Source organism: Hafnia alvei (genome assembly GCF_034424155.1).
Lineage (GTDB): Bacteria > Pseudomonadota > Gammaproteobacteria > Enterobacterales > Enterobacteriaceae > Hafnia > Hafnia alvei.
In genome coordinates, this window is the sequence record NZ_CP139992.1 from 2,188,622 (window position 1) to 2,245,419 (window position 56,798).

At 49.1% G+C, this 56,798-nt stretch carries 57 protein-coding genes, 2 pseudogenes and 1 other annotated feature (2 of these 60 running past the window's edge); of the genes and pseudogenes, 31 read left to right on the forward strand and 28 right to left on the reverse strand.

From position 1 onward, the window contains the following. Nucleotides 1-116 carry the beginning of an STM2901 family protein gene (locus U0008_RS10260; protein WP_043493103.1) on the reverse strand. It extends 352 nt beyond the left edge of the window, so 116 of the gene's 468 nt are visible here — the first part of the coding sequence; the start codon lies at nt 114-116; its stop codon lies off the left edge, out of view. A gap of 51 nt (nt 117-167) precedes the next feature. Beyond that, a pseudogene (locus U0008_RS10265) lies at nt 168-528 on the reverse strand (type VI secretion system tube protein Hcp); the annotation flags it as partial. Nucleotides 529-688: 160 nt separating this feature from the next. Here U0008_RS10265 and U0008_RS10270 point away from each other — a divergent pair. Next, on the forward strand, nt 689-967 hold the full coding sequence (locus U0008_RS10270) for a hypothetical protein (RefSeq protein WP_043493105.1): 279 nt from the start codon (nt 689-691) through the stop codon (nt 965-967). A gap of 281 nt (nt 968-1,248) precedes the next feature. Here U0008_RS10270 and U0008_RS10275 read toward each other — a convergent pair. Then, nucleotides 1,249-1,413 (reverse strand): annotated as a pseudogene (locus U0008_RS10275) (MFS transporter); the annotation flags it as partial. A gap of 222 nt (nt 1,414-1,635) precedes the next feature. Between U0008_RS10275 and kdgR the strand changes: the two are divergent. Then, entirely contained in the window at nt 1,636-2,424 is a 789-nt protein-coding gene (gene kdgR, locus U0008_RS10280) for a DNA-binding transcriptional regulator KdgR (protein ID WP_040045028.1), read from the forward strand. A 67-nt stretch (nt 2,425-2,491) separates the two neighbouring features. Here kdgR and U0008_RS10285 read toward each other — a convergent pair whose 3' ends face one another. From U0008_RS10285 to hxpB, 3 genes are all read right to left on the reverse strand, one after another. After that, a complete protein-coding gene (locus tag U0008_RS10285; RefSeq protein WP_043493107.1) occupies nt 2,492-3,883 on the reverse strand; it encodes an L-cystine transporter in 1,392 nt (463 codons plus the stop codon). A gap of 245 nt (nt 3,884-4,128) precedes the next feature. Then, nucleotides 4,129-4,671 carry a metal-dependent hydrolase gene (locus U0008_RS10290; protein ID WP_043493108.1) on the reverse strand — a complete coding sequence of 181 codons (543 nt, stop codon included), beginning with the start codon at nt 4,669-4,671 and terminating at the stop codon, nt 4,129-4,131. A gap of 149 nt (nt 4,672-4,820) precedes the next feature. Then, nucleotides 4,821-5,483 (reverse strand): hexitol phosphatase HxpB, encoded by a 663-nt coding sequence (hxpB, locus tag U0008_RS10295; protein WP_043493110.1) that lies wholly within the window; start codon nt 5,481-5,483, stop codon nt 4,821-4,823. 280 nt (nt 5,484-5,763) lie between these two features. On the opposite strand from hxpB, the gene U0008_RS10300 reads away from it, so the two are divergent. Then, on the forward strand, nt 5,764-6,309 hold the full coding sequence (locus U0008_RS10300) for a YniB family protein (RefSeq protein WP_043493111.1): 546 nt from the start codon (nt 5,764-5,766) through the stop codon (nt 6,307-6,309). A gap of 68 nt (nt 6,310-6,377) precedes the next feature. On the opposite strand, the gene U0008_RS10305 is transcribed toward U0008_RS10300, so the two are convergent. From U0008_RS10305 to ghoS, 3 genes are all read right to left on the reverse strand, one after another. After that, nucleotides 6,378-7,316: a DUF1266 domain-containing protein gene (locus U0008_RS10305; protein WP_131000443.1), complete on the reverse strand. Its 939-nt coding sequence runs from the start codon at nt 7,314-7,316 to the stop codon at nt 6,378-6,380. A 406-nt stretch (nt 7,317-7,722) separates the two neighbouring features. Continuing rightward, complete coding sequence (locus tag U0008_RS10310; protein WP_043493116.1) at nt 7,723-8,595, reverse strand: fructosamine kinase family protein; 873 nt, start codon at nt 8,593-8,595, stop codon at nt 7,723-7,725. A gap of 287 nt (nt 8,596-8,882) precedes the next feature. Next, nucleotides 8,883-9,203 carry a type V toxin-antitoxin system endoribonuclease antitoxin GhoS gene (gene ghoS, locus U0008_RS10315; protein WP_025801248.1) on the reverse strand — a complete coding sequence of 107 codons (321 nt, stop codon included), beginning with the start codon at nt 9,201-9,203 and terminating at the stop codon, nt 8,883-8,885. Nucleotides 9,204-9,372: 169 nt separating this feature from the next. Between ghoS and U0008_RS10320 the strand changes: the two genes are divergently transcribed. The 3 genes from U0008_RS10320 to U0008_RS10330 all read left to right on the forward strand — a co-directional run bounded on the left by U0008_RS10320 (nt 9,373) and on the right by U0008_RS10330 (nt 13,188). Continuing rightward, entirely contained in the window at nt 9,373-10,023 is a 651-nt protein-coding gene (locus tag U0008_RS10320; RefSeq protein WP_038502187.1) for a transglycosylase SLT domain-containing protein, read from the forward strand. 558 nt (nt 10,024-10,581) lie between these two features. After that, nucleotides 10,582-11,865: an SLC5/6 family protein gene (locus tag U0008_RS10325; protein WP_043493121.1), complete on the forward strand. Its 1,284-nt coding sequence runs from the start codon at nt 10,582-10,584 to the stop codon at nt 11,863-11,865. Nucleotides 11,866-12,048: 183 nt separating this feature from the next. Beyond that, nucleotides 12,049-13,188, forward strand: coding sequence for an ABC transporter substrate-binding protein (locus tag U0008_RS10330; protein ID WP_096387501.1), 1,140 nt, complete (start codon nt 12,049-12,051; stop codon nt 13,186-13,188). Between the two features lie 56 nt (nt 13,189-13,244). Here U0008_RS10330 and U0008_RS10335 read toward each other — a convergent pair whose 3' ends face one another. The 5 genes from U0008_RS10335 to U0008_RS10355 are packed head-to-tail and all read right to left on the reverse strand — an operon-like array spanning nt 13,245 to nt 18,064. Further along, a complete protein-coding gene (locus U0008_RS10335) occupies nt 13,245-13,835 on the reverse strand; it encodes an ATP-binding cassette domain-containing protein (RefSeq protein WP_043493122.1) in 591 nt (196 codons plus the stop codon). Continuing rightward, nucleotides 13,835-14,653 carry an ATP-binding cassette domain-containing protein gene (locus tag U0008_RS10340; protein ID WP_043493123.1) on the reverse strand — a complete coding sequence of 273 codons (819 nt, stop codon included), beginning with the start codon at nt 14,651-14,653 and terminating at the stop codon, nt 13,835-13,837. The genes U0008_RS10335 and U0008_RS10340 overlap by 1 nt, the downstream gene beginning before the upstream one ends. Continuing rightward, a complete protein-coding gene (locus tag U0008_RS10345) occupies nt 14,653-15,459 on the reverse strand; it encodes an ABC transporter permease (RefSeq protein WP_025801254.1) in 807 nt (268 codons plus the stop codon). The genes U0008_RS10340 and U0008_RS10345 overlap by 1 nt, the downstream gene beginning before the upstream one ends. Further along, nucleotides 15,459-16,448, reverse strand: a complete 990-nt coding sequence (locus tag U0008_RS10350) for an ABC transporter permease (RefSeq protein WP_051874140.1) — start codon at nt 16,446-16,448, stop codon at nt 15,459-15,461. The genes U0008_RS10345 and U0008_RS10350 overlap by 1 nt, the downstream gene beginning before the upstream one ends. Nucleotides 16,449-16,468: 20 nt before the next feature. After that, nucleotides 16,469-18,064 (reverse strand): ABC transporter substrate-binding protein, encoded by a 1,596-nt coding sequence (locus tag U0008_RS10355; protein ID WP_051874136.1) that lies wholly within the window; start codon nt 18,062-18,064, stop codon nt 16,469-16,471. A gap of 294 nt (nt 18,065-18,358) precedes the next feature. Between U0008_RS10355 and U0008_RS10360 the strand changes: the two genes are divergently transcribed. Next, on the forward strand, nt 18,359-18,748 hold the full coding sequence (locus U0008_RS10360) for a DUF805 domain-containing protein (RefSeq protein WP_025801257.1): 390 nt from the start codon (nt 18,359-18,361) through the stop codon (nt 18,746-18,748). Nucleotides 18,749-18,967: 219 nt separating this feature from the next. Then, nucleotides 18,968-20,881, forward strand: a complete 1,914-nt coding sequence (mrdA, locus tag U0008_RS10365; RefSeq protein WP_043493124.1) for a peptidoglycan DD-transpeptidase MrdA2 — start codon at nt 18,968-18,970, stop codon at nt 20,879-20,881. Nucleotides 20,882-20,987: 106 nt separating this feature from the next. On the opposite strand, the gene U0008_RS10370 is transcribed toward mrdA, so the two are convergent. Further along, the gene (locus U0008_RS10370) at nt 20,988-21,236 is read right to left on the reverse strand and encodes a DUF1480 family protein (protein ID WP_025801259.1); all 249 of its coding nucleotides are present in this window, start codon (nt 21,234-21,236) and stop codon (nt 20,988-20,990) included. A 314-nt stretch (nt 21,237-21,550) separates the two neighbouring features. Between U0008_RS10370 and U0008_RS10375 the strand changes: the two genes are divergently transcribed. Further along, a complete protein-coding gene (locus U0008_RS10375; protein ID WP_043493125.1) occupies nt 21,551-22,609 on the forward strand; it encodes a methyl-accepting chemotaxis protein in 1,059 nt (352 codons plus the stop codon). Here U0008_RS10375 and U0008_RS10380 read toward each other — a convergent pair. Then, nucleotides 22,606-22,809, reverse strand: a complete 204-nt coding sequence (locus tag U0008_RS10380; RefSeq protein ID WP_025801261.1) for a DUF1482 family protein — start codon at nt 22,807-22,809, stop codon at nt 22,606-22,608. The two genes, U0008_RS10375 and U0008_RS10380, sit on opposite strands and share 4 nt — an antisense overlap. A 130-nt stretch (nt 22,810-22,939) precedes the next feature. Here U0008_RS10380 and U0008_RS22590 point away from each other — a divergent pair, with 130 nt between their 5' ends. Next, nucleotides 22,940-23,185 (forward strand): hypothetical protein, encoded by a 246-nt coding sequence (locus U0008_RS22590; protein WP_043493126.1) that lies wholly within the window; start codon nt 22,940-22,942, stop codon nt 23,183-23,185. A gap of 519 nt (nt 23,186-23,704) precedes the next feature. Here the strand turns inward: U0008_RS22590 and ompC are convergent. Then, nucleotides 23,705-24,853: a porin OmpC gene (gene ompC, locus U0008_RS10390; RefSeq protein ID WP_025801263.1), complete on the reverse strand. Its 1,149-nt coding sequence runs from the start codon at nt 24,851-24,853 to the stop codon at nt 23,705-23,707. Between the two features lie 941 nt (nt 24,854-25,794). On the opposite strand from ompC, the gene thrS reads away from it, so the two are divergent. The 18 genes from thrS (at nt 25,795) to arnF (ending at nt 43,036) form a co-directional block, all read left to right on the forward strand. Next, on the forward strand, nt 25,795-27,732 hold the full coding sequence (gene thrS, locus U0008_RS10395) for a threonine--tRNA ligase (RefSeq protein ID WP_025801264.1): 1,938 nt from the start codon (nt 25,795-25,797) through the stop codon (nt 27,730-27,732). Then, on the forward strand, nt 27,728-28,270 hold the full coding sequence (infC, locus tag U0008_RS10400) for a translation initiation factor IF-3 (protein ID WP_025801265.1): 543 nt from the start codon (nt 27,728-27,730) through the stop codon (nt 28,268-28,270). Before thrS ends, infC begins: the two co-directional genes overlap by 5 nt. A 98-nt stretch (nt 28,271-28,368) precedes the next feature. After that, a complete protein-coding gene (rpmI, locus tag U0008_RS10405) occupies nt 28,369-28,566 on the forward strand; it encodes a 50S ribosomal protein L35 (protein WP_025801266.1) in 198 nt (65 codons plus the stop codon). Nucleotides 28,567-28,608: 42 nt separating this feature from the next. Further along, a complete protein-coding gene (rplT, locus tag U0008_RS10410; RefSeq protein WP_004089950.1) occupies nt 28,609-28,965 on the forward strand; it encodes a 50S ribosomal protein L20 in 357 nt (118 codons plus the stop codon). Nucleotides 28,966-29,090: 125 nt separating this feature from the next. Next, nucleotides 29,091-29,215 (forward strand) — a sequence feature (Phe leader region). Continuing rightward, nucleotides 29,096-29,140, forward strand: coding sequence for a pheST operon leader peptide PheM (gene pheM / locus U0008_RS10415; RefSeq protein ID WP_121626058.1), 45 nt, complete (start codon nt 29,096-29,098; stop codon nt 29,138-29,140). It overlaps the preceding feature by 45 nt. A gap of 217 nt (nt 29,216-29,432) precedes the next feature. After that, nucleotides 29,433-30,416: a phenylalanine--tRNA ligase subunit alpha gene (gene pheS, locus U0008_RS10420; RefSeq protein ID WP_025801267.1), complete on the forward strand. Its 984-nt coding sequence runs from the start codon at nt 29,433-29,435 to the stop codon at nt 30,414-30,416. Nucleotides 30,417-30,430: 14 nt separating this feature from the next. Then, nucleotides 30,431-32,818: a phenylalanine--tRNA ligase subunit beta gene (gene pheT / locus U0008_RS10425; protein WP_043493128.1), complete on the forward strand. Its 2,388-nt coding sequence runs from the start codon at nt 30,431-30,433 to the stop codon at nt 32,816-32,818. A 4-nt stretch (nt 32,819-32,822) separates the two neighbouring features. After that, nucleotides 32,823-33,119 carry an integration host factor subunit alpha gene (ihfA, locus tag U0008_RS10430; RefSeq protein ID WP_004089944.1) on the forward strand — a complete coding sequence of 99 codons (297 nt, stop codon included), beginning with the start codon at nt 32,823-32,825 and terminating at the stop codon, nt 33,117-33,119. A gap of 83 nt (nt 33,120-33,202) precedes the next feature. After that, the gene (gene dsrB, locus U0008_RS10435; protein WP_025801269.1) at nt 33,203-33,400 is read left to right on the forward strand and encodes a protein DsrB; all 198 of its coding nucleotides are present in this window, start codon (nt 33,203-33,205) and stop codon (nt 33,398-33,400) included. Nucleotides 33,401-33,458: 58 nt separating this feature from the next. Further along, entirely contained in the window at nt 33,459-34,484 is a 1,026-nt protein-coding gene (gene btuC / locus U0008_RS10440) for a vitamin B12 ABC transporter permease BtuC (protein WP_043493136.1), read from the forward strand. Then, the gene (gene btuD / locus U0008_RS10445; protein ID WP_226929856.1) at nt 34,484-35,272 is read left to right on the forward strand and encodes a vitamin B12 ABC transporter ATP-binding protein BtuD; all 789 of its coding nucleotides are present in this window, start codon (nt 34,484-34,486) and stop codon (nt 35,270-35,272) included. The genes btuC and btuD overlap by 1 nt, the downstream gene beginning before the upstream one ends. A gap of 283 nt (nt 35,273-35,555) precedes the next feature. Next, nucleotides 35,556-36,704, forward strand: coding sequence for a UDP-4-amino-4-deoxy-L-arabinose aminotransferase (gene arnB, locus U0008_RS10450; protein ID WP_043493138.1), 1,149 nt, complete (start codon nt 35,556-35,558; stop codon nt 36,702-36,704). Beyond that, the gene (gene arnC / locus U0008_RS10455) at nt 36,697-37,713 is read left to right on the forward strand and encodes an undecaprenyl-phosphate 4-deoxy-4-formamido-L-arabinose transferase (protein ID WP_046449407.1); all 1,017 of its coding nucleotides are present in this window, start codon (nt 36,697-36,699) and stop codon (nt 37,711-37,713) included. Before arnB ends, arnC begins: the two co-directional genes overlap by 8 nt. Continuing rightward, a complete protein-coding gene (arnA, locus tag U0008_RS10460) occupies nt 37,713-39,695 on the forward strand; it encodes a bifunctional UDP-4-amino-4-deoxy-L-arabinose formyltransferase/UDP-glucuronic acid oxidase ArnA (protein WP_043493140.1) in 1,983 nt (660 codons plus the stop codon). Before arnC ends, arnA begins: the two co-directional genes overlap by 1 nt. Continuing rightward, entirely contained in the window at nt 39,692-40,612 is a 921-nt protein-coding gene (gene arnD, locus U0008_RS10465) for a 4-deoxy-4-formamido-L-arabinose-phosphoundecaprenol deformylase (protein ID WP_043493141.1), read from the forward strand. The genes arnA and arnD overlap by 4 nt, the downstream gene beginning before the upstream one ends. Further along, on the forward strand, nt 40,609-42,264 hold the full coding sequence (gene arnT / locus U0008_RS10470; RefSeq protein ID WP_043493142.1) for a lipid IV(A) 4-amino-4-deoxy-L-arabinosyltransferase: 1,656 nt from the start codon (nt 40,609-40,611) through the stop codon (nt 42,262-42,264). The genes arnD and arnT overlap by 4 nt, the downstream gene beginning before the upstream one ends. Next, on the forward strand, nt 42,261-42,608 hold the full coding sequence (arnE, locus tag U0008_RS10475) for a 4-amino-4-deoxy-L-arabinose-phosphoundecaprenol flippase subunit ArnE (protein ID WP_025801277.1): 348 nt from the start codon (nt 42,261-42,263) through the stop codon (nt 42,606-42,608). The genes arnT and arnE overlap by 4 nt, the downstream gene beginning before the upstream one ends. Further along, nucleotides 42,608-43,036, forward strand: a complete 429-nt coding sequence (gene arnF / locus U0008_RS10480) for a 4-amino-4-deoxy-L-arabinose-phosphoundecaprenol flippase subunit ArnF (protein ID WP_025801278.1) — start codon at nt 42,608-42,610, stop codon at nt 43,034-43,036. Before arnE ends, arnF begins: the two co-directional genes overlap by 1 nt. On the opposite strand, the gene U0008_RS10485 is transcribed toward arnF, so the two are convergent. Continuing rightward, nucleotides 43,033-43,296, reverse strand: a complete 264-nt coding sequence (locus U0008_RS10485; protein WP_025801279.1) for a YjbD family protein — start codon at nt 43,294-43,296, stop codon at nt 43,033-43,035. The genes arnF and U0008_RS10485 overlap by 4 nt on opposite strands. A gap of 227 nt (nt 43,297-43,523) precedes the next feature. On the opposite strand from U0008_RS10485, the gene U0008_RS10490 reads away from it, so the two are divergent. The 3 genes from U0008_RS10490 (at nt 43,524) to U0008_RS10500 (ending at nt 46,699) form a co-directional block, all read left to right on the forward strand. Next, nucleotides 43,524-43,988 (forward strand): C40 family peptidase, encoded by a 465-nt coding sequence (locus tag U0008_RS10490; RefSeq protein ID WP_025801280.1) that lies wholly within the window; start codon nt 43,524-43,526, stop codon nt 43,986-43,988. 164 nt (nt 43,989-44,152) lie between these two features. Then, the gene (locus U0008_RS10495; protein WP_043493145.1) at nt 44,153-45,169 is read left to right on the forward strand and encodes a lipoate--protein ligase; all 1,017 of its coding nucleotides are present in this window, start codon (nt 44,153-44,155) and stop codon (nt 45,167-45,169) included. Nucleotides 45,170-45,256: 87 nt separating this feature from the next. Then, nucleotides 45,257-46,699 (forward strand): protein adenylyltransferase SelO, encoded by a 1,443-nt coding sequence (locus tag U0008_RS10500; protein ID WP_121626052.1) that lies wholly within the window; start codon nt 45,257-45,259, stop codon nt 46,697-46,699. Between the two features lie 164 nt (nt 46,700-46,863). Here U0008_RS10500 and U0008_RS10505 read toward each other — a convergent pair whose 3' ends face one another. The 10 genes from U0008_RS10505 to U0008_RS10550 form a co-directional block, all read right to left on the reverse strand. Further along, complete coding sequence (locus U0008_RS10505; RefSeq protein WP_038502199.1) at nt 46,864-47,685, reverse strand: heme ABC transporter ATP-binding protein; 822 nt, start codon at nt 47,683-47,685, stop codon at nt 46,864-46,866. After that, nucleotides 47,678-48,679 (reverse strand): FecCD family ABC transporter permease, encoded by a 1,002-nt coding sequence (locus tag U0008_RS10510; protein ID WP_043493147.1) that lies wholly within the window; start codon nt 48,677-48,679, stop codon nt 47,678-47,680. The genes U0008_RS10505 and U0008_RS10510 overlap by 8 nt, the downstream gene beginning before the upstream one ends. Beyond that, complete coding sequence (locus U0008_RS10515; protein WP_043493150.1) at nt 48,676-49,515, reverse strand: heme/hemin ABC transporter substrate-binding protein; 840 nt, start codon at nt 49,513-49,515, stop codon at nt 48,676-48,678. Before U0008_RS10515 ends, U0008_RS10510 begins: the two co-directional genes overlap by 4 nt. Further along, a complete protein-coding gene (locus U0008_RS10520; RefSeq protein ID WP_043493151.1) occupies nt 49,512-50,549 on the reverse strand; it encodes a hemin-degrading factor in 1,038 nt (345 codons plus the stop codon). The genes U0008_RS10515 and U0008_RS10520 overlap by 4 nt, the downstream gene beginning before the upstream one ends. Before the next feature lie 120 nt (nt 50,550-50,669). Further along, complete coding sequence (locus tag U0008_RS10525; RefSeq protein ID WP_046449400.1) at nt 50,670-52,787, reverse strand: TonB-dependent hemoglobin/transferrin/lactoferrin family receptor; 2,118 nt, start codon at nt 52,785-52,787, stop codon at nt 50,670-50,672. Nucleotides 52,788-52,902: 115 nt separating this feature from the next. After that, the gene (hemP, locus tag U0008_RS10530) at nt 52,903-53,106 is read right to left on the reverse strand and encodes a hemin uptake protein HemP (protein WP_043493152.1); all 204 of its coding nucleotides are present in this window, start codon (nt 53,104-53,106) and stop codon (nt 52,903-52,905) included. Nucleotides 53,107-53,219: 113 nt separating this feature from the next. Continuing rightward, nucleotides 53,220-53,837 (reverse strand): SDR family oxidoreductase, encoded by a 618-nt coding sequence (locus tag U0008_RS10535; protein WP_043493154.1) that lies wholly within the window; start codon nt 53,835-53,837, stop codon nt 53,220-53,222. Further along, nucleotides 53,834-54,358 carry a heme utilization cystosolic carrier protein HutX gene (gene hutX, locus U0008_RS10540; RefSeq protein WP_025801290.1) on the reverse strand — a complete coding sequence of 175 codons (525 nt, stop codon included), beginning with the start codon at nt 54,356-54,358 and terminating at the stop codon, nt 53,834-53,836. Before hutX ends, U0008_RS10535 begins: the two co-directional genes overlap by 4 nt. Continuing rightward, on the reverse strand, nt 54,355-55,692 hold the full coding sequence (gene hutW, locus U0008_RS10545; RefSeq protein ID WP_043493155.1) for a heme anaerobic degradation radical SAM methyltransferase ChuW/HutW: 1,338 nt from the start codon (nt 55,690-55,692) through the stop codon (nt 54,355-54,357). The genes hutX and hutW overlap by 4 nt, the downstream gene beginning before the upstream one ends. A gap of 177 nt (nt 55,693-55,869) precedes the next feature. Continuing rightward, a protein-coding gene (locus tag U0008_RS10550) for a 3-deoxy-7-phosphoheptulonate synthase (RefSeq protein WP_043493365.1) crosses the window boundary here: on the reverse strand, nt 55,870-56,798 show its 3' portion. Its footprint extends 118 nt past the window's final position; 929 of the gene's 1,047 nt are visible here — the last part of the coding sequence; the start codon falls outside the window, past its right edge; it ends in the stop codon at nt 55,870-55,872.

A 56,798-nucleotide genomic window follows, 5' to 3' on the forward strand; every position in this document is an offset into this window, starting at 1 on the left:
ATGCCTAATGTGTCTGCAAGCAGTTCAATGAAGATCAGATCAAACAGTTCACCAGGTGTCACATTGGGGTGTCCGTGATAAAAGTATGTTCCATTCGTTTCTTCAGTGGTGTCCATTTCCTAATACTCCGTTGTTAAGCTCTTAGGCGCTCGTTCCATGCGTCAGAGAAGGTGATTGTTGTTATTGTCACCTAGTGTAGCGATTGAAGGTAAGACCGAAACAATGCGAACACCTTCAAGCAATATATTGAAATACTCAACTTCCTGATAAGCATCGTTGGTCTTGTAGAATTTAAACTCTACTTTCTCCAGAGATTGACCTGTGGCAACGGCTTATAAAGATATGTCTGGAGTAGTCGAACTCTTTCACGATCGGCAGTGGTGAGTGTATACGCTTGCCTGTGAGTATAGAAAGGTTGTGCTGGAAGCCTTTGAACTTAATTGAGAACTCACGGTTCTGAACGCCACAGCCATCTTTAATGAATGCGCTACCGTCATCATACGGCCACATATTGCCTGATATTGCTATTTCCTGATCTCTCATGATTGTTATGGAAATAAAACCATCAGGAAGTCTAAAGATTCCGGGGTGATTAGTAAACGTATAATTGTAACCAAGTTATTGAATTTAATGATACTTAAATCAAATTTAAACTGTGGTGAAACTGCAGTTATGGAGGGGTTTTATTGTGACGAAAGAGTTCACTGATCTGGATTTTGAGAACTACATCAAGGTTGAGCATGGTTATCTGATACTTCCTGAGCCAGATGAAAGTTCCTTTGTTTCAAACCTGAGTGTTGAGGGTTTTGCGAGGATAGATGCAGCAGCACGATATAAGCCTTGCTTGCAGCAGATGATCGATGTGTTTAAAGAACAACATGTCTATGGTATTAGAATACTCATCATTAAGTGTTTGCTTGATAATATGCAGAAGTTGGAAGTGCTGCTTGAAACAACGAATGATTGACTTTTCAGTGTTAAAGAATGAACCACTTAACAGGTTTTTTAAGACTTCTATTAAGTTGTATTCAGTTTTGGCTATTTATCTAAGGCAAGCATGGCTTCACAGCCACCATTTACCCATGCCATCGAATAGTAAAACTGACCTGACATATTGTCAGGGGCATAATTTGCTTCTGCCCTCATGTTTTGGAGTTTCTGGGTGTAATTAGCGAGAAGGGCATACACGAAACGATCAGCATTAGAGGACATCTTTGCTACAGCGTCGAGATTACCGCCAATCTTACCCCACACCGACGTTGCGGCAGAGGCGTTAAGATCGCGGGCAATAGTAGGAAGGGCGACGTTAGCAATAGCGCCATCAAGTACCGCGACGGTGATACCGAGTGCAATGGCTAAAATTGCGCCGTATCGTTGAGGCAGTGGAACGCCATCAGTTGTGGTTGATTTCATTCGGCAACAATCGTTAAGAGTTTATTAGTCAGTGGCGGAACTATAACTTTTATTACCACTTGAGACTACCGTCACATTTAGCTTTGTTTGTAACAAAGGATCTAGCGTGCGGAAACGGTTAACCACCTGATTACCCTGTTTAACAGGCTGTATTTCGGTAGCTGTTCCTTTTATAATGAAACATAGGTTCGATTTAATCATCTGATAGGGTAAAGAAATACAATGTCAACAGATATAGATAAACAACCCGATTCGGTCTCTTCTGTACTTAAAGTGTTTGGGATTTTACAAGCGCTCACCGAAGAGCGCGAAATAGGCATCACTGAGCTGTCCCAGCGCGTCATGATGTCGAAAAGCACCGTCTATCGTTTTCTGCAAACCATGAAGTCTCTCGGCTATGTTTCGCAGGAGAGTGAATCAGAGAAATACTCACTCACGCTCAAACTGTTTGAACTGGGCGCGCACGCTTTACAAAACGTCGATTTAATCCGCAGCGCTGATATTGAAATGCGTGAGCTTTCACGTTTAACCCGTGAAACTATTCACCTTGGCGCTTTGGATGAAGATGGGATTGTCTACATTCATAAAATTGACTCAATGTACAACCTGCGTATGTATTCGCGCATTGGTCGTCGTAATCCGCTGCACACCACTGCGATTGGCAAAGTGCTGCTGGCTTGGCGCGATCGTAGTGAAGCAGAAGAAATCATCAGTCAGATTGAGTTTAAGCGTAGCACCGATAAAACGATCCTCACTCCAGAAGCGTTGCTGGCGGCGCTTGATGTGGTGAAAGAGCAAGGCTTTGGTGAAGATATCGAAGAACAGGAAGAAGGGCTGCGCTGTATCGCTGTACCTGTTTTCGACCGCTTTGGCGTGGTGATTGCTGGGCTGAGTATTTCATTCCCTACGATCCGCTTCTCAGAAGATGCTAAACACGAATACGTGAAGATGCTGCATACCGCAGCGCGTAATATTTCTGAGCAGCTGGGCTATCACGATTATCCGTTCTAATTAATCGCGGATAGGAAATATAAAAGGGAGCCAATGGCTCCCTTTTTTGTCTATTAAGCGAGCTTACTTACTGATGTGCCAGCTCGGCTTCTTCTTCAGAATCAAACACGCTCTTATCCGTTTGACGTAGGATTTGGCTGGTGATAGTGCCTGCCGCCATTGAACCATTCACGTTCAACGCGGTGCGTCCCATATCAATCAGCGGTTCTACAGAGATAAGCAGCGCCACTAACGTAACCGGTAATCCCATCGCCGGTAAGACGATCAGTGCGGCAAATGTTGCACCGCCGCCAACGCCCGCAACACCTGCGGAGCTCACGGTGACAATACCCACCAGCGTCGCAATCCACAGCGGATCGAGCGGGTTAATCCCGACGGTTGGCGCAACCATCACCGCCAACATTGCGGGATAAAGCCCCGCACAACCGTTCTGACCAATCGTAGCACCGAAGGATGCTGAGAAACTGGCGATAGATTCAGGTACGCCGATACGGAGGGTTTGTGCTTCCACGTTCAATGGAATGCTGGCCGCGCTAGAACGGCTGGTGAAGGCGAATGTCAGAACCGGCCAGACTTTGCGGAAGAATTTTATTGGGTTAATACCGGTGAACGACAGCAGTAAACCGTGCACCACAAACATGATCGCCAAGCCAAGATAGGACGCAACCACGAAGCTACCTAGCTTGATGATGTCGTGCATGTTTGAACCAGCAACCACCTTAGTCATCAGCGCCAGTACGCCGTAGGGCGTCAGCTTCATGATTTGGCGAACTAATTTCATTACCAGCGATTGTAAAGTGTCGATAGCGGTTAGAACGCGCTTACCTTTAACTTCATCATCTTTCAGCAGCTGCAGCGCCGCGGTTCCCAAAATTGCCGCAAAAATAACTACGCTGATAATAGACGTAGGGCTTGCGCCGGTTAGGTCGGCAAACGGGTTTTTAGGGATGAACGACAGCACCAGTTGAGGAACGCTCAGATCCGAGACTTTGCTGGCATAGTTGGTATTGATTGCTGCCAGGCGTGCGGTTTCTTGTACGCCTTGAACTAAACCTTCCGCCGTTAAGCCAAACAGGTTAGTCACAAACACCCCAACCAACGCCGCGATCATTGTGGTGAACAGCAGAGTGCCGATAGAAAGGAAGCTGATTTTTCCCAGCGATGACGCATTGTGCAGTTTAGCCACGGCGCTCAAGATAGACACGAGTACCAGCGGCATGACGATCATTTGTAGCAGCTGTACGTAGCCGTTTCCAACGATATTAAACCAGCTAATTGAATCTTTGAGTACCGGATTGTCTGAACCGTAAACCAGCTGCAGCCCTAAACCAAACAGGACACCCATAAATAAGCCCACTAAAACTTTTTTAGCGAGGCTCCATTTTGTACGACGTGTCTGCGCCAGCAGCAATAATAATGCTACAAACACCAGCACGTTAATCACGAGCGGTAGGTTCATCCCAATCTCCATCCCATTTCTAATATATGTTTTTATACGTTTCTGCGTGCCCTAAGGACGCCGAGGCCTCGTTGGGCTCGTGCGGCCTATGCTAAAACGTGATTATCTTAATCAATGCTATATATGCTAACAGCACCATACGCGTGATGCTTATATCCAAAATGAATTTATTATAATTTTTGCAGCGAGTTTGTGTGCTAAACAGTCAAAACGAAGGGTTTGTAACCAAAGCAGTGTGATTTGCATCATAATTTATGACTTACGTATCTGAGCAAATCGTAAAAAGGCATTAAATCGCCGCCCCAATAGAGGGCATAGCCGACAAGAGACATGCACAAGATCCGCTCTAGCTGATTGCCTTTCTGAGAATTGAGTATCGGTAACCGGAAACGCCATCGAATGGGCCACAGTAAAGGAACACCGGCGGGGGTGAGCATATCGGCAAGCAGATGGCTTAGGTATCCGATCACCATGGCGTGCATGGCATCGACGGGTATTCCCAGATAGCTCGGCATTTCACAGTTCAACAGAAAAATGCCGCCGATGACCGCCAGCAGGCTATGTGTAAAACCGCGATGGCCAAACATGCGGGCGATAGGTGACGACAGCCATTTAAGACGCTGGCCAAGCACCGATTTTGGGTGGTCGATATCTGGCCATAGGCAGGTGAGTAACGCGCCGGGGATGATATGCCACCAGTCGCCATGGGCGAGCGCAGGCGTCAATTCCGCTTTTTTAGCGAAAATGGCACAAGCGACAGAAAAAATAAGATGGCCTTCCGCCGTCATGATAAAACTCGCCGAGGGTACTGGTAATTTATCCAGCATATCGGAGTTTTCGCAGGAAGCAAGAGGTGACAGCGTAACAGATGACTGTTTGCTGTATAAATATACATAAAACGGAGCCTAAGGCAGGCTCCGTATGGTTTTAACGTTGATTAAGGCTGAATATTCGCCGCAGTGAGCTCGTTAAGATTGTTTAATTTCACATCGGCTAATGCCCAACGAGGATCGTTAATATTTTCCGGCGCGGGCACAACAATAGAACGCATACGGGCCGCTTTAGTGGCGATCATGCCGTTAAACGAATCTTCGAGTGTCACGCAGTTGAGAGGATCAACGCCAAGCTGCTGAGCGGCGTTCAGATAAACTTCAGGATGCGGCTTGCTATACGGTAACGCTTCCGCTGAAACCACGGCGTCGAAATAGTGGCTGATGCTAAACATCTCTAGCACTTCATTGAGCATATAAAGTGGCGACGCAGAGGCTAAACCGATTTTCATTCCCTGCTGACGACACAGTTTTAGCGCGTGTTCCACACCGGGCAGCAATGGTTTAGTTTCACGAACCAGCTCAATGACGCGGCGAATGATGCGCTCTGTGACTTCTTCTTGGCTGGCACCTTGCCATGGTGTGCGTTGGTACCAAAGCTTCACCACTAAATCGATACGCAGACCTAAGGTTTCAGGAACATCTGCCGCAGCAACGTCGATGCCTAATGAGGTAAATACATCGTGTTCTCCCTGAGTCCACAATGGTTCAGAATCTATCAGTAACCCATCCATATCGAAAATTACGGCTTCAATGCGACTCACAGGCATTCCCTCATCTATGTGGTTTCAGACCGCCTGAACTGATGTTCAGCGTCATAACTTTATTTGCTGTGGTTACTCTAACATTCGCGCTGCTTTTGGTTAAGCCAGTTATACTAATCTAGCCTAAAGTATCAGCAAACCTGACCAATCAATTCAATCAGTTGAGATTGCGGTGAGGGAAACAGCCACGTAAACTGCCGTTATTCAAGGCGATGATTACGCATATGTACCCGTCATATTTCAAGCGACTTAAAGTATGACGGGTATTTCACATTAAGGGGATGGCATGACCTACCAACAAGCCGGTTGGGTTGCGGTGGCAAAACGGATATTCGGTTGGATAGTTTTTATTCCAGCGCTGCTTTCAACCACGGTGTCGATACTTAACTTTCTCTATCAGCATAGCCAAAAGCAAGAAGGGCTTAATGCCGTCATGCTCGATTTTGTGCATGTGATGATTGATATGGTGAAGTTTAATACTCACTTTCTGGATGTGTTCTGGTTCAATTCACCGCAGCCGGTATTAGGGCAGGGATTCACCGGCGGCAATATTATGTTTTGGATCATCTACTGGCTGATTTTCGTGGGGATGGCACTGCAAGCCTCGGGGGCTCGCATGTCACGACAGGTGCGCCATATTCGCGAAGGTATCGAAGACCAGCTGATTCTAGAACAGATGAAAGGAGCAGAAGGGCATTCACGTGAAGCGTTAGAAAAACGCATTGTGCTACCGCGTCATACCATTTTCCTGCAGTTTTTCCCACTGTACATACTGCCAATTATCGTGGCGGTGATCGGGTACTTTATTCTCAAATTGCTGGGTATGCTGTAAGTGTAAAAAGGGGCATGCGTTGAACGCGGCCCCTTTTCGTATTATGGCTATTAGTCAAATTCTATTCTTTATTGCCACATTTCGTTCGCGCTTCTGTCAATTCGCTGATGCATTCTCTTATTAGCCAACAGCCCAAATCCTGTAAGCATGTCGGGTGATAACTCAATGCCAGAAGGAGAAGGCCAGCTCAGTTTTGCGATCGGCCAGCGACAGTATTTTTTGTAGCCATTAAATTGATCTAAGCGAAACTTTGCTATTTTGGGGTTGTTACTCCAGAAGGCATTCCCTAACCGATAGTTGGTATAGAAGTCATCAAAGCTTGCAAATATTTCATAGACGAAATCTGCGGTCTTCAACAGATCTTTCCACGCTTGTGACTCGTCAATCAATCCAGCGCTAAACGCATTGCGGCTCATGACGATTCCACGCCACAGATCAAACCCCCACAGTAAAGCTGGGGGGCGGTTACCAGAGCCTGAATGCAAGCAATCAAGAACATCTTTGGGGGTTACGCCAATTAATTCCGCTAAATGCTGCGATAATTGCTCTGACTTTTTGACTGCTTGAGCAGCAAATAAACGCGAATGCATGCCATTATGCAGCCTTTGTAACATCTTATGATAATCCTGCGCGGTCGCGATCCCCCAGTCATTATCAAGGAGTTGGAGATAACTGCTGGCAGAGGCAAGGGGAAAAAGATTGTAGTGATAGTCATCGTCTTTAACACGCGCCGCCAGCGGGTAATATTCCAACGTTTCACTCCAAAAGCCACAATCATAGAGCTGCACGATATCCAGCCGCAGAGCTTGTCGCTGGGACTGCGCCAACGGAACAAGACCCGCGTGCTGATAGTAACGACGTTGCTGTTGTGCTTGTCCGCTAAGTGTTCGATAAATAATTGCGTTGGCTAACAATAAGCAAATGAGCGTCATGCCCCAGAGGAATAGTGGCGTACTATGTTGCTCTGAGGGTGAAGTGATATAAGCATCAAAATAAAAATGGAGCAAAAGTGCGGTTCCAACGCACGCCCCCCCCAAAAAGAACCCTCAGTTTCCATTTAAGTTGTGGTCTGAAACGCTTCAACTTTTCTTGGCCGGGATGATTTTGCCCAAAAAGGCTATTCCCAGCGCCTGGAAATCCTCGCCAGTTTGGGTGATTTTGCAACAGTTCCTTCATAATGTGTTTTCTTCCTTGGTTATTTCATTTAGGTCACTACCGGTAATCTCTGCATATTTTACGCTTAATTACAGGCTGTGATAATGAGCTAACTAATACTGAAGGGTAAATTTGTTTTGCAGAAGGGAGTTAAAAATGCTGTTGCCAGTGAGTATAAAGCCACCGTTGTATGCGGTGGCTTTTGATATTTTGCGAATTAATCACACTAATAATGAAGCGGGTTTACGTCCAGTCGTATTAAGCCACATCCTTTTCCATCAAACGATCAATGGCCTGAATGGCTGTTTCCAAATGTGGCCCGGCAAACAGATTGCACATGTTCAGTTGATGATAGAGTTGGTAAACAGGCTGACGCTCTATAAATGTCGTCGGCAGGGGCCATACGCTTTGGTAGCCGTCATAAATCTGGGCGGGCAGCAACGAGAATAGCGGCAGCATGGCCAAATCACATTCTCGGTCGCCCCAATAGCAAGCAGGATCGAAAATCACCGGTCCTTGCGCACTGAGCCCCATATTTGCAGGCCAGAGATCGCCGTGTAGCAGTGAAGGCTGCGGCTGGTGGTTGTGTAAGCGTTGCTCAACGGCGGTCACGATGCTGTCGATATCGCCGAAATGAATGCCTTTTTCCGCCGCAAGCTGTAGCTGCCAGCCGATACGTTGTTCAGAAAAGAATTTTGCCCAGCGGCGCTGCCAAGTATTTGGCTGTGGGGAAGTGGAAAGATGGTTATCGTAATCAAAACCAAACTGAGGCTGCTCGCTCCACTGGTGTAAGCGCGCCAGCTGCTGACCGAATAGATAGGCATTGTGCGCATCAAGCGGACGAACTGGCAAATATTCCAGTAGCAAAAAGCTGGCCTCACGCGTAGCGCCAACGCCATAAACCCGCGGCGTTTTTACCGTATGACTGCGTGCTAAGCACGCCAACTGATCGGCCTCAGCTTTAAAATCTTGTAGGAAGTCGGGGGTATCACATTTGATAAAGACCTGACGTTCACCGTCGCTAACACACCACGCCTGATGTACTTCGCCGCCAGGAAGTTCACGTTTTTCGCGGATGGTAAACGTTTGGTCAAAGTGTCCGCTTAATAACTGACTTACAGCTTGCCACATGGTGTACCCCCTATATACCCACCGTATTTCAAGTTGCTGAGTCAGCTTATCGAGGGTCACTCAAGTTTGCTGCCTCACCGTAACTCAAACTATTTTGGGTAGCGTTCGTGAGTAGTCTATTTCCCTATGAATCATTCATGGTCTCAAATGTTCTAGGGCATATATATAGGTGAACATGGTTATGTGATGCTATTTTGACCGTAACCGTTGCGCTGATGAACGTAAAGAACAAAAAAGAGCAATCAGCCAATTTCTGTTAATTACTTGATCTAAAATAAAATGGACAGCTAATGCTGCCCTTTAGATGGATTCCTTGTTGCCCAAAGCTGGGTGAAATATTCGTCGCGTAAAACGGCTTCCACTTCGGGCTCTTGGCCTAGTGCCACTTTTCCTAACGCCTGAGCAAGACGCTCAACGTCACTTTTATCTTGCAGGCTGGTAATCGCGTAGCTATTTGGCCCCAGTTCATGGGGAATTCCGTCAGAATCAGCGACGGTAGTCGCAAATCCCTCCAACATGAGTTGGTTGTTAAGCTTGGCGGTTTCCGCAAGATCGGCCTGCGGATAACTAAAGGTCACTACATAGCAAGCAATAGCCGATTGACTCATGGAGTACCTCGATTGGTGCATTTAACTGAATAATCATAGCCTATAAATAGACGAAAAATGTGTGTAAAAGGGTGAATTGAGCAACAAATCGTAAAAATCAACTAGCCAAAGACCTTTTTTTTCTGGCAACATCCACCACGGACCAACATTCGCAGAGGATCTCGCAACGGTGAAGAAACGAATCAGTTGCATGTTGGCGGTATTGCTTTTGGCTGGGTGTGCGAAAGAGCAAACACCGCCTCAAACAGTAAAGTTAAACGTCAACAACAATGCTCGCGGTAGTTTTTTAGATGCACGAACGCCACCTGATGGAGAGTTCGGAACTTATATCCGAACGGCCTCAAACAGTTATGGCATTGATGAAACCTTAATAAAGGCCATTATTAAGGTTGAGTCAGGAGGGAATCCTCACGCAGTCAGTACATCTAATGCCATCGGGCTGATGCAGTTAAAAGCTTCAACGGCAGGTAAGGATGCTTACCGCAAGAAGGGACGAGGCGGGCAACCAACGTCACGTGAGTTAAAAGATCCTGCGGTTAATATTGATTTAGGCACCGCCTATCTGAATATCTTGCAGAATCAGCAGTTAGCCGGAATCTCAAACCCTAAGACCATGCGCTATGCGATGATTGTGTCGTACGCCAACGGAGCAGGGGCCATGTTGAGGACGTTCTCGCCAAATCGTAAAGTGGCGATCGACAAAATCAACAGTATGACACCGGAAGCGTTTTATCAGCATATCCAGAAACGACATCCGGCAGCGCAGGCTCCGCGTTATCTGTGGAAGGTGAACACCGCGTATCTCGCGATGGTGCAATAAAAGCGTTCAAGCAGTACATCAGGCCATGTCCTGACTGTGGTTAGCCCTTATAAGGCTGTAGGTTAACCACAGTCATCTCCCTCGTCGCCATTGAAACCACAGCAGCGTTGGCTGCATTCACTCGCCCAAATCACTGACTAATGTCAGCTCATTGGGACTCACTCATTTGCCGCCTTGCTGTGATTCCAATGGCTTTGAGGGCTTTCGTATTGAAACCACAGCTGTGTTGGCTGCATTCGCTCGCCTGCATCGGGTTGTGAATAGCCGCGATTTCTGCGGTTTTTTGTGCTGTAAAATTCAACTTTTGTGACTTTTTTATCAAAATTCTTTATCCTTCTCTCCGCACTTATTCCGCAATCGTTTTGCTTTTTTGATAACTCATTGTTTTTAAACGTTCTTAGAACTAATGAGTGTCGCATGCGGAATTGAACTCTGTGCTTCCTGCGCGATATGGCCTTTGGCCAGCTCATAACAGCGATCTACAAAAGTGCAGGACACATTTGGGCAGAACAGGATGTCTGCGTTGGCCCACGTTTCACAAAGAAGGTAAGTGAATTAATGAGTATTATTTCCCCTGATGCTGGTCGGGTAGCGACAGATCGCCCGTCCAAGTGGAATAAAACAGACACAGTCTGGATGTTTGGGCTTTATGCCACGGCGGTTGGCGCGGGTACGCTATTTTTACCTATCAACGCCGGTTTGAACGGCCCGTTAGTCTTGATCTTGATGGCGATTTTGGCTTATCCGTTAACCTATTTGCCGCATCGCGCATTAAGCCGTTTTGTATTATCAGGCTCAAGCCGCGACGGTGATATTACCGACGTGGTTGAAGAACATTTCGGCATTTTGGCGGGTAAAGCCATCATGGTGCTGTATCTACTGGCCTTTTTCCCGATTGTTTTGGTGTACAGCATCTCCATTACCAATGCGCTGGATAGCTTCTTGATAAACCAGTTCCACGTTACGCCGCCGCCCAGAATCTGGTTGAGCCTTGGCGTCGTCGCGGCGCTGAGTTTGATCCTGCGCACCGGTAAAGAGACGATTGTCGCGGCAATGGGAATTTTGGTCTTCCCATTGATTGTGTTCCTGCTGGGTATTTCTCTCTATCTGATCCCGTATTGGCATGTGTCCGCATTTTTCTCCGGCCTGCAGCAGACGTCGGTGAGCGATCCTCAGCTATGGCGTTCACTGTGGCTAGCGGTTCCGGTGATGGTGTTCTCATTTAGCCATGCGCCGATCATCTCCTCGTTCTCTTCCACACAGAAGGGATTGTACGGCGAGGGTGCCGAGCGTCGCTGTGCGCGCATCATGCGCTATAGCTACATGATGATTTGCGTCAGCATTTTGTTCTTTGTCTTTAGCTGTGTGATGAGCCTTTCACATGCTGAAATGCTGGCGGCACGCGATGAAAATATTACCGTGTTGTCGAGTTTGGCGAATAAATTCTCAAATCCATTGATCGCCTATTTAGGGCCGGTGATGGCGATTTTGGCGATGTCGAAATCCTATTTGGGAACTTCGCTGGGTGTGACCGAGGGAGCTACCAGCTTGATTGACGGTGCATTCCGTACCGTGGGTAAGAAAGTGTCTTCCAGTGTCACTCACAAGATCTCTGCGGTGCTGCTGTTTGCGGTGACGTGGTTGGTGACATTCCTGAACCCAAGCGCGTTGCATATCATTGAAACCATCAGTGGGCCATTAATCGCGGTCATCCTGTTTATTCTGCCAATTTATGCCATTCATAAAGTGCCAGCGATGAAAAAATACCGCTCAATCACCAATCCCTTTGTGCTGATTATGGGCCTGATCGCATTGTCGGCGCTGGTCTACAGCCTGTTCTAATCGTACAAAAATGCTAAAAGAAAAAGCCGTGCTGTGAAGCGCGGCTTTTTTGTTTTTATCGGGTCTATTCATACTTAGAAAAGCATTTCGTTTGTAATTGCGGGCAAGATTCTTTATTTTTATGTGCAAATAAAACTTATTATCATTACCGGTTGGCCCTTTTGGTCACACAAGGAGAGCTTTATGGCACGTTCTTTCAATCGATTAGCGCTGGTATGCGCGCTGGCGATATCAGCCCCCGTTATGGCAACGACTTATCCTCTGACCATTACCGATACATCCGGCCAGCGTATTACCTTACAGCATGAGCCGAAGCGTATTGTGGTACAGGATGGGCGTGACATCATGACGCTGGCGTTGCTCGATCGTGCCGATCCCTTTAGCCGCATTGTGGCGTGGAATAACTTGCTGAAAAAAAGCGATCCCGAAACCCTCGCGGTGCTGAACCAAAAGTGGCCAGGGGAGGCAGATAAGATTCCTGATATGGGCTTTAGCGATAAGGGCGAGGTGAATTTAGAAAGCGTGATTGCACGTAAACCTGACCTAATGATAGCTCAACTGCGTGCCAAGCCCGCGTTAGCCGACACCGGTGTGTTGAAACAGCTAGCGGCGCTGAACGTTCCGGTTGTTTTCGTGGATACCTTTTTACAGCCTATCGCCAATACGCCTAAAAGCATTCAGTTGTTAGGCGAAGTGCTTAACCGTGAACAGGAAGCGAAAGAGTACACCGATTTTTATCAGCAGCATTTGCAGGCGATCACCTCGATAACCGCCAAGGTCACGCCAAAACCGCGCGTTTTTGTTGAAGCGAAAGCGGGCGTGGGCGGGGCGGAAGCGTGCTGCTTTACCCATGCGCACGTTGGTTTTGGCGGTATGGTAGAGGCGATAGGCGCGGAGAATCTCGGATCTGGATTATTACCGGGCGCAACCGGTGAAATATCCATGGAGAAAGTCATCAGCCTGAAGCCGGATGTTTACGTGGTTTCCGGTGCTCGCTGGAAAAATAAAGACAGCATAGCCATTCCGTTCGGTTACGGTGTCACGCAGCAGCAGGTCGATGATCGTTTTGATAAGCTGAAAGGCCGCAACGGATTCAATCAAATAAAAGCCGTGCAGGAAAACCACCTGTATGGCTTGTACCATAACTTCTATAATCATCCTTACAACATCGTGGGATTGGATTATTTAGCCAAGTTTATTTATCCGCAGCAGTTTACCGACCTTGAGCCTGCGCAAACCTACCGTACCATCATTGCGAAATTCACGCAGATCCCACAGGCTGACGCTGTTTTTGGCGCACAGGCTCCGGTGAGTAAAAAATAGGCCATTGAGTCTAGAGCAGAGCCGCTGGAATTGGCGGCTTTGTTAACACTTCAAGACTACGCTATCACCTCAACCCGCGTACAAATCTGATCCAACAATGCCCGCTGATGGCTAAAAATAATCATGCTCAGCGGCCGTTGCTGGGATTCAACGATCAGTTGCTGCCAGATATCCCGCTGGATATGGGGATCGAGCTGCGCGGTGATTTCATCGGCGATTAACACCCGCGTGCGGGGATCTAACGCTCTTAACAGCGCGATACGCGCCAGTTCGCCGCCAGAAAGTTGGTTGGGCTTACGGGTTAACCATTCTGCCTTGACGTGGAAACGAGAAAGTTGCTCTGCGTCTGGGTTCCAAGCATCACGCAATGCCTGCCCGGTGGTGCGGTAAGGGTTGAAGGTCAGTTCAGGATGTTGAGGAACGAGCTGGACAGGGCAATAGCCTCTGAGCGGTAACGCCTCTTCGTCAAGCGTAACACTCCCTTGCTGATGAGGCTGCCAGCCAGCTAAAACACGGCCTAATGTGGTTTTCCCATAGCCGCTTGGGGCTGAAATTCCCACCCGCTCTCCGGTAGATACGTTAAGCGAAAAGTCATGCCATAGCTGGCGCTTATCTTGTTCTATGCAGAGCACTGAAATACGAAACATCAAACGCGCCTCATTTTACCCGCGGTGAAGTTATCAGCAGCGGTGTGTGGGAATAACGGATGGTGTTCAGGCTGAGCAAGCCAGTGTTTCTGTAGCGTCGGGCTGCCGAGCCCGTTTTTTAGATCGGCAACCGTGATGTCGTCGCTGACCCGTCCCTCGTTGAGGGCAACGATACGATCGGCGAAGCGAACGGCTAATGATAAATCGTGAGTCACCCATAAAACACCGGCGCCTTGCGCACTCAGATCGCGTAGTTGTTGCAGAAGCTGGCAGGCCAGCGGTTCGTCGAGCCACGCGGTGATTTCATCGGCCAAAATATAGTGAGCGCCACCCAAGGCGGCATTACAGGCCAGGACACGCTTGGCCATTCCGCCAGATAGCTGACGAGGATATTTCAGCAAAACGTCGGCTTGCAGCTGGTAATGTTTAATTTGTTGCTCGAGGGCCAGGGCACAGGTATGGCTGCCGCTTAGATGCAAACTGCGAGAGAGTTGGGTGCCGACGTTAAGCAGTGGGTTGAGTGAGCTCACCCCCTGTGGCACATAACACAGGGTGTTACCGCGTAACTTTTGACATTGCTGCGTATTCAACACGTCACCGTTTAAGCAAATATCGCCGCGTTTGCGCAGGTTCTGCGGCAATAACGCCAAGGCACTTTGCAGCAATAAACTTTTTCCTTCTCCGCTGCCGCCGACCAGCGCGACCACTTCACCACGGCGTAGCGTAAGATTAATATCGCTCAGAATAGGCGACCACTTTTTACGTCCAAGCCAGCTATAGCGAGCGCTTTCGATAGTCACGTTGTCGAAATTCAGCATCATTGATTCCTTAGCCATAGCTGTTGAATCGCACGGGCGCATTGATCAAACAGCAACACGATCAGTAGCAGAATTAGCCCCGGAAATACCGCCAGCCACCAGCAACCGTTGCTGAGAAAACGCAGGGCGTCGGAGAGCAAAATGCCCAATGAAGGCTCATGCGGCGCTAGGCCGAAGCCGAGAAAACTCAGCGCCGCGCTGTGTAACACCGCGTGAGGAAACATCAATAGCGTGCCGACAAACCATTGAGGTGCCAGAGCAGGTAAATAGTGGGCTCGCCAACAATACCACCGGCTATTTCCCAAGCGCTGGGCGAGAGTCATATAGTCGCTGGTGCGGATTCGCTGTGCTTCGGCGCGTAGAATCAATGACAGCTTCGGCCAATGGGTTAGTGCCACGGCCAAAATAACCCCATGTTTGCCGCCGCCTACGGTAAAGCAGATGAGTATTAATAACAGCAGGTGCGGTAGCGACAGCAGGGTATCGACGATCAGCCGCAACATATGATCGAGCGCGGGATGCAGCAGTGTCAGGCTGGCAACCAGCATGGCGATGATCCCGCTGCATAGCGCAGCGCCGATGCCTATTTGTAGGCTAGTTAAAGCCCCCTGAAAACAGCGCAGCCACAGATCGCGCCCCAGATTATCCGTGCCAAACCAGTGCGCGGCGCTAGGTGCTTGATAGCGAGCGAGCAGATCCAACGGAATATCCGATGAGAGCAACGAGATTCCGTACAGCGTAAGCGTGACCAGTACGAGGGCTGAAAGCACAAAGCGTAACAGCGACGGAGCGGGGTTATGCAGCATCATTGACGCTCCAAAATGCGGTTCATTCTTGCTAATAGCATTGCGGCTAACGTATTTCCGCCAAAGACCAACAGGGTGCTGAACAATACGATACCCATCAGTAAAGGAATATCTCCGCGCAGCCCTGCATCAATCGTGGCTTGTCCCAGTCCGGGGTAGGCAAAGATTTTTTCTGCCAGCAGAGAACCGCCGAGTAATTCACCTACCGAGGCAAATTGAAGACACAGCGCGGGCGTCAGCGCGTGACGAAATACCTGAATACGTAACAGCGACCAGCCGGAATCACCTTGCGCCTGAGCGTAGCGCACGAAGTCACTGTGCATAACTTCGGCGACTTTCTCGCGGGTATGTAAGGCGATCTGTCCCAAGCCCATCAGACTGAGCGCAATCATAGGTAAAATGAGGTGACGAATGCGTTCAACGATCGTTGCATCCTGTGCGCTGCTGCCCGGCTCCCAAGCACAGCACACTGGAAACCACGGCCAGTGGACGGCGAAAACAACCAGCAGTAAAAGCCCAACCCAAAAGGTGGGTAGCGACGACAATAGATAGCTGATGCGGCAAATCAGGCGGTCGGGCCAACGGTTGAGATAGCGGCCAGCGCTAAAGCCCAGCAGCATGCCTAAAAAACCCGATAACAGCCATGAACTTGCCAATAAAGCAAAAGAGGTGGTGAATCGTTCACCGATCACGTCAGCGACCGGCGCATTATACAGCATAGAGTAGCCAAGATCGCCGTGTAGCACCTGTGAGAACCAGTGCCAAAAGCGCAGCCACAGCGGTTGGTCTAATCCCCAACGGGCGGCAATCAACGGATATTGCTGAGGTGGAACGTGCAGTAAGTCATTGCCGATATAGGCACGAATGGGATCGATAGGAGAAAAACTGAGCAGCGTGAACGTGCCCGCTGACACTAGCGTCAGCAGGCAAGCTAAACGAAATAGGGTATAAGCAGCCTGACGTACACCGCGTGAACGAGTGAGTGTCAGGCAGCGAGTAGCCAAGCGTCTTAGTGGCACGTCCACTTCCAATCTTGCAGGTTATTGAGAACAGACCAGCTACCGTGAATTTCAGGTGCCGCTTTACCTAAATCGACGCAAGGGTTTGCCAAGTAAGTATGCTGCACGTTCAGCAACCAAGCCCAAGCCGCATCGCCTTGTACGCCTGCGCCCGTTTTGCCATCCCATTCAACCTGTTGCCAGAACGGTACTGCTTTTTGCCACGTGGGTGCGTCGAGTGCCTGCTGAAGATGTTGATCAACGATCTTGTTACTGTAATAGCCCGGATTGTAGTACTCCACACCGGCCGCTTTGCTGCTGTAATGGTGATACAGCTCCATCGGATCAAGGCTTCCCCAGCCAAACAGCGTTGGGTTTGCGTGCATATTACGTTCGACGGTTTCCCAACTGCCGGACTGCAAATCCATCTTAATACCGAGCGGTTGAAGCATAGAGCGGACGGCCTGCGCCAGATCGCGGCGGGTGCTGTCACCGCTGGTATACCAAAGCGTTAATTCAGCTTTCAGACCATTTTTCACCCGCACGCCGTCACTACCCACCTTCCAGCCTGCGTCATCTAAAATTTGCTTGGCTTTGGCAATATCGCCGTCTTTAAACGCCGCGCTTTTGCTGTCCCACGGTAATCCTTGAACCGCACTGTAGGCAGGAATGGCATGGCCCTCCATCAGCTGGTCAGCGAGCAGTTGGCGGTTAATGGCGTAGTTGATGGCACGACGGATGGCGACATCGGCGGTGATGTTGTTGCCAATCGGATAGCCATTGGCATCTTTTTTCCCTGCAGGCGTAGTTGGGAATACGATACCACGGTTTTCTACGCTTGGTCGCACCCACAGCTTCAGGCCGTTTTGCCCGCTCACTGACATAGATGGCGCAATACGCACCAAGCCGAGCTGACCGCTTTGCGCTGCCGCATAGGCGCTATCTTCATCTAAAAAGACAAAAACTAATTTATTAAAATCATTTTTGTGACCGGCGTAATACGGGTTCGCTTCAACGATGAGTTGTTGACCTGGTTCAAAACTAACCAGTAGATAAGGGCCCGCGCCGATAGGCTTCTGTGCGTAGGTTTTAGCATCATATTTTTCTGCAGAAACAATGCCCAGCGAACCTAATACGTTAACGAAAGTGCTTTGCGGCGCAGAGAGCGTAATTTCTACGCGGTGTGAATCTAAGGCTTTTGCCGAAGCAAAATTACCCATATCGATTTTGCCACCACCGCGTGCGGCTTGATTGTAGGTGAAGGCGACGTCTTTGGCCGTGAGCGGCGAGCCGTCGGAGAATTTTAAGTCCGGCTTTAGCGTTAACGTCCACGTTTTGCCATCCTCGCTGTTGGTGACTTTTTCGGTCAGCAAATTATCCCAGCTAAGATCGGATTTTTGTTTCAGCAGCGGGCTGTGTAACAGCAAGTAGCTGCCGTGGCTCCAGCCAAGCAGTGGATCAAAACCTTCCGTAGGTTCTTCGCCAACCGCCAGCTTAAGCGTGTGTTGCGCGGCTGGGGCTGGCTGTGTGTCGGCGTGAGAGAGAAGTGGCAGTGCGCCAAAAATGAAGGCGAGAGCGTAGGGTAGCGCTTTGAGTTTTAGTGACATGTGGATTCCTGATCATCCCATTATTTTTTGTATGACATAAAACGCAGGGATTTATAGCAGACGCCTATCAGCACAAACATGATTTGTGTCAACTCGATCCGGCAAAGTATGCACTTTTTACTTTTTTTGCATACTTTACGCATAGTCAGATTTTTTTTGCGCTCATTTAGCTTACATTTCTGGCTGAAATGTTTGTGACGAGACATAATTGATTGTTATCAATATACGGAATTATCACTTGGTGGCATGAATACAATCAGGTGAGGTTTATGGCTCTGAATAAAAGGAAGAACGATGGATTGGTATCTTAAGGTTCTGAAGAACTATTTCAATTTTCGTGACCGCGCTAGACGTAGAGAATATTGGTGGTTCGTACTGATAAACGCCATCATTACTATTCTATTGGGGTTTGTACAGGACGCATTAGGCTGGAGCAATGAGAGTGGCGAAGGCGTGCTGACCGTGGTGTATGGCCTGCTGTTAATTATTCCGTCTATTGCGGTTATGGTTCGTCGTTTGCACGACACCGACCGTAGCGGCTGGTGGGTGTTGATCGGTCTTATTCCGATTGTCGGCTGGTTTGTGTTGTTTATCTTCGCCGTCTTCGATAGCCAACCAGGTAGCAACCGTTTCGGGGCTAACCCAAAAGAGGTTGCAGCGCCGACATCGTCGATTATTAGCTAGTAGCATCATCAACGGCCTCGTTCGCAGGCCGTTTCCTCCTCTATCGCGTTCAAAGACCGCTGTCTTGTCACATCTCACGAATATATTCACATTCTGAAACAATGATGATGACTCATTAGCATCACCGTGGTTTCACTCGCTTCCGATTGCGTTTAGCCTTAGCGTCCCTTTAATTATTGAGTCAATATCACAGGCCGTTTTGCGCCTGTGTACCCAGTCATGAGTCGTTTGCTAGAGCCACTTCGCGATCACAGTGCTGAAGAGACGCTGTTTATCCGCCGTTCCATTATTGCCGCGGTGATGGTTGTACTGCTATTCGGCGTATTAGTGTTTAATCTGTATCACCTTCAGGTAGAAGAGCACGAGCAGTACCAAACACGCTCGAACGCCAACGACATTAAAACCCTGCCCATTGCGCCGGTACGCGGATTGATTTATGACCGCAACGGAACGCCTCTAGTCGAAAACCAAACGCTCTATCAAATTGAACTGATCCCGGGAAAAGTCGCTAACTTAGACGAAACGATCAAAGCGCTGACGCCGATAGTGGATTTAACCCCGGATGATATTAATAACTTCCACGAGGCGATGAAGTCCTCTCGACGCTTTGCTGAAGTGCCTCTTAAAGAAGCGCTGACCGACGTTGAAGTGGCGCGTTTTTCTGTCAATGAATTTGAGTTTCCCGGCGTGTCAATTAGCAGCTATCAGCAGCGCTACTATCCTTACGGCGCTGAGCTAGCCCACGTTGTTGGCTATGTTTCAAAGATTAACGATCGCGATGCCAAACGGCTGAATGAGGCCGGTGAAGGTGAAAACTATGCGGCCGATCACGACATCGGTAAGCAGGGGATCGAACGTTATTATGAGACACAACTGCACGGCACCACGGGATCGCAGGAGGTTGAGGTTGATAGCCATGGCCGCGTGGTGCGCGAGCTAACGGAGATCCCACCCCAGGCTGGAAAGAATATCTATCTGACGATAGATCTTCCTCTCCAGCAGTATATTGAGAAACTGCTGAAAGGGCAGCGCGCCGCCGTGGTGGTGATGGATCCGCGCGATGGCGGTATTTTAGCGATGGTTTCTAGCCCAAGCTATGACCCGAACCCTTTTGTGAACGGTATATCGTATAAGTCTTATCAGGCTCTGCTCGACAATCCTGATTTGCCGTTGATTAACCGCGTCACTCAAGGGATTTATCCGCCCGCATCGACGGTGAAACCGTTCATGGCTACATCGGCACTCTTTGCTGGTGTTATCACGCCGCAGACCACGTTTTTTGGTCAACCTACGTGGGTGCTTCCCGGTACCAATCGGCATTATCGCGACTGGCTGAAAACCGGTCATGGCATGCTAAACGTGACCAAGGCGATTGAAGAATCAGCGGACACGTTTTTCTATCAGGTGGCCTATGAGATGGGGATCGATCGCATTCATGAATGGCTGAGCAAATTTGGCTACGGGCAATATTCCGGCATCGATTTAATGGAACAGGCAAAAGGCGTTTTGCCCGATAGAGCCTGGAAGCAGAAAGTTCATAAAAAAGTGTGGTATCAAGGTGATACGATTTCTGTGGGCATTGGGCAAGGGTATTGGACTGCAACGCCAATTCAGATGGTTAAAGCGCTAAGCACGCTCATCAACAATGGCACAACGAAAACGCCGCATTTGATGTATTCGATGAAACAAGGAAACCACGTTGAGCGCTATCAGCAAGAAGAGCACACGCAGGTAGCCGATCCGAAATCGCCGATCTGGGATATTGTGAAAAAAGGCATGTTTGGCATGGCTAACTATCCTAATGGCACCGGCTACAAGTATTTCCACACTGCGCCTTACGAAATTGCGGCGAAGTCAGGCACGTCTCAGGTATTTGGACTGAAACAAGATCAGGTTTATAACGCTAAGATGATCCCCGTGAAGCTGCGCGATCATATTTTCTACACGGCGTTTGCGCCGTATTCAAACCCTAAGGTCGCGATTGCCGTTATTTTGGAAAATGGTGGGGGAGATGGCGTCTCGGCAGCGCCGACAACGCGTGCTATTCTCGATTATATCTTTGCTAAAACCAAACCCGTTGAGCCGCCGGTGTTGCCTACGCTGGATGCTTCACAGCTACGTGATGCGCATTGACTATTTAAGCATTAACTATTCAAAATGGACTGCATTTCCAATTTTCTTCACGTTCGTTGTTATGCCTAGACAAGGTTATCGAATGATCCTTGTCTAGGGCTTCCCATTATGCAAAACGCATGACCCAAGCGTCGCTCTGGCGATCGTAATGGTTGCGGTAAAGCAACGCGTTTTTGCCATCTAACAGCGCGGGAACGGTGGTTTGCTCATCCCAGCCGTCCAACTGCATGCAAAGGTCTGTATTCGACTTGCAGGGAATACTCAGTGTGTGGCTCTTCAATTGGCTATCTGGCGTTTTTGACAGTTCAGCATCTTCCACTTCAAAAATCCCGATTCGAACGAATGATTTTCCCATAACTTCTCTCCTGATTGATTCATATACGTGTGCGGGTACCAGATGGCCCGTTATTTAGCATAGAAGGGGATACACTTTTTTCCACACCAAAACGGAATTCATTTCCATTTTAATTTTTTACATTACATTAACTCTTTATTTTTACTCGCTTTATATGTCACATAAAAAATACAAAATTTTTACCAAAGCATAATAACCATAAATTTTGAGTGGCTTATGCCGATAACGCTATATGCCATGCAGAACGGCTAAGTGTTATTGAATTGCCATGCTAGGTGGCTTGGTATATCAAGGGTAAGGAGAGGGTTTAGGCAATGTATACGCAATTAAAGCGATGGTTTGGGTATAAACAGGAACGGCTCTTAAAGCAGAAACCAGCAGCGTTGGCGACAGCGGCGAAATTTGTGGCAATAGACTCTCAGGAGCCCGTGCAGAAGTCATATGGCGAATTGCTATGTCATAGTTTTCTGTCGGGTATTGGCGCAATAGAAATTATTCGAGATTCGCTGCTGCACTCCAGCCAAAGCTTAATGCAAGAATTAGTGACGGTTGATGAGCTTAATCATAAGAATGAACAGGCACGCGAGGGAATGGGGCGGCTTTCTGAATTGGTGAACCTTATTGAGCAGCATTCTGGTGAGAGTATCGGCTACATTGACGAACTGATTGCTGTGCTTAAGGGGATTAATAACAATATTGATGCCATTAATAAGCTCTCGAAACAGACCAATCTGTTGGCGATCAACTCAGCCATCGAGGCCGCCCATGTTGGCGGGCGAGGGGCCGGATTCTCTGTTATTGCAAAAGAAATTAAACAACTCTCTTCGGAAATTCAGCTTCAGGCGGGAAATATAACCGCTCTGACGCAGGACATTAATCAGCATGCGAAAAGCGTGAGCGCAAGCGTTGGGGAAAATAATCAGTCCACTCATGATATTCGCCACGCGACGGAGCAGGCTTGCCAGATGTTGCAGCAGGTTATTGAGCTTTCAGCCCACATGCAGGAAATCATTCGCTTTATTGCGACCCAACAGTTTCTGAATACGGTTAAGCTCGATCACGTCATTTGGAAAGTCAAAGTGTATGAGCTGATCTTGCACCGCGATGAGGTTGCAGAAGTTAACAGCCATACAGATTGCCGCTTAGGGAAATGGTTCTATGGAGATGCGGGGCGGGAGTTTTCTCACCTTAGCAGCTTTGCGCAGCTCGAAGCACCGCACGCTGAGGTGCATCGTTCAGGGCGAGAAGCATTGGTGGCATTTAGAGCGGGCGATGATGAACGTTTAAAGATAAGTTTAGCTACTATGGAACACGCCAGCACGTTAGTCATTAAGCGTATAGATGAACTTTTGCTGCAAATCGGCCCACATTAGAACAGGCGAGGGAAGTCAGCAGCGCGGGTTGCTGGCTGCCAAAAATCGTCTAAGACATTTTCAAGCGGGATACATCCCCCACGTTGAATTCGCTGCACATTCATTTCGCGCACACATTGCTCTTCAGTATCAAAACCACCAAGGTATAAATTTTCACAGGGACCGTTGAGATAGCAGACCATCATCACGAGTGCGTACATAACAAACCTTAATTCATTCCGTGGTATTCATTTAGGCATTTTTTAATTCTACCCAACGAGTTTTTTATTTTCTCGCCTGATGGCTAATCTGAGATAAATCTTATAAAAACAGAGGTAATTTCGCTCTGAAATGATTTATCTTGCCGCTGCTATAATAAATAGCAGCATTCCAAGCCTCATCATGCGTCACATAAACGCCCAAAACAGCAACACGATGGGAAAGCTCATGGGCCACGTTAGCCCAATCAGTATCGCGGTAAAGATCCTGATTTTAAGCGAGGGGTCAGCACAGGCCTTGAAAGTGAGTAATGCGGAAATGACTGAGCCGATCAAATACACCGTTTTTATAAAGGCCCATGCTGCTGGATACATCTAATTACCTTGGTTTGTGAAGTTGGCTATTGAACTCAAAAAACAATGTGCTACGAGTGAAGACAAATGCTTCAATCGAATCATAAAAAAGGAGTGCTGAGATATCGAAAACTAACGTGAGGTAGTGTAACAAATTATGACTAGAAAAACATCGAGTTCTAAACTGAGACATAAAATCGAAACTTAACAGTGCTGTTCATTTATTTATACATGTAATAAATAAAAATGATCTTACTATAATTGTCATGCAGTAAAAATGAATACCCATGCGTAATGCATCCTTAAACCTTTTAATACCTATGGGTTATTATGTTGAGGCCATGCCCATATGCTGATACTGCTTATCTCTACAACGTTTGTTTTTGCTTTAATTATATGGATGCTAGTTTTTCTTTAGCGATGAAGGTTGTGTGTTTTTAAATATTATTTCTCTCTGGTTTAGAATAAAAAAAGCCCAGCAGAACGCTGGGCTAAAGGCTGTTAATAACTAATATATTATTTTTTATTGATTATGATGCTGCGTTTAGAACTGGTAAACAATCCCTAATGCAACGGTATCATCAGTATCAATACCCGCTGAACGAGTAAAGTCGTTATCATCGATCATGTTAATTTTATAATCGACATAGGTAGACATGTTTTTATTAAAGAAGTAGGTTGCACCAATATCGATAAAGTTAACCAATTTCTGATCGCCATAATCGCGAGATGCGCCATTGCTGCCTAGGTCTTTACCTTCAACATAGTTCCAGCCAACGAAAGGTTGCAAACCGAAATCAAAGGTATAACCGGTATACATTTCTACGCCTTGCGCTTTGTTTGCGTAGCCGTAGGCTTCGTTATGGTCGTTAGAATTACCGAAACGAATGGCGTTATAGGATTGCGTATAGTTTGCTGCCGCATAATAGCCGCTGTTTTCGTATTTCACGCCCACAGTATAAGCTTCGGCTTTATCGCCATTACCCATAATATCATTATAGCGGCCACCTTTACCGCCGCTATTCTGATCGTTTGTGCGGTCAGATTGGAAGTAGGCGCCACCGAGGCTAAAGCCATAGCCGAGATCGTAAGAGAGTGATAAACCGTAACCATCACCATTTTGGCTTAACACATCACGGCCATCTTTGTTTTCCGTTGGGTCGTCATTTTTACCTTGATACTGAATGCCGAAGTTCAGGCCATCGACCAAGCCGAAGAAATCGCGGTTATGGTAGGTTAACACGCCGCCAGCACGTTGAAACATGAAGTTATCAGCGCCAACGGTGCTCCCGTCGAACTCAGGCTGCATATCGGTCCAAGCCATAATGTCGTAAATAATCCCCGAATTACGACCATAGTCTAAAGAGCCATAATCCCCGAATTTTAGGCCCGCGAAACCGAAACGGCTAAAGTTTCTATTATCTTCGCCTTCGGTGTGGTTTAGGTTCGCTTGATATTCCCACATGCCATAGCCGGTCAGCATATCCGTAATTTGTGTTTCACCGCTGAAGCCGCCACGCACATAGGAATGATCGCCATCGGCATTATCATTATCTGAAATATAGTGAAGACCATCGACCTTGAAATGTAAGTCGAGTTTATTGCCATCTTTATTATAAATTTCTGCGGCATGGGCGGTTCCTGCTAATGCCATTAATGTTGGTATTACCACTGCGAGAACTTTGCGTTTCATTTTATTTTCCTTAATCTTTTTTTATTGCATTGATGCCAATTGCTTTTTTTATACTCAACAATATTCGAACATTTTAATGAACTAAATAAGCCAAGCGCTGTCGATATTGTCGGCTTTACTGAAAGAGTAAAAGCGCAAAAAATGCGAAATTAGATAAAAGTTTAAATATGATAACTCTCACTTAATTGATTTACATACGTAAAGATCTAGCTTTTGAACTATATCGTTAATGACCGTTAATATTTTTTATTGGCTTAGGCACATTTTGTTAATTTGATTCCTAGTTATAGGAATACTATTTTTAGGCCACTGCATGCCAATGCAGATTACGTAATATGTCTTAATATAGATATTCATTCTTTACATTGTTTTTATTGCCGGGGTGCCTCCCGGCGTTTTATTTCATATCCCAAGACTAATAAATACACAATTTCTCCGGTGTTATCTCATCGTATATATTACTTACCCGTGCGTTATTTTTATTTGGCAGCATAAATATGCATCCAAGTTGCTACTGGTGCGTTAGTTTTCGGCCTATATGCAACTGTGCAACAGGCTTATCGGAATTTGATGGGGCTGTACGTACATAGTTGAACGGAGCGCTATCTACGTAAATTATCATGCGGTGTGATCTGTTTGAAAAATTTGGAAATGTCTTTTATTTAACCGTCGGTTATTTGATCTAACGTAACATTTACCGAGGGGAGAGCAGGTAAGAATCGTTGGGTAGCCGTGTTTTTGTTTAACCCATTCTCTGTGGGTGTTAATATCGGCGGTAGTGGGTGTGAGTATTCAGGGGTGCATAGCGTTTTATGTATCACGCTGCGTACAGATCTTGCAAAGTACAGCAGGATGGCGCCCATAAAACGATGATTTTAAATACAAATTGTTTTCTATATGTGGCCTGTCGTGTGGGTCACCACTGTAGATAAGGAATATAAATGCCTGTTATTACACTTCCTGACGGTAGTCAGCGCCAGTTCGACAAACCTGTATCCGTAATGGATATTGCTATGGACATCGGACCTGGCTTGGCGAAAGCCTGCATTGCGGGTCGCGTTAACGGTGAGCTGGTTGATGCTTGCGATCCGATTACACAAGACGCCAATGTTTCCATCATTACCGCAAAAGATCAGGAAGGCTTGGAAATTATCCGCCATTCTTGCGCACATCTTTTGGGTCATGCGATCAAACAACTGTGGCCGAACACTAAGATGGCCATTGGCCCTGTGATCGACAACGGTTTCTACTACGATGTAGACCTTGACCATACCCTGACGCAGGAAGATCTTGAACTGCTCGACAAGCGCATGCATGAGCTGGCAGATAAAGATTACGACGTGATTAAGAAAAAAGTGAGCTGGCAAGAAGCCCGTGACGCTTTTGAAGCACGTCAGGAACCGTATAAAGTGGCGATTCTGGATGAGAACATCAGTCGCGATGACCAGCCAGGTCTGTATCACCACGAAGAATATATCGACATGTGCCGTGGACCGCACGTGCCGAATATGCGTTTCTGCCATCATTTCAAACTGCAGAAGTCGTCTGGTGCCTACTGGCGCGGCGATAGCAATAATACCGTTTTACAGCGTATCTACGGCACCGCATGGGCAGATAAAAAGCAGTTAAATGCTTACCTGCAACGTCTGGAAGAAGCCGCAAAACGCGACCATCGTAAGATCGGCAAGCAGCTCGACCTGTACCATATGCAGGAAGAAGCGCCGGGTATGGTGTTCTGGCATAACGACGGCTGGACAATCTTCCGTGAGTTGGAAGCGTTCGTACGCGTTAAACTGAAAGAATATGATTATCAGGAAGTAAAAGGTCCGTTCATGATGGACCGCGTACTGTGGGAAAAAACAGGACACTGGGAGAACTACAAAGATGCAATGTTCACCACGTCTTCTGAAAACCGCGAGTACTGCATCAAACCGATGAACTGCCCAGGTCACGTTCAGATCTTCAACCAAGGTCTGAAATCTTATCGTGATTTACCACTGCGTATGGGTGAGTTCGGTAGCTGTCATCGTAATGAGCCTTCGGGTTCACTGCATGGCCTGATGCGCGTGCGTGGATTCACTCAGGATGATGCGCATATTTTCTGTACTGAAGAGCAGATTCGCGATGAAGTTAACAGCTGTATCAAGATGGTATACGACATGTATAGCATCTTCGGCTTTGAAAAAATCGTGGTGAAACTGTCTACTCGTCCAGAAAAACGTATTGGCAGTGATGAAATTTGGGATCGTGCGGAAGAAGACTTGGCCGAAGCGCTGAAAGAAAACGGTATTCCGTTTGAATATCAGCCGGGTGAGGGCGCTTTCTACGGACCTAAGATTGAGTTTACTCTGCATGACTGTTTGGATCGTGCATGGCAATGTGGTACTGTGCAGCTCGACTTCTCGTTACCAGGCCGTTTAAACGCGTCTTATGTGGGTGAAAACAACGAACGTTTAGTTCCGGTGATGATTCACCGTGCTATTCTTGGTTCGATGGAACGCTTCATCGGTATCCTGACTGAAGAGTATGCTGGGTTCTACCCAACTTGGCTCGCACCAGTGCAGGTTCAGGTGATGAATATCACCGACGCACAGGCTGATTATGTCGATGAATTAACCAAAAAGCTGCAAGCTGCTGGTATTCGTGCAAAATCAGACTTGAGAAACGAGAAGATAGGCTTTAAAATCCGCGAACACACTTTACGTCGTGTCCCATACATGTTGGTTTGTGGCGACAAAGAGGTCGAATCTGGCAAAGTAGCCGTTCGTACCCGCCGCGGCAAAGACCTGGGAACCATGGATGTAAATGAAGTGATCGAAAAGCTGCAAAAAGAGATTCGCAGCCGTAGTCTTCACCAATTAGAGGAATCGAGTTATTAAAGGCGGAAAAAGAGTTCAACCGGCGCGTCCTAATCGCATCAACAGAGAAATTCGCGCCCAAGAGGTTCGCTTAACAGGCGTTGATGGCGAGCAGATTGGTATTGTCAGTCTGAATGAAGCTTTGGAAAAGGCTGAGGAAGCGGGTGTTGATTTAGTAGAAATCAGCCCAAATGCCGAGCCGCCAGTTTGTCGAATCATGGATTACGGCAAATTCCTCTATGAGAAGAGTAAGGCCACCAAAGAACAGAAGAAGAAGCAAAAGATTGTTCAGGTTAAGGAAATCAAATTCCGACCTGGAACCGACGATGGCGACTACCAGGTAAAACTCCGCAGCCTGGTTCGCTTTCTGGAAGATGGCGATAAAGCCAAAATCACTCTGCGTTTCCGTGGACGTGAAATGGCGCACCAACAGATCGGTATGGAAGTGCTTAACCGCGTGAAAGAAGATCTGAGTGAACTGGCAGTAGTCGAATCCTTCCCTACGAAGATCGAAGGCCGCCAGATGATCATGGTGCTCGCACCTAAGAAGAAACAGTAAGGCTCTCAAGTAATACTGCCAGCGATGGATTTCGGTCTGTCGCTGGCGTTATTCGCCTCACTGATTCATGTAATTAACAATGCGAAGTGGAAATCGAAATGCCAAAGATTAAAACTGTGCGTGGCGCTGCCAAGCGCTTCAAAAAGACCGCCGGTGGTGGTTTTAAGCGTAAACATGCTAACCTGCGTCATATTCTGACCAAAAAATCTACTAAGCGTAAGCGTCATCTGCGTCCAAAAGGTCTGGTTTCCAAAGGGGATCTGGGCTTGGTCGTAGCGTGCTTGCCGTACGCATAAGTAAACATTTTTTGAATCAAGATTAAGACTTAAGGAGAGCATATGGCTCGCGTAAAACGTGGTGTAATTGCACGCGCACGTCACAAAAAAGTAATGAAGCAGGCGAAAGGCTACTACGGTGCCCGTTCGCGCGTCTATCGTGTTGCCTTCCAGGCAGTAATCAAAGCAGGCCAGTACGCTTACCGTGACCGTCGTCAACGTAAACGTCAGTTCCGTCAGCTGTGGATTGCACGTATTAACGCTGCTGCACGTCAGAACGGCATCTCTTACAGCCGTTTCATCAATGGTCTGAAAAAGGCTTCTGTTGAAATCGACCGTAAGATCCTGGCTGACATCGCTGTATTCGACAAAGTAGCGTTTGCTGCTCTGGTAGAAAAAGCGAAATCTGCTCTGGCGTAAGCCATCAGATGAAAGAGGGAGCTTGCTCCCTCTTTTGCTTTTTGTTGTTTGACTTGTGTTTGGCTTGACATTCAGTCCGCTAAGTTTTTCAATAGAATCAGTTTTTTCACTTATTTAAGGTAATGCAAGCATGCACGCTGCTATTTTCCGTTTCTTTTTTTACTTTAGCGCCTGAATTCAGGAGGCTTTGCGCGTAAGAAAAGAAACGAAAAATAGCGCTGAAAGCCTCCCTCGTGGAGGCTTTTTTTTTTGCTTTAACATGGTTTACCGATTCAGGTTTATTCATGAGCGCACTTAAGACGATCGATACCCCCAATGATTGAAGTTGCACCAGGGCAGCTTCAGGTATGAAGGGTATATACCCTGAGTATTTGAAGTGGCGGTTTCTACAGCGGCAACTTCAAGTGCGAAGGGGAGACTCTCAACATCGACAATCGGGCCTAACAGGCTGGAAGAAGAGGAAAGCAATGCCACATCTCGCAGAGTTGGTTGCCCAAGCAAAGGCAGCCGTAGAGAATGCTCAGGATATTGCCACGCTAGATAACGTGCGTGTTGAATATTTGGGTAAGAAAGGCCATTTGACGCTGCAGATGACGTCACTGCGCGAACTGCCAGCAGAAGAGCGTCCCGCTGCGGGTGCTGTGATTAACCAGGCTAAACAGGAAGTTCAGGAAGCTCTGAATGCCCGTAAATCAGATCTGGAATCAGCTGCGCTCAATGCCCGTCTGGCCGAAGAAACCATCGATGTGTCTATGCCAGGGCGTCGCATGGAAAACGGTGGTCTCCACCCAGTGACCCGCACGATTGAACGTATTGAAACGTTCTTTGGCGAATTGGGTTTTGCCGTTGAAACTGGCCCTGAAATCGAAGATGACTATCACAACTTCGACGCCTTAAATATTCCTGCTCATCATCCAGCGCGCGCAGATCACGATACTTTCTGGTTTGATGCAAAACGCCTGCTGCGTACCCAGACTTCGGGTGTGCAGATCCGCACGATGAAAGAGCAGCAGCCGCCAATCCGCATCATTGCGCCGGGCCGTGTCTATCGTAACGACTACGATCAGACCCACACGCCAATGTTCCATCAAATGGAAGGCCTGATTGTTGATAAAGATATTAGCTTTACCAACTTGAAAGGCACGCTGCACGATTTCCTGAATAACTTCTTTGAAGAAGACTTACAGATTCGTTTCCGTCCTTCTTACTTCCCGTTCACTGAGCCTTCCGCCGAAGTTGACGTGATGGGCAAAAACGGTAAATGGCTGGAAGTTTTGGGTTGCGGTATGGTGCATCCAAACGTGCTGCGTAACGTAGGTATCGATCCAGAAGTTTACTCTGGCTTCGCATTCGGGATGGGCATGGAGCGTTTAACCATGCTGCGCTATGGCGTAACCGATCTGCGTGCATTCTTCGAAAACGATCTGCGTTTCCTCAAACAGTTTAAGTAAGGCGGGATTATCACATGAAATTCAGTGAACTCTGGTTGCGCGAGTGGGTAAATCCTGCCATTAGCAGCGAAGCATTATCAGAACAAATTACTATGGCCGGTCTGGAAGTTGACGGTGTTGAACCGGTTGCTGGCGAATTTAACGGCGTTTTCGTGGGTGAAGTGGTTGAGTGTGGCCAGCATCCAAACGCCGACAAGTTGCGTGTCACTAAAGTTAACGTGGGCGGTGAGCGTCTGTTAGACATCGTTTGCGGTGCACCAAACTGCCGTAAGGGCCTGAAAGTCGCCGTTGCGACTATTGGCGCGGTATTGCCTGGCGATTTTAAAATCAAAGCGGCGAAACTGCGCGGTGAGCCTTCAGAAGGGATGCTGTGTTCGTTCTCTGAGCTGGGTATTTCCGAAGATCACGACGGCATCATTGAATTGCCAGTAGATGCGCCTATCGGCACCGATATCCGTGAATATCTGAAGCTGAATGATAACGCGATTGAAATTAGCGTAACGCCGAACCGTGCAGATTGCTTAGGGATTATTGGCGTTGCACGTGACGTTGCGGTGCTGAATAAGCTGACTCTGAACGTGCCAGCGATGGACGCGGTTCCTGCGGCAATACATGACACTTTCCCAATTACGGTTGACGCGACCGACGCTTGCCCACGCTATTTGGGCCGCGTGGTGAAAGGGATCAACGTTAAAGCCGCAACGCCATTGTGGATGCGTGAAAAACTACGTCGCTGCGGTATTCGTTCTATCGACCCCGTCGTTGACGTAACCAACTATGTTCTGTTGGAACTGGGTCAGCCGATGCATGCGTTCGATCTTAACCGCCTCGAAGGTGGCATCGTTGTGCGTATGGCGAAAGAGGGCGAAAAGCTGACTCTGCTGGACGGCAATGAAGCCACGCTGTCGGCTGATACCTTAGTGATTGCCGATCAGCAAAAAGCGCTGGCGATGGGCGGTATCTTCGGTGGTGAACACTCTGGCGTGAACGAAGAAACACAAGACGTTCTGCTGGAATGTGCGTACTTCAACCCGCTATCTATCACCGGTCGTGCACGCCGTCAGGGCCTGCATACCGATGCTTCTCACCGCTACGAACGCGGCGTGGATCCGGCATTGCAAGCTGCGGCGATGGAACGTGCGACGCGTTTGCTGATTGATATCTGCGGTGGTCAAGCAGGCCCAGTCATTGATGTTACCAACGAAGCAACGCTGCCTAAGCGCGCCACGATCACGCTGCGCCGTGAAAAACTGGATCGTTTAATTGGCCATCACGTTGAAGACGCACAGGTTACCGATATCCTTGAACGTTTAGGTTGCAAGGTTAGCTTTGCCAATGATACTTGGCAGGCTGTCGCGCCAAGCTGGCGTTTCGATATGGAAATCGAAGAAGACTTAGTGGAAGAAGTGGCCCGTGTTTACGGCTACAACAATATTCCAAACGTGCCTGTGAAAGCAGACCTGATCATGACTTCACACCGCGAAGCGAATTTGCCGCTTAAGCGCGTGAAAACAATGCTGGTCGATCGTGGTTATCAAGAAGCGATTACCTACAGCTTTGTAGATCCTAAGGTTCAGGCGCTGTTGCACCCGGCAGAAGAAGCGCTGATTTTGCCAAGCCCAATCTCGGTAGAAATGTCAGCGATGCGCCTGTCTCTGTGGAGCGGCTTGCTGTCTGCGGTGGTCTATAATCAGAACCGTCAGCAATCGCGTGTACGTTTGTTCGAAACGGGTCTACGCTTTGTTCCTGATACTGCTGCTAATCTGGGTATCCGTCAGGATGTCATGCTGGCCGGTGTGATCGCGGGTAACCGTTACGAAGAACACTGGAATTTGGAACGTCAGGTTGTTGATTTCTACGATCTGAAAGGTGATTTAGAAGCTATTTTAGATTTGACCGGTAAATTGGATGACGTCCAATTTAAAGCAGAAACTAACCCTGCTTTACATCCGGGGCAGAGTGCGGCAATTTATTTAGCAGGCAAACGCGTTGGTTTCATTGGTGTTGTTCACCCTGATCTAGAACGTAAACTGGATCTGAATGGCCGCACCGTGGTATTCGAAATCGAGTGGGAAGCCCTTGCAGAGCGCCGTATTCCGCAGGCTCGCGAGGTTTCACGCTATCCTGCAAACCGCCGTGATATCGCCGTTGTGGTGGCTGAAAATGTCCCTGCAGAAGATATTTTGGCAGAGTGTAAGAAAGTTGGCGTAAATCAGGTAGTTGGCGTAAACTTGTTTGACGTGTACCGTGGTAAGGGTGTTGCCGAGGGTTATAAGAGCCTCGCTATCAGTCTGGTATTGCAAGATACCACCCGTACACTGGAAGAAGAGGAGATTGCCGCTACCGTCGCAAAATGTGTAGAGGCATTAAAACAGCGATTCCAAGCATCCTTGAGGGATTGAACTTATGGCGCTTACTAAAGCTGAAATGTCTGAACACCTGTTTGAGAAGCTTGGGCTTAGCAAACGGGATGCCAAAGACCTCGTAGAAATATTTTTCGAAGAGGTTCGCCGCGCTCTGGAAAATGGTGAACAGGTTAAGTTGTCCGGTTTCGGTAACTTTGATCTGCGCGACAAAAACCAGAGACCGGGACGTAACCCGAAAACCGGGGAAGATATCCCGATTACGGCGCGCCGTGTTGTTACTTTCCGTCCGGGGCAGAAGCTCAAGAGCCGGGTCGAGAACGCGACACCGAAAGAGTAATACGCAAAACAAAAAGGCCGCCTGCGGGTGGCCTTTTTCTTATCTAACGTCCATCAACCCAAATATCGCGAGACAATGCATAGATGAAAGTGAATGACCTCGTTAGTGTTAAAACCGATGGTGGCCCACGCCGAATTGGTAAAATTGTTGAAGTTGAAGAATTTAGTGAAGGGGTGATGTATTTAGTCACGCTGGATGATTATCCTAATGGCGTATGGTTTTTTAACGAAATAGATAGCCATGATGGTACATTTGTTGAGCCTTATCACGGTGATGAATAGCCAAGCTTTATTATTGTACCCACACCTAATCTCTTATTAGATCTCTTCAATGAGTCTTATGCTAAACGCTGACACGTCAACACCTTCACATTTTTCCCTTTTGCAGCAGCGCCAGCAGCAGCACGATCGCCGACGATTGTGGCTCCTGACGCTATTTTTACTTTTTGCGGTGATAGTCAGTCTGTGTGCAGGCGATCTCTGGATGTGGCCCACGCAATGGTTGAGCGAAAGTGCCCAGCTTTTCGTGTGGCAACTCCGTTTGCCGCGGGTGTTAGCGGTGATGGCTGTCGGTGCTGCGCTGGCGATATCCGGTGCGGTGATGCAGGCGCTGTTTGATAATCCGCTGGCTGAACCAGGGCTTTTAGGCGTATCCAACGGTGCGGGCGTGGCGTTAGTGCTAGCAGTATTACTCGGTCAGAGCATGCTCCCCGTGTGGGTTCTCAGTACCTGTGCGATTATTGGTGCGCTGGCGATTACCGCTTTGCTGATGATATTTGCGCACCGTAAATCGCTGACAAATTCGCGGCTGTTATTAATTGGTGTTGCTCTAGGTATTGCCTGTAGCGCAGTGATGACGTGGGCGGTCTATTTTAGCTCCAGCTTAGATTTGCGCCAGCTGATGTATTGGCTGATGGGCGGATTTAGCGGCGTGGATTGGCGTCAAAAATGGTTGGTGCTAGCGCTCATCCCGGTATTTGTTTGGCTGTTGTATCAAGGTAAAGTGCTTAACCTGATGTCTCTGGGCGATATCCAAGCGCGCCAGCTCGGACTTTCGCTGGTGGTGTGGCGTAATTTACTTGTGGTGGCGATTGGCTGGCTGGTGGGGGTTAGTGTTGCGCTGGCCGGTGTGATTGGTTTTGTCGGATTAGTGGTGCCGCACATGCTGCGGCTGATGGGGATTACCGATCATCGTGCACTTTTGCCTGCCTGCGCGCTGGGCGGTGCCGGTGTATTGTTATTTGCCGATGTGGTGGCGCGCGTGGCGCTTTTCTCCGCTGAGTTGCCGATTGGTGTAGTGACATCCTCTCTCGGCGCGCCTGTTTTTATCTGGATGCTGTTACGGCCACGGAGTGTCAAAGCCTAATGATGAATCAAAACAGAGATTTTCTTGTGCAGAACTGCCTTTCGTTAAACAACGTTTCTGCAGGGACTCGTCTATTACCCTTTAGCGCACAGGTAAATCGTGGGGCGCTTATTCACATCATTGGTCCGAATGGCGCAGGTAAAAGCACGTTGCTATCGCGCATCGCCGGCATCTTACCCGGTGACGGCACGATTATGCTAAATCAGATCGATATTGAAAAACTCACTGCGACCGAGCTGGCACGCTATCGCGCCTATTTACATCAGCAACAACAGCCCAGCGCAGTGATGCCTGTTTTTCAGTTTCTTGCATTGCACCAACCTACAGGCTGTGATGTTGAGCTTGCTGATGGCGTGGTTGGCTATCTGGCAGAAACACTCAACTTAAGTGATAAACTTGCGCGGCCATTGACTCATCTTTCTGGCGGTGAGTGGCAGCGGGTGCGAATTGCCGCCGTGTGTTTGCAGGTATGGCCAACGTTAAATCCCCAGGCATCGCTTTTGTTGCTGGATGAGCCAATGAATAGTCTGGACATCAGCCAGCAGGCGGCTGTGGATCAGTTGCTCGGGCAGCTTACCCAGCTTGGGATTAGTGTCATCGTCAGTGCGCATGATTTGAATCATACGCAAAGACATGCGCAGCAGGTTTGGATGCTCAAGGCTGGGGTAGTTTCACAGCAAGGGGCCGCAAGGGACGTGATGACGGTGCAAAATCTCTCTACGTTGTTTGAAATAGATTTTCGTGAATTAGAAAGTGAGGGGCAGCGCTGGTTTGTATACCAGAGCTGATAATAAATATAGCCAAGAAAATTAATAGCAGGGTAATTAAATATTTAATAAACAATTTCGTTAAATTTTCGATTTAATTCACTTAAATCAATATTCCTTCAACCAATCCCAAACAAATTCGCCATCATCCGCTATGTTTAGACTGCGTTTATCTTAATGTTAAACTAAGCTTTTATACTTATTCTCAACATAGACAAGCGCAAGACACGCTTTGGTATTTGTAGTGACTTTGATTAGGTGCTTCAAATTGAATCATCAGCATAGAATAAATATAAGGTAACGGATGAAAGAGTTTCTCCCATTTTCTGTCCCCTCAATGGGGGAGGATGAAATCGCTGCGGTTGCTGAGGTATTACGTTCAGGATGGATCACCACGGGGCCTAAATGCCAGCAGCTCGAATCTGCTTTCAGTCAGTACGTTGGTGCGAAACATGCCATTGCCGTGAGCTCTGCAACCGGCGGAATGCACGTAACGTTAATGGCGCTGGGCATTGGTGCGGGCGATGAGGTGATTACACCATCTCAAACGTGGGTGTCGACGATCAACATTATTACTCTGCTGGGTGCGGAGCCGGTAATGGTTGACGTTGACAGGGATACCCTGATGGTTCAGCCAGCTCAGATTGAAGCGGCCATTACCGAAAAAACCAAGGCAATTATTCCGGTTCACTATGCGGGTGCTCCAGCAGATTTAACGGCGTTAAGAGAGATTGCAGCGCGACATAATATCCCACTGATTGAAGATGCTGCCCACGCGATAGGCACACGTTTTGGTGATGAAATGATTGGCTCGCAGGGAACCGCGATTTTCTCGTTCCACGCCATCAAAAATATGACCTGTGCCGAAGGTGGCATGGTGGTCACTGATGATGATGAGCTGGCGGATAAAGTGCGTTGTTTCAAATTTCACGGCCTTGCGGTGGATGCCTTTGATCGCCAAGCGCTTGGGCGTAAACCTCAGGCTGAAGTTGTCGCTCCGGGCTATAAATACAACTTAGCGGATATCAATGCCGCGATTGCGTTAGTTCAGCTGGAAAAACTTCCTGCGATGAACGCGCGTCGCCAAGAGCTGGTTGCTCGTTATCGCAAGGCGCTTCAAGGTTCACCTTTGTTGCCGCTCACCGTTCCGGAATACCCGCATCATCATGCATGGCACCTGTTTATGGTGCGTGTGGATAAAGATCTGTGCGGTATCGATCGCAATACCATGATGGAAAAGCTGAAAGAGCATGGCATCGGCACCGGTCTGCATTTCCGCGCAGCACATACCCAAAAATATTATCGGGAAAAGTATCCCGATCTTCGTTTACCTAATACCGAATGGAACTCGGCGAGTTTGATGACCTTACCTTTGTTCCCTGATATGCAAGACAGCGATGTGGATCGCGTCGTGAAAGCAATATCTGACATTCTGGAGTCCTGTAGTGAGTAATAGTGAAGTGAATAAAAGTACGGATAACACAATAAAAAAAGTGTCCGTGGTTATTCCTGTTTTTAACGAGCAGGAAAGCTTGCCCATTTTAATTAAGCGTACCCATGCGGCCTGCGAGCTTTTAAATAAGCCGTATGAAATTATTTTGATTGATGACGGTAGTCATGATGCTTCTGCGGAAATATTAACTCAGGCAGCTGAGATCCCAGAAAACCATATTGTTGCTGTGCTTTTAAACCGTAACTATGGTCAACATTCGGCCATCATGGCGGGGTTCAATCAGGTTTCTGGCGATTTAATTATTACCCTTGATGCGGATTTACAAAATCCACCGGAAGAGATCCCGCGCTTGGTTGAAACGGCAGAACAGGGCTATGACGTGGTGGGCACCGTGCGTGCCAAACGTAAAGATACCTGGTTCCGTAAAACGGCCTCTAAGATGATCAACATGATGATCCAAAAGGCCACCGGCAAATCAATGGGAGATTACGGCTGTATGCTGCGTGCTTACCGTCGGCCCATCATTGAAGCCATGCTGCATTGCCATGAACGCAGCACTTTTATTCCTATTCTGGCTAATACCTTTGCGCGTCGAACCATTGAAATCGATGTTCGCCACGATGAGCGCGAGTTTGGGGAATCAAAGTACAGCTTCTTAAAACTCATCAATCTGATGTATGACCTCGTGACCTGTTTGACCACCACGCCATTGCGTCTTTTGAGTATTGTCGGCAGCGTGATTGCGCTTTCCGGTTTCACTCTGGCGGTCTTACTTATCGCGATGCGTTTGATTTTTGGTCCAACATGGGCCGCAGAAGGGGTATTCACGCTGTTTGCCGTGCTGTTTACCTTTATCGGTGCTCAGTTTGTTGGGCTGGGATTATTGGGCGAGTACATCGGACGTATCTATAACGATGTGCGCGCACGCCCTCGCTATTTTGTGCAAAAAATTGTCTCCGCAGACGCGTTGAAGACCCATGAATCTGTTGAACAACAGGAAGAAGAGTAATGAAAGCCATTGTATTTGCTTACCATGATATCGGCTGTGCAGGACTGAAAGCGCTGAAAGAGGCGGGTTATGAAATCTCCGCCGTATTTACCCACACTGACGAACCGGGTGAGAACCATTTCTATGGTTCAGTTGCGCGTGTTGCTGCCGAAATGGAGCTGCCTGTTTATGCACCAGATAATGTTAATCATCCACTGTGGATCGATCGCATTAAGGCGTTGAAGCCCGACGTTATTTTCTCATTCTACTACCGCAATATGCTGTGCCAGGACATTCTGGATATCGCGCCGCGCGGCAGTTGGAATCTGCATGGCTCACTGTTGCCTAAATATCGTGGTCGCGCACCGGTTAACTGGGCGCTGGTACACGGTGAAGCACAAACTGGTGTTACGCTGCATCAAATGACGCGTAAAGCGGATGCTGGTGATATCGCAGGGCAATTGGCGGTGGATATTGCTGCTGACGATACGGCGCTAACGCTGCACAGCAAAATTCGTGATGCTGCGGTGGCTTTGTTAGGCCAGCAGTTACCGTTAATCAAAACTGGTAATGTGAAAACCACGGCACAAGACGAGTCTCAGGCGACCTATTTTGGCCGTCGTACCGCGGCTGATGGCCTGATCGATTGGAACAAGCCCGCAACAGTGATTCACAATTTAGTGCGCGCGGTAACCGAACCTTACCCAGGTGCATTTAGCTACCTAGGTGATAGAAAAATTACCGTATGGCGTAGCCGTGTGGTTGAAGACAAATCAGGCAGCAAGCCGGGCACTGTGCTGTCAGCTAAACCGCTGGTTATCGCTTGTGGTGAAAACGCGCTGGAAATCGTCACCGGTCAGAGCGATGCCGGTTTATATGCGCAGGGCTCTCAGCTGGCTAACGAGATGGGCATTGTGGCGAAAGTTCGCCTGTGGGATAAGCCGAACAGCCTGATCAAACGCCGCACGCGTGTACTGATTCTGGGCGTAAACGGTTTTATCGGTAACCATCTGACAGAACGTTTGTTGCAAGATGATAATTTTGATATCTACGGTTTGGATATCGGCTCTGATGCCATTGAGCGCTTTATCGGCAACCCGCGTTTCCACTTCGTTGAGGGCGATATCAGCATCCACAATGAGTGGATCGAATATCACATCAAAAAATGTGACGTGATCCTGCCGTTGGTTGCGATCGCTACGCCGATTGAATATACCCGCAATCCATTGAAAGTGTTCGAGTTAGACTTCGAACAAAACCTGAAGATTGTGCGTGACTGCGTGAAATATCAAAAACGTATCGTGTTCCCATCCACTTCAGAAGTGTATGGCATGTGTAACGATAAAGACTTTGATGAAGATACCTCTAACCTGATTGTTGGCCCGATCAACAAACAGCGCTGGATTTACTCGGTGTCTAAGCAGCTGTTAGACCGCGTTATTTGGGCTTACGGTGCTAAGAATGAGCTTAACTTTACGCTGTTCCGTCCGTTTAACTGGATGGGGCCACGTTTGGATAACCTGAATGCCGCGCGTATCGGTAGCTCCCGTGCGATCACCCAGTTGATCCTGAATCTGGTTGAAGGTTCTCCGATTAAGCTGGTGGACGGCGGTGCGCAGAAACGTTGCTTTACTGATATCAGCGATGGTATTGAAGCGCTGTTCCGAATTATTGAAAACAAAGACGACAACTGCAACGGGCAGATTATCAACATCGGTAATCCAGATAACGAAGCCAGTATTCGTGAGCTGGGTGAGATGCTGTTGGATTGCTTTGAACGTCATCCGCTGCGTTCTCACTTCCCGCCGTTTGCCGGTTTCAAAGAAATTGAAAGCAGCAGCTACTACGGTAAAGGTTATCAGGACGTTGAGCATCGTAAACCAAGCATAACCAACGCTAAGCGTCTGTTGCATTGGGCTCCAACGGTTGAAATGAAACAGACCGTTGAAGAAACGCTGGATTACTTCCTGCGTACCGTTGATCTCAGCGGTGAGGCACAATGAAACGGGTTGGCCTGAGAATTGACGTTGATACGTTTCGCGGTACCCGTGATGGGGTGCCGCAGTTATTAACCATGCTACAAAAGCATGATGTCTTAGGGAGCTTTTTCTTTAGCGTGGGGCCGGACAACATGGGACGCCATTTATGGCGTCTGCTGAAGCCGCGCTTTTTGTGGAAGATGCTTCGTTCTCAGGCCGCTTCGCTGTATGGATGGGATATTTTACTGGCCGGCACCTGCTGGCCAGGCAAATTAATTGGTAAACCTCACGAGCTTATCATTCGTCATACCGCGACGTCGGGGCATGAAGTGGGACTGCATTCATGGGATCATCACGGCTGGCAAAAGAACGTGGGTCGCTGGTCTGATGCTCGGCTCAAGCGTGAGTTTGAACGCGGTTTAGCGGAAATGCAGCGCATTTTAGGCTATGCGGTGGATTGCTCTGCGGTGGCAGGCTGGCGTGCCGATCAGCGCGTTGTGGATATGAAGCAATCTTACGGCATGCGCTACAACAGCGATTGCCGAGGGACGCAGCCGTTTATTCCTCAACTGAGTAACGGCCAATACGGCACGGTGCAAATCCCCGTTACGCTACCAACCTATGATGAAGCGGTAGGGACGTTAACTACTGACGCTCAGTTTAATGATTTCATCATTGATGCGATCAAAAACGACAAAGGTACTCCGGTCTATACCATTCATGCTGAAGTTGAAGGGATCGTAAAAGCCGACATGTTTGAGCAGTTACTGATCCGATTAAAAGCCGAAAACATCGAATTTTGCCCGTTGTCTGCGCTGTTGCCAAACGATAGGGCGCAGCTCCCAACGGGACGTATCGTTCGTTCATCATTTGAAGGGCGGGAGGGCTGGCTCGGTTGTCAGGCTCCTGCTGTAGAAAACCCAGCGGAGACGTCTTTGTGAGAGTGATTAAAACACTGTCCGGCTTATTGTTCGCCTTGCTGTACCTGTTACCTCTGAATTGGCGTCCACTTTGGCAGCCAGATGAAACCCGTTATGCAGAAATAAGCCGCGAGATGCTTGCTCGCGGCGATTGGACCGTTCCCCATTTACTGGGGCTTCGCTATTTTGAAAAGCCCGTTGCTGGGTATTGGATTAACAACATTAGTCAATGGCTATTTGGTGACAACAACTTTGCTGTGCGTTTCGGTTCAGTATTCTGTACCGCGCTAAGCACGCTGTTAGTCTATTGGCTGGCCATGCTGATTTGGAAAAACAGCCGCACGGCGATTTTGGCGGCGGTCATCTACTTCAGCATGTTCTTGGTATACGCGGTTGGCACCTATAGCGTGCTAGACCCGATGATCACGCTGTGGATGTCGGCGGCGATGGTGAGTTTCTATCTCACCTTGAAGGCAACGACGCCGAAAGCCAAAGTCGGTGCCTACGTGCTGCTCGGTATTGCCTGTGGCATGGGCTTTATGACCAAAGGGTTCTTAGCCTTAGCGTTGCCTGTTATCAGCGTTCTGCCGATTGTTATCCAACAAAAACGTGTAAAAGAGCTGTTTTTGTTTGGGCCCATTGCGGTGGTGGTGGCTGCGATCCTGAGTGCTCCGTGGGCGTGGAGTATTTATCTGCGCGAACCTGATTTCTGGAATTACTTCTTCTGGGTTGAGCATATCCAGCGTTTCGCCGAGTCTGATGCCCAGCACAAAGCGCCGTTCTGGTACTATTTACCGGTGCTGGTGGCCGGTGTAATGCCGTGGTTAGCGTTATTGCCGGGGGCTATTCGTCACGGCTGGCGCGGTTTCCATCCAGACCGATTCTTCCTGCTCAGCTGGCTGGTGATGCCGTTCCTGTTCTTTAGCATCGCGAAAGGCAAACTGCCTACGTATATTTTGCCTTGTATGGCTCCACTGGCGCTGTTGATGGCGCATTATGCTTCCGAATTGGTGGCGAAAGGACAATGGCGCACGTTTAAAGTCAACGCGGTGATTAACATCCTATTTGGCGTGGTGGGTGCAACGGCCGTATCGGTGATGGCGCTAGGCCACTTTGAATCGCCACTGTATGGAACCGGCGAGCAGGGTGAGTTAAGCACGATCTTAATCGGTGTAGTGTGCTTTGCCGGCTGGTCGCTCTTCGGCGTGATCGCGCTGGTTCGTGGTGGTAAAAACTGGCTATGGTCGGCGGTATGTCCGCTGGTGTTAGGATTGCTCATCGCGCAGGCGATTCCGCAGAAGATCGAAAACAGCAAAAACCCTCAGGCTTTTATTGAGGATGTGATGCCGCAGCTCGCAAACAGCCGCTATGTATTAAGCGATGAGGTGGGTATTGCCGCCGGTCTGGCGTGGGAACTCAAACGCAGTGATATTCTGATGTTTGATTATTCGGGTGAGTTGAGATACGGCTTAGGCTATCCTGATGCTAAAGGCCATCGCATCAATAAAGATGAATTTGCTGGATGGCTAGCCAACGCCCGCAAAGAGGGCAACGTGAGCTTGATGATCCATCTCTCCAGAGATGAAACTCTTGACCATGAAGGCTTACCTAAGGCCGATAGCGTTGAACAACGAGGTCGTTACGTCGTGCTGTTCTACAAGAAAAGCGAATAATGAGTTACTTGCTCCTTCTGCTCGCCAGCGTTTTTACCTGCGGCGGGCAACTTTGCCAAAAACAAGCGGTGGTGTGCTGGCAACAGCGCCCACCGTCTTCACGCTTAGCCACAACGTTACGCTGGTTACTCGCCGCCTGTTGTTCGCTTGGCATTGCAATGCTGCTCTGGCTGCTGGTTTTGCAGCGACTACCGCTGGGCATTGCCTATCCGATGCTGAGTATTAACTTTGTTCTGATCACGCTGTGCGCGCACTATTGGTTTGGTGAGAAAGCGGGTGTGCGGCATTGGTGCGGGGTGGCGTTAATTATGCTGGGTATTTATCTAATGAGTCGTGGACTGTGATGAAAAAAGGCTATGTTTGGGCCGCGTGCAGCATTGTTTTAGTGAGTGTGGCACAGGTGCTGATGAAGTCCGGTATGGCAGATATTCCGATTATTTCGTCGCTAGAGATTGAGCCGCTGACGTTGCTGATAGCCTATGCGGCACCGTTATTGGTGGTCAGTCTCGGGATTTTGGGCTATGTGCTGTCGATGGTGTGCTGGTTTTGTGCTCTGCGCTATTTACCGCTCAGCCGAGCGTATCCGCTGTTAAGTTTAAGCTATGCGTTGGTTTATGTGGCGGCTATTGCATTACCGTGGCTGAATGAAACGGTGAGCTGGACTAAAACGGCTGGCGTGATCGCCATATTAGCAGGCGTTTGGTTAATTACGAGTGGTAAACAGGACACTCCCCACCCACAAGAGCAGGGAGTTGAGGCGAAAGGGGATTAGCGTAAACCACGCGTGTGGTTGTTTTTAGACCAGCTAAAAGTTTCATCGCTAGGAACCACTTTTTGCTTTTTCTTCTCAGCGCGTACTTTCTTGGCTTCTTTATCCATCTCTAACGCAATTTCTTTCAGCATCTCATCTTTGATTTTGCCTTTTTCGGCATTGGTTAGCGGGCGATCTAAACTTTTTCTGGCCTGAGCCTGTTTTACTTGTACTCGCTGTAGCTGGCTTTCATTCAGGTCTTTTAAAGTCAGTTTTTTCATCGTGCGCACCTTGAGTCAGATTTCATTAGCGTCAGTATTACACAGACATGCCCATTTACAGTTAATAAATACGGATATTCTAAAATTCCCGCTGACGTAGCAAAAAAATCACGCTAAATTTGCATAATTCTGAGTTAGCACGTAAATATGTAGATAATTCGTACAATTTACCAATGAGAAAGAACCTAGGTTATGGCTAGGTAAATAAGATAAGCAAAAGGGAAATTATGCGTCTTGGTTTTTTAGTGGTAGTGGCAAGTTTGGTGTTGGCAGGCTGTAGCCATAATGCGCCGCCGCCAAGCGGAAAATTATCTGATTCAATCGCCGTGGTGGCGCAGTTGAACGATCAGCTACGCCAATGGCACGGTGCGCCTTACCGTTACGGTGGCTTAGAACGTAACGGCGTTGACTGCTCAGGCTTTGTTTATCGCACTTTCCGCGACCGTTTCGAAATGCAATTGCCTCGTACTACCAAGCAGCAAACGTCGCTGGGGACGAAGGTCGACCGTGACGAACTGATGCCGGGCGATTTGGTCTTTTTCAAAACCGGCGGCGGTGAAAACGGTTTGCACGTGGGTATTTACGATACCGATGAAACCTTTATTCATGCCTCAACCAGTAAGGGCGTGACCCGTTCTTCATTAGATAATGTCTATTGGCGTAAAGTCTATTGGCAGGCACGACGCTTATAGTTATTAGCCATCTAGTTTTTTAGTTATAATCCTAATTATTCAAAACGCCCTTAACGTGGGCGTTTTTTTATACGGGTATAACGCCAAGATAGCCCATTCTTGCCGCAGTCAGCGCGGCGAAATGTTATTATATTCTCTATGCAAAGAATAACCGGAATTGACGAATGACTACCTTACGCTTATTGATTTCAGACTCTTATGATCCTTGGTTTAATTTGGCCGTGGAGGAGTGCATATTTCGTCAAATGGCACCCACGCAGCGAGTGTTATTTTTGTGGCGTAATAACGATACCGTGGTGATTGGGCGAGCGCAAAATCCGTGGAAAGAGTGTAATACTCGACGCATGAGCGAGGATGGCGTGAAATTAGCCCGCCGAAGCAGCGGCGGCGGCGCGGTATTCCACGATTTAGGTAATACCTGCTTTACCTTTATGGCCGGTAAGCCTGAATACGATAAAACAATTTCAACCGGCATTATTCTTAATGCGTTGCGCAGTCTGGGTCTTGTTGCCGATGCCTCGGGTCGCAATGATTTAGTGGTCACCACCGCCGATGGCGAGCGTAAAGTTTCCGGTTCAGCGTATCGTGAAACCATGGACCGCGGCTTTCATCATGGCACACTGCTGCTGAATGCCGATCTGAGTCGTTTGGCTAATTACCTGCATCCCGATCCGAAGAAATTACAGGCGAAAGGGATTACGTCGGTGCGTTCCCGCGTGGCAAATCTGGTGGAACTGATGCCTGATATTACTCATGAGAAAATCTGCACGGCGATCACCGAGGCATTCTTCGAACACTATGGCGAGCGCGTTGAGGCTGAACATATTTCCCCGCGCTATGAGCCTGACATGCCGAATTTCAGCGAGCAGTTCCTAAAGCAAAGCAGTTGGGCATGGAACTTTGGTCAAGCGCCATCGTTCACGCATCAACTGGATGAACGCTTTGTGTGGGGCGGCGTTGAGCTGCACTTTGATATTGAACGCGGGCTTATTACGCGCGCTCAGATGTTTACCGACAGTTTAAACCCTGCACCGCTTGAAATGCTTGCCGAGCGTTTGTATCAGGTGGCTTATCGTAGCGATGAAATTGGCGCAATAGTGGAACAACTCGTGCAGGAATTCCCTGAACAACAAGCAGAACTGCATGAACTGAAGCAGTGGCTATCGCAGCAAGTGAAATAAACCCGCCATACCCGTACAGAGTACCGGTGTTTATATTGAGCCATGCCCTCTACACTGTCATCAAATGCGGTGAAAACAAGAGGGCATATGACTCAGTTTATTAATAGTTATCACGATGAGCTTGCGGGTTTTTATACCGAGCTAAAGCCAACGCCGCTTAAAGATGCGCGTTTACTGTATTACAGCCAGCCTTTAGCCGATGATTTAGGCCTGAGCCCCGATTTTTTTACCGGTGAATCGGCCGCAGTTTTGCGCGGAGAAGCGCTATTACCGGGAATGAATCCTCTCGCTCAGGTTTACAGTGGGCACCAATTTGGGGTTTGGGCGGGGCAGTTGGGCGATGGTCGCGGTATTTTGCTCGGCGAACAGCAGCTACCCGACGGGCGCAAATATGACTGGCATCTCAAAGGTGCAGGTCCAACGCCCTATTCAAGAATGGGTGATGGCCGCGCGGTATTGCGATCGGTGATCCGCGAATTTCTGGCCTCCGAAGCACTGCACCATCTCGGCATTCCGACGACCAGAGCACTGAGTATAGTCACCAGCCAGCAGCCTGTTTTCCGCGAGCAGCCTGAGCGCGGTGCGATGCTGATGCGCGTCGCTGAAAGCCACCTGCGTTTTGGCCATTTCGAGCACTTCTATTACCGCGAGCAACCTGATGAAGTTCGAAAGCTGGCGGATTATGCGATTCGCCATCATTGGCCACATCTGGTGGATGAAAAAGATCGTTACGTACTTTGGCTGCGCGATATCGCTGAGCGAACGGCTCGTCTGATCGCACTGTGGCAAGCGCAAGGGTTTGCGCACGGGGTGATGAATACCGACAACATGTCGATTCTGGGACTGACCATCGATTTTGGCCCCTATGCCTTCATCGACGATTACCAACCCGGTTTTATCTGTAACCACTCTGACTATCAAGGACGCTATGCGTTTGATAACCAGCCTGCGGTGGCTTATTGGAATCTGCATCGTCTGGGGCAGGCGCTTTCTGGCCTGATGACTGCCGACCAAATTCGTGGTGCGCTTGATGCCTATGAGCCCGCGCTGATGGTGGCTTTTGGCGAGCAAATGCGTAAGAAACTGGGGTTCTTTAGCCGAGATAATCAAGATAACGATCTGCTGACGGAGCTACTTAGCCTGATGGCCAAAGAAGGGCGGGACTATACGCGCACTTTTCGTCAGTTAAGTTACGTAGAAGTGGCTGAAAACCACATGACCCTGCGCGATGATTTTCTCGATCGTGACGCCTTTGATGCATGGCACCGCAAGTGGCGCTTACGTTTGCAACAGGACAACGTGGACGACGCAACGCGCCAAACGCAGATGAAATCGGTAAACCCTAAACGGATCCTACGCAACTATTTGGCACAAAACGCGATTGAAGCTGCGGAAAAGGATGACATCAGCGTGCTCACCCGTCTGCATCAAGGGCTATTAAACCCTTATGAAGACGATGCCGCTTTCGATGATTTAAGTGCGTTGCCGCCGGACTGGGGTAAGACGTTGGAGATATCGTGTTCGAGTTAGGCGGGAGATGTTAGTGCAGCAGACCCCACCCTAACCCTCCCCTTATCAGGGTAGGGAACTGTTCAGAGATGCTTATAAAAACCTAGATCTGCTCTACTAAACAGTTTGGAGAGGTTTGAGAGAATCTCGATCTGCTCCTCCCCCTGCGAAGGGGGACAAACTCCCTACCGCCGTAAAAATACCTGCGGTTCCCCGCACTCGGGATGCGGCATAACGCCCAAATCAGCATGATACCAACGGGTTAGCGTTTCACCGTTTAACACCTCTTGTGGTGTGCCTTGTGCCACCAACTGTCCTTGATGCAGCAGCAGGATTCTATCGGCATACAGCGCGGCCAAATTTAAATCGTGCAGAATACAACAAACGCCAAGTGGTTCGCTGCGGGTCAGCGACTTCAGCAGTCTCAGCGTTTGCTGTTGATGATAGAGATCGAGCGCCGAGGTGGGTTCATCTAAGAACAGCCAGCGCGGTTGCGGCTCGGGCTGCCAAAGCTGGGCTAATACGCGAGCCAGTTGAACGCGCTGTTGTTCGCCGCCGGAGAGTGCGCGGTAATCGCGATCGGCTAATACATCACAGCCGGTTTGCGCCATCACATGTTCAACCGCACGCTGATTATGCTCGCCTTCGCGTCCTTGGTTTGGATAGGGGGAACGGCCCATCGCCACCACTTCTCGCACGCTGAAAGCAAAAGCGAGATCGCTATGCTGACGCATAACGGCGCGGGTGCGCGCTAACTGGCGCGGGCTCCATTCTACCAACGGCTGACCCTGTAATTCACAGTGGCCTTCGCTCGGTGGCAAAAAGCCGGTCAACAAGCGCATCAGTGTCGATTTGCCTGCGCCGTTAGGGCCGATAATCGCCACCATTTCACCGCTCTGTAAAGAGAGCGAAACCTGCTTGATCAGCCGACGCTGACCCAGATGGTAACTGATGTTGTGCGCCTGTAGCGCTGCGGGGGTAAGACGGATTTCAGATTGCTTATCCAACGCTAAACTCCTTTTGACGTAGAATCAGCCATAAAAAGTAAGGACCGCCGATCAAGCTGGTCAGCATGCCAACGGGCATTTCTGCGGGTGACACCAGCGTACGCGCCAGCGTGTCTGCGGTTAATAATAAACAGGCTCCGCCCAATGCCGAGCAGGGAAGCAACCAGCGATGATCGGCACCTAAACGCATGCGCACCAAGTGGGGGATCACCAAACCGATAAAGCCAATCACGCCGCTGACTGCCACGGCTGCGCCCACTAAAACCGCGCTCAACAGTAAAAGTTGGCGCTTGGTTTTAGGCACGTTAATCCCTAAATAGTGAGCTTCTTCATCGCCAAGCTGTAAAAGATTCAAACGGCGCGCCATCAACAGGGCAACAATGCTGGCAGGGAGGATCAACGAGGAGGCCGCGAGCAGCGTTCCCCATTGCGCTTGCCCTAAACTGCCCATGCTCCAGAGAGAGAACTGACGCAGTTGCTGGTCATTGCTGATGTAGCTAAGAACGCCCACCAAGGCAAAGCACAGTGCGTTAATAGCGATACCGGCTAACAATAAGCGAGACAGCGAACCGTGTCCGCCACGACTGAGGCCGTAAATGAGCAGGGAAATAAATAGGCTGCCACCAAAGGCCGCCAGCATATGACTATAAAGTGCCAATGTAGGCGCCAGCGTCATTGGCATCACAATCACTAGGGCAACGCACAATGATGCACCGCTGCTGATACCTAATAAGGTTGGATCGGCGAGCGGATTGCGAAACAGGCCTTGCATGATGGCACCGGACACCGCCAGCGCAATGCCGACTACCGTGGCGAGTAATACGCGCGGCAGACGAATATTCAGCCAAACCTGCCACATCGCATCATCTAGCGGTGTTTCCCACAGAGTATGAAATGAAAGGCGTAGAGCACCTAAGTTGGCGGAGCCTAAACCCAGCGCCAGCAACAGGACGATGAGTACGCTGAATGCAATGCGTGGCGATACTTTTGTCATCTCTGTGCTCGCTCCGCCGCTTCACGCAGCGCCGCTAGTGCAGCCGGCGTCTCTAAGCTAAATCCTAGCAGCGCCATATCGTCAACCACCAGAATTTGTTTGTTTTTAGCCGCAGGGGTCAATGCCATACCCGGCAGCGCCCAAACTTTATCCACGGTGCCCAAGGTTTTGAAACCATCGCGGGTGATCAGAACGAGGTCTGGCGCACTGGCCACGACGCCTTCTTGCGACAGCGGGCGATAGCGTGAGAAACCTTGCATTGCGTTTTGCGCGCCGCTGGCCTTGATGATCGCATCGGCGGCGGTGTCTTGACCGGCGGCCATTGGCGTCATACCACCGTGGCTAAGGATAAACAGCACCTTAGTTTTGAGCGGGGTGCGAGGAACGGCTGCCAGCTGTTGCTCATATTTTTGCGTGACCGCCGCGCCTTGCTTTTCTAGATTAAGCGCGCTGGCGACCTGCTGAATTTTGTGCGGTACGTTGTCGAGTGAGGCCTCGCCGCTGACGGGAACCACTTTCACACCCACATCCGCGATTTGACGCAGCACCAGAGAAGGCTCCGCCAGTTCGCTGGCTAACACCATGGTTGGTTTTAGGGAAAGAATGCCTTCAGCGTTGAGCTGGCGCATATAGCCTACGTCAGGCAGATTTTTGGCAGCGGGAAGGGTACTTGTTGTATCTCTGGCAACCAGACGATCGCCTGCGCCAAGCGCATAAACAATTTCGGTGACGTCACCGCCGACGCTAACGATGCGGTCGGCTGCGACGGCGTTCAGAGAGAATACAACCATCAGCGGTGCAGAAAGCACCGCCGCAAAGCGGCGGGCTAATGTCATGCGGCAACTCCATTCAGACGTGGCAGGCCATCAATCTGGGTGCGCCACTGTTCTTGTTCTGGCTGGCCTTCGGTACGTTGGCCGAACAGTTGGGCGATCTGGGTGCCATCTTCGGCAAACAGTTCCAGACTGGTAACAAATCCGTCTTTGGTTGGTTTACGGGTGATCCAGCTTTCTGCAATCGCGGTTTCGATTAAGTGCAGTGTGAAGCGGGAGTTAAAGATATTGATCCACTCGTGATGTGGCACCACTCGTTCGATTTTTCCGGTGAAAATCTGCACACAGCCACGGTTGCCCACGAAAACCATAATCTCGTTTTGGTCTTCTTTAGCGGTGTTCAGTAGGTGGGTCAGCGCGCTGTTATCTACGCGATACGCGAGATCGTCACCGACGGCGGCAAAGGCCTGCTGGCGTGACAGATTGTGGCGGCCCAGCAGTTGGAAGAATTGGTGAACATCGGTCATGGCGCGCCATTCAGCGTCGATAGCCTGATTATCCACGTGGCTATTTTTGGCTTCGGAGGACGCAGGTACGATCGCTAACGCAGGATTCTCATCGCTAACAAAACGGCCAATTAGATCGTTCCAAGCGGTAATGTCGGTGTTCGGCGTGGTGTAGACTTTATGCAGCGCATCGCCCTGAGCATCAAAGAACTGGATGCAGTGGCGCTCGCCGTTGCGGCTCTCTTCGGTCAGCGTAAAGGCACTGGTCCAATGCTGTAAGAATAAGCGCAGATCGATGCTGCCTGGATTGAGGATCAAACCCGCATGGCCGTGTAGATGCTGGTTTTCGTAGCTGCCAAGCTGTTCGTGAACGGCATATTCGTTACGCGTAATCGCTTTAACTTCGCCCACGGCTTCAAGCGCCGCCAGTAACGTGCGGGCATCCGCATTTAAACGACGTGCATCATGCCCCACGCGGGCATGAGTTAATTCGGCTTCGCTCACATTCAAGATCGCAGCCAGATCGCGGGCATATTTTCCACTGTTCTGCTCTTTGGCAGCCAGGTATTGCTCATATAGTGCAGGTTTCATCTTCTCTTCCTTTATAGGGATAGGGTGCTTAAATAAATCAATCAAACGGGTAGTGCCAATTTTTATATGTGCTAAACCTCCCCCAAATTGGGGGAGGTTTTTATCGCTGCGATGCGCTCATTACCACTGATAGCTAACCAGTACCTTGCCGTTGATACCGTCCTGAATAACGCCTTGTGATGTGTAATATTCTTTGTCGAAGGCGTTGCCCAGCACGACGCTGGTGGTCATACCGTTGAACGAATCTTTACCTTTGTAGCTGACGTAGAAATCATTCACGCCATAGCCAGCCTGTGGTGCAGTACCGGCGTTGACCTGATTGTTACGATCGGCGAAGGTGCCGACCCAGCCCACTGAGAAACCAGTATTGCTGATAGGTACATTCAGCTGGCTGGTGACGGTGTCTGGGTTGATGTTGTCGAGCCATTCGCCGGTTTTCTGATCTTTACCGCGAGTACGGTTGTAGGCCAGATTCCAACCGAACCAATCGGTTTGGTATTCCAAGGCGGCATCCCAACCCCAGATTTTGGCGCGGTCGATGTTGGTTGACGTGGTGCTACAGTCGATACAGCCAAAACGACCGTTGACGAAGCCCATATCCATGGTGACTTGTGTTTTGATGTAGTCTTTGGCTTTGGTGCCGAAGTAGCTGGATTTGAATTTCAGGGAGTCATTCGCCATCAACACATCATCAAAGCGCAGACCGAAACCAACCTCTTGGGTTTCATTGGTTTCTGGTTTCAGATTTGGGTTTGGCTTCCAGTAGTTCGCCATACCTGGGCCCATCTGGAAGTGCAGGGAGTCGTTATACATCTCGCCCATGGTGGGGGCGCGGAACGCCTGCGCATAGCTACCAAACACCATCAGCCAATCAGTCGGGTTAATGGTCATGGCCGCACGGGATGACCATTTGTCAGCGTTGACGTCGTCGTAGCCGTCGCTGCTGCCTTTGTAGTTGTCGTAACGGGTACCGGCAACGATATCGACAGGCAGATCGCGCAGGGTGATTTCATCCTGTAACCAGCCAGACGCAAATTTGATGTCAGCCTGTGGGAAGCCGGTGGTCGCGCCGCCTGGGGTTTGTTTCTGCTTGTAAGCTTCAGTGCCGTAAGTCAGCAGGTGAGACGCAAAGCTGTCAGCAAATAAACGGCTGCGGTTTTCTAATTTAGCACCGTTGGTAGTTTGCTTACGTTTTTCATAAGACGAGCCGGTTGGGCTGGCGTTGATTTTGACTTCGGAGGTATAGCCGGTCAGCTTGGCATCAAGCCAATCCTGTCCAACCGGTTTTAAGCTGTAGCTCGCCTGCGCATCACGCTGAATGGTCGAGCGGTCGGTCATCACGTTACCGGTGCCTGCGTCTTCAGTCTGTGGGTTTTTAGGCTCGCGTGCGGCGTTGTTGTAGTAACGCAGATCGCCAGACAATGACTGATTTTCATCAATGGTCCACGTGCCTTTGGTCAGCACGTTACTGATGGTTTCATCGTTAGGAGAGTCAAAACCGTTGCTCATGCGCAGATTGCCGCGATCGCGGGTGCTAAATGAGATGATGCCGTCTAAGTCATCGGTTTTGCCGTAGGCGCTCGCGCCCATACCTAGGCTGTGATCCTGTGTGCCTGCGGTGCCAAACACGCGATAACCGGTGTTTTTGCCCGGCATTAGCAGGTCTGCGGCATCAACGGTTTCATAAGAGATCACACCGCCTAATGCGCCGCTGCCGTACAGCATTGCTCCGGGGCCACGTACCACTTCAACGCGTTTGATCAATGCGGGATCGAGGAACGTGCCGTTGAGGTGACCGGTGTCAGTGCCTTGACGAACGCCATCAACCAGAACCAAAACGCCACGGCGATCGTAGCCACGCATGCTGATGTCTTGTCCGTTTGCACGGCTGCCACCGGAAATGGTTACGCCTGGAATATGGCGCAGCATATCGGGTGCTGAGCTGGCGGTCAGGGTTTCTGGATCGTTGTTTTCGAGAACGGATACCATCATCGGCGCTTCGAAGCTGTCGCGTTCGTTACCCGTGGCGGTGACGGTCATCGTGTTTTGCTGTTTGCTGTCTTTGCCACCGGCTGGAGTATTTCCCGTGTAGGCAATTTCTTGCGATGTTGATCCTGAAGTTGTATCAACCAAGGCTTCAGCATGCGCAAAGAGCGGTAGGGCGCAAGCAACGGCAATGCTTAAGCGAGAAGGGCTAAAGGTTGAACGAGCCAGCCTGGCGCGGGTGGAACAAGACATGGGGCAACACTCCGTATGTACGAAAACATAGCATCAGGGTTGCTGGCTGCCTTGCCTCAATGAGGCTGGGTGGCTGGCAAAGTTAATGTTTAAATTAAAATGAATGATGTACTGATTATTTGGTCAGGATCAGCTTGCCTGATTTTGTTTGGCGCAGTTGGTACTGTTCTCCTTGATGCTGAATAATGACTTTTCCATCATCACCTAGGAGTGTGTGGCTATCGATCACTGCCGCAGCCGAGGTAAAGAACGTGGGGCTTTGGTGGGTCGATAAACTCAACAGGTCAACAGATTGAGGATCAATATTCGGCTTTTCCATGTGCGCTCTTTCTTACGAAAAGTAAGTGAATGTTAATTGTTATCACAATGAGAATCATTATCATGAAATGTGCATGGCACGGCAAGATAATTTTTCAAAAAATGTGAACCTTTTTACGGTTTGAGCATCGGGTCAACCAGCGCGAAGGTTTTCCCGTATGAATTTTCGTCATCGATGAGTTTTTGAATTATCAGAGCCACATCGGCGCGGCGAATTAAACCGTGGGCTTCGCCTTGAATACACTGTGCATTTCCGGTTGAGTCACCGTTGAAAAGTCCACCTGGGCGTAAAATACAGTGACGAAGTTGGCTGGTTTGCAGCCAGCTTTCCGCTAGAGATTTCTCGCGCACGGCTTGGCCAAAGGCTTTCTTCGCGCGTTCTGATAGCGTTGGCCAGCTGTCACCACAGCCGATAGAGGTGACCAAAACCATATGAGTGAGGCCGCAATGCTCAGCGGTGTCGATGATGAGGCGATTGCCTCGGTAATCACCTTCGCGGCCACCAAGCGTTGAAACGATGCGGGCATGTTCACCGGCTAAACGGCAAACCTGTTCAACTTTTTCCGCATCGAGAGCATCGCCCTCAATAACCTGCACGCCTTTTTCGCGTAATGCTTGCGCTTGTTCAGGGTTTCTCACCAGTGCAAAAAGCGGGCGTTTCTCACGCAGGCCTAATGTGATTAATTCCGCACCAACGCCGCTACCGGCACCAAAAATTAACCATGGAGTCATACGGTGGTCTCCTGTTGAGCGGTCATTTTGCTCGGTAAAGCGCGGAAAGCAGCTAACTGATCGGCAAGCAGTACACGATGGCTATCGCGGCCGACAAAGATTTTCATCATCGCGCGACCGGCGGCATTGATGAACCAAACGGAAGCGGTGTCCATGCCCATAAATTGGCGTTCAACCAGCGCAATATGCACGCAGTGGGTGGCGCGAATATGGCCGCTCAGGCCTTTTTTACCGCGCAGGTTGAAGAAGCCATGACGGTGAGTTCCGCTCGGTAATTCACCTTGGAATTCAAGGATCAGGTCTTCGTTATTCACCAGCGTAGTGACATCGCCCCACTGGGTAATATCATCCCAAACCGTATCAAACTGTGCGCCATCAAAAACCTGCGCGGTGGGAATTAAACGGATAACTTCCAAAGGCGTTACGTCATAGCGCTTGGCGATATCTTCGACAGTACCGTCTGGGTTTGTGCTCAGAAAGGCAATCAGGTCGTGCTGCTGTGCGGAAGAAGTATGGCTCATGGTGTTGGCTCCAGTTGAATAGGTTGAGTTAGCTGAGTTTCTAGCAGTTGTGGAACGAGCGTTTGTAGCGCCTGCATGATATTGCTCGCCCAAAAACGGCCAGCCGGTGTGAGGCGGAAACGAGAACCGTTGACGGTCATCAATCCGCATGTTTGCCACTGCTGCAACAACGGCTCCAGCGGAGCTGGGTTGGCAAGAACGCGCGCCAGATCGAAATATCCCACTTCGATACCGCCCTGCAAGGTGAGTCGCCAGCGATACTGATCGCTACGCGAGGTCATCATCATGATCGGCTTGCGTCCTTCATCCAATTTTTGGTAATAGCGCTCAAGGCTACGTTCCATCATGTATGACTGGCCGTTTAAGTTGCCGCCTGCGCAACTGCCAAAGGCTAGGCAGTCTGCACCTTGTTTGATCAGCAGGTTATATAGATTACGTTCACGCGTGGTGCGAGCCCAGTGGCTGTTGCTGAGCTGGCGCCAGCCTTCGTCGGCTAAGAATGCTTCACCGGTCAGATAGAAATCTCTGCGCTGGGTAACATCGGGTAGGGTGACGCGTTTGTTTTCGACGGCTTTGCCGAGCGGGGTAGATGGCAAAAGATTAAGCGCGTAGAGATCGACGCCGTCTAAAGGCAAATCGCTGACGATATCGAGGTCGGTTTGCCAATCCTGCATGGTTTGGTCGGGTAAACCAAACATCAAATCGCACACGACGGCGGCACGATCGCGTTCGGCCAACTGACGCATGAAGGAAACGGCTTCTTCGCGGGTTGCGCGACGGCCCATACGCTGACGAATGCGGGTGTTAAAGGTTTGAATGCCGATCGAGAAACGGTTAGCACCCGCTTCCAGACACGCATCGACGCGCTCATCGTCAAAATTAAGAATGCGGCCTTCAACCGTAATTTCGCAGTCTGGTGCCAACGGCAGCAGGCGTTTTAACGCGCTGATAATTCGATGCAACTGAACGGCGGACAGTGCAGTCGGTGTGCCGCCGCCAAAATAAACGGCGTGAATTGGCGATGATTGGTGCAGCGGGCTGGATGCCTCCATCTCGATCTCGCGCACTAGGTAGTCGCAGTACTCTTCGGTTGCTTCTGCTTCCAGTTTGTTTTGATAAAAACCGCAGAATTTGCAGTGCGTAGCGCAAAATGGGATGTGTAGATAGAGCAGACGCTTGTTGCCGCTAACACGACTGTTAAGAATGCTTTGCCAGTGTTGGTCAACGCTTTCTGGGGCGACTGGCTTTTGGTTTCGCCACGGCATAGTGGCCCATCGGTCACGGAAAGGGATGCCTTCTTCCGCGGCGAAATAGGGCGCTAGATCCAAATTCATGCGCAAATTTCCTTGGTGACTTTTTGATAAAGGCCAACATTAAATGATAATCATAATCATTTAATCAACAAAGAAATTACGATTGGATGATCTGAATCAAAACGAAATGATAATTAATACAAATAAATGGCTAAAAAAAAGCCGACTCTAAGGTCGGCATTTTTTGCATGTATGAGACTACAATCGTGAGCTTACCGCATCGGCAAGTAGCTCGAGTAGGGTTTCAGTATCCTTCCAGCTTAGGCACGGATCGGTAATAGATTGGCCGTAGGTCAACGCTTGTCCCGGGATGTTTTTCTGTGTGCCTTCAACCAAGAAGCTTTCGGCCATGATCCCCACAATTGCATTGGAACCATCACGTATTTGTTGCCCAACATTGGCCGCAACATCAAGCTGGCGACGATGCATTTTCTGGCAATTGCCGTGGCTGAAGTCGATAACCAGATGCTCAGGCAAATCAAATTCACGCAGGCTGTCGCAGGCGCTGGCGATATCATCGGCATGATAGTTCGGCGTTTTACCCCCGCGCATGATGATATGACCGTAAGGGTTACCGCTGGTTTGGTAAATTGTCATCTGACCATGTTTATCGGGCGAAAGGAACATGTGGCTTGAGCGCGCAGCTCGAATGGCATCAATCGCGATGCGCGTATTGCCATCGGTGCCGTTTTTAAAGCCTACCGGACAGGAAAGCGCCGATGCCATTTCGCGATGGATCTGGCTTTCCGTGGTGCGCGCGCCGATAGCGCCCCAACTGATCAGATCGGCGATATATTGACCGGTCACCATATCTAAAAACTCGGTTGCCGTCGGCACGCCCAGTTCGTTCACTTTCAGCAAAAGTTCACGCGCCAAGCGGATACCGTGGTTAACCCGATATGAACCATTGAGATCGGGATCGGAGATCAGTCCCTTCCAACCAATCACGGTGCGCGGTTTTTCAAAGTAGGTGCGCATGACAATTTCCAAGCGATTTTGGTATTTGTCGCGCATGGTGGCTAAGCGCTGAGCGTAGTCAACGGCAGCATCAATATCATGGATAGAGCAGGGACCAACGATAACCAGCAGGCGTTTATCATCACCACTCAGAATTCTTTCGATTCGCT

What these genes read in the sequence shown, in the direction of transcription:
- U0008_RS10510 (WP_043493147.1), bottom strand. Translation starts at nt 48,679, where the DNA reads ATGACAAAAGTATCGCCACGCATTGCATTCAGCGTACTCATCGTCCTG.
- mrdA (WP_043493124.1), top strand. Translation starts at nt 18,968, where the DNA reads ATGAGTCGTTTGCTAGAGCCACTTCGCGATCACAGTGCTGAAGAGACG.
- ompC (WP_025801263.1), bottom strand. Translation starts at nt 24,853, where the DNA reads ATGAAACGCAAAGTTCTCGCAGTGGTAATACCAACATTAATGGCATTA.
- U0008_RS10535 (WP_043493154.1), bottom strand. Translation starts at nt 53,837, where the DNA reads ATGACTCCATGGTTAATTTTTGGTGCCGGTAGCGGCGTTGGTGCGGAA.
- U0008_RS10300 (WP_043493111.1), top strand. Translation starts at nt 5,764, where the DNA reads ATGACCTACCAACAAGCCGGTTGGGTTGCGGTGGCAAAACGGATATTC.
- U0008_RS10370 (WP_025801259.1), bottom strand. Translation starts at nt 21,236, where the DNA reads ATGGGAAAATCATTCGTTCGAATCGGGATTTTTGAAGTGGAAGATGCT.
- btuD (WP_226929856.1), top strand. Translation starts at nt 34,484, where the DNA reads ATGATGAATCAAAACAGAGATTTTCTTGTGCAGAACTGCCTTTCGTTA.
- hutW (WP_043493155.1), bottom strand. Translation starts at nt 55,692, where the DNA reads ATGAATTTGGATCTAGCGCCCTATTTCGCCGCGGAAGAAGGCATCCCT.
- U0008_RS10310 (WP_043493116.1), bottom strand. Translation starts at nt 8,595, where the DNA reads ATGTGGCAAGCTGTAAGTCAGTTATTAAGCGGACACTTTGACCAAACG.
- arnB (WP_043493138.1), top strand. Translation starts at nt 35,556, where the DNA reads ATGAAAGAGTTTCTCCCATTTTCTGTCCCCTCAATGGGGGAGGATGAA.
- U0008_RS10335 (WP_043493122.1), bottom strand. Translation starts at nt 13,835, where the DNA reads ATGTTTCGTATTTCAGTGCTCTGCATAGAACAAGATAAGCGCCAGCTA.
- U0008_RS10485 (WP_025801279.1), bottom strand. Translation starts at nt 43,296, where the DNA reads ATGAAAAAACTGACTTTAAAAGACCTGAATGAAAGCCAGCTACAGCGA.
- btuC (WP_043493136.1), top strand. Translation starts at nt 33,459, where the DNA reads ATGCTAAACGCTGACACGTCAACACCTTCACATTTTTCCCTTTTGCAG.
- pheT (WP_043493128.1), top strand. Translation starts at nt 30,431, where the DNA reads ATGAAATTCAGTGAACTCTGGTTGCGCGAGTGGGTAAATCCTGCCATT.
- U0008_RS10500 (WP_121626052.1), top strand. Translation starts at nt 45,257, where the DNA reads ATGACTCAGTTTATTAATAGTTATCACGATGAGCTTGCGGGTTTTTAT.
- hutX (WP_025801290.1), bottom strand. Translation starts at nt 54,358, where the DNA reads ATGAGCCATACTTCTTCCGCACAGCAGCACGACCTGATTGCCTTTCTG.
- U0008_RS10520 (WP_043493151.1), bottom strand. Translation starts at nt 50,549, where the DNA reads ATGAAACCTGCACTATATGAGCAATACCTGGCTGCCAAAGAGCAGAAC.
- U0008_RS10495 (WP_043493145.1), top strand. Translation starts at nt 44,153, where the DNA reads ATGACTACCTTACGCTTATTGATTTCAGACTCTTATGATCCTTGGTTT.
- U0008_RS10490 (WP_025801280.1), top strand. Translation starts at nt 43,524, where the DNA reads ATGCGTCTTGGTTTTTTAGTGGTAGTGGCAAGTTTGGTGTTGGCAGGC.
- hxpB (WP_043493110.1), bottom strand. Translation starts at nt 5,483, where the DNA reads ATGCCTGTGAGTCGCATTGAAGCCGTAATTTTCGATATGGATGGGTTA.
- U0008_RS10290 (WP_043493108.1), bottom strand. Translation starts at nt 4,671, where the DNA reads ATGACGGCGGAAGGCCATCTTATTTTTTCTGTCGCTTGTGCCATTTTC.
- U0008_RS10325 (WP_043493121.1), top strand. Translation starts at nt 10,582, where the DNA reads ATGAGTATTATTTCCCCTGATGCTGGTCGGGTAGCGACAGATCGCCCG.
- rpmI (WP_025801266.1), top strand. Translation starts at nt 28,369, where the DNA reads ATGCCAAAGATTAAAACTGTGCGTGGCGCTGCCAAGCGCTTCAAAAAG.
- rplT (WP_004089950.1), top strand. Translation starts at nt 28,609, where the DNA reads ATGGCTCGCGTAAAACGTGGTGTAATTGCACGCGCACGTCACAAAAAA.
- U0008_RS10380 (WP_025801261.1), bottom strand. Translation starts at nt 22,809, where the DNA reads ATGTACGCACTCGTGATGATGGTCTGCTATCTCAACGGTCCCTGTGAA.
- hemP (WP_043493152.1), bottom strand. Translation starts at nt 53,106, where the DNA reads ATGGAAAAGCCGAATATTGATCCTCAATCTGTTGACCTGTTGAGTTTA.
- kdgR (WP_040045028.1), top strand. Translation starts at nt 1,636, where the DNA reads ATGTCAACAGATATAGATAAACAACCCGATTCGGTCTCTTCTGTACTT.
- arnA (WP_043493140.1), top strand. Translation starts at nt 37,713, where the DNA reads ATGAAAGCCATTGTATTTGCTTACCATGATATCGGCTGTGCAGGACTG.
- thrS (WP_025801264.1), top strand. Translation starts at nt 25,795, where the DNA reads ATGCCTGTTATTACACTTCCTGACGGTAGTCAGCGCCAGTTCGACAAA.
- U0008_RS10330 (WP_096387501.1), top strand. Translation starts at nt 12,049, where the DNA reads ATGGCACGTTCTTTCAATCGATTAGCGCTGGTATGCGCGCTGGCGATA.
- U0008_RS10515 (WP_043493150.1), bottom strand. Translation starts at nt 49,515, where the DNA reads ATGACATTAGCCCGCCGCTTTGCGGCGGTGCTTTCTGCACCGCTGATG.
- U0008_RS10525 (WP_046449400.1), bottom strand. Translation starts at nt 52,787, where the DNA reads ATGTCTTGTTCCACCCGCGCCAGGCTGGCTCGTTCAACCTTTAGCCCT.
- U0008_RS10360 (WP_025801257.1), top strand. Translation starts at nt 18,359, where the DNA reads ATGGATTGGTATCTTAAGGTTCTGAAGAACTATTTCAATTTTCGTGAC.
- U0008_RS10285 (WP_043493107.1), bottom strand. Translation starts at nt 3,883, where the DNA reads ATGAACCTACCGCTCGTGATTAACGTGCTGGTGTTTGTAGCATTATTA.
- ghoS (WP_025801248.1), bottom strand. Translation starts at nt 9,203, where the DNA reads ATGAGTCAATCGGCTATTGCTTGCTATGTAGTGACCTTTAGTTATCCG.
- U0008_RS10340 (WP_043493123.1), bottom strand. Translation starts at nt 14,653, where the DNA reads ATGCTGAATTTCGACAACGTGACTATCGAAAGCGCTCGCTATAGCTGG.
- U0008_RS10355 (WP_051874136.1), bottom strand. Translation starts at nt 18,064, where the DNA reads ATGTCACTAAAACTCAAAGCGCTACCCTACGCTCTCGCCTTCATTTTT.
- arnD (WP_043493141.1), top strand. Translation starts at nt 39,692, where the DNA reads ATGAAACGGGTTGGCCTGAGAATTGACGTTGATACGTTTCGCGGTACC.
- pheS (WP_025801267.1), top strand. Translation starts at nt 29,433, where the DNA reads ATGCCACATCTCGCAGAGTTGGTTGCCCAAGCAAAGGCAGCCGTAGAG.
- U0008_RS10375 (WP_043493125.1), top strand. Translation starts at nt 21,551, where the DNA reads ATGTATACGCAATTAAAGCGATGGTTTGGGTATAAACAGGAACGGCTC.
- dsrB (WP_025801269.1), top strand. Translation starts at nt 33,203, where the DNA reads ATGAAAGTGAATGACCTCGTTAGTGTTAAAACCGATGGTGGCCCACGC.
- arnF (WP_025801278.1), top strand. Translation starts at nt 42,608, where the DNA reads ATGAAAAAAGGCTATGTTTGGGCCGCGTGCAGCATTGTTTTAGTGAGT.
- ihfA (WP_004089944.1), top strand. Translation starts at nt 32,823, where the DNA reads ATGGCGCTTACTAAAGCTGAAATGTCTGAACACCTGTTTGAGAAGCTT.
- U0008_RS22590 (WP_043493126.1), top strand. Translation starts at nt 22,940, where the DNA reads ATGATTTATCTTGCCGCTGCTATAATAAATAGCAGCATTCCAAGCCTC.
- U0008_RS10345 (WP_025801254.1), bottom strand. Translation starts at nt 15,459, where the DNA reads ATGCTGCATAACCCCGCTCCGTCGCTGTTACGCTTTGTGCTTTCAGCC.